44 protein-coding genes and 1 pseudogene (1 of these 45 cut by a window edge) are annotated in these 48,636 nt (G+C 61.8%); 42 read left to right on the top strand and 3 right to left on the bottom strand.

Translation table 11 applies throughout. The features are described from left to right. The 4 genes and pseudogenes from sdhB to DWV00_RS34925 all read left to right on the top strand — a co-directional run. Nucleotides 1-103, top strand: a pseudogene (sdhB, locus tag DWV00_RS30645) (succinate dehydrogenase iron-sulfur subunit); the annotation flags it as partial. Nucleotides 104-139: 36 nt separating this feature from the next. After that, entirely contained in the window at nucleotides 140-460 is a 321-nt protein-coding gene (locus DWV00_RS30640) for an FAD assembly factor SdhE (RefSeq protein ID WP_115537377.1), read from the top strand. Nucleotides 461-528: 68 nt separating this feature from the next. After that, on the top strand, nucleotides 529-1,833 hold the full coding sequence (gene gltA / locus DWV00_RS30635) for a citrate synthase (protein ID WP_115537365.1): 1,305 nt from the start codon (nucleotides 529-531) through the stop codon (nucleotides 1,831-1,833). Nucleotides 1,834-1,943: 110 nt separating this feature from the next. Further along, the gene (locus DWV00_RS34925) at nucleotides 1,944-2,078 is read left to right on the top strand and encodes a hypothetical protein (protein WP_281272687.1); all 135 of its coding nucleotides are present in this window, start codon (nucleotides 1,944-1,946) and stop codon (nucleotides 2,076-2,078) included. 35 nt (nucleotides 2,079-2,113) lie between these two features. On the opposite strand, the gene DWV00_RS30630 is transcribed toward DWV00_RS34925, so the two are convergent. Continuing rightward, entirely contained in the window at nucleotides 2,114-2,599 is a 486-nt protein-coding gene (locus DWV00_RS30630) for a GNAT family N-acetyltransferase (protein ID WP_115537364.1), read from the bottom strand. 257 nt (nucleotides 2,600-2,856) lie between these two features. Between DWV00_RS30630 and DWV00_RS30625 the strand changes: the two genes are divergently transcribed. The 5 genes from DWV00_RS30625 to DWV00_RS30605 all read left to right on the top strand — a co-directional run bounded on the left by DWV00_RS30625 (nucleotide 2,857) and on the right by DWV00_RS30605 (nucleotide 9,549). After that, nucleotides 2,857-3,528, top strand: coding sequence for a GntR family transcriptional regulator (locus DWV00_RS30625; RefSeq protein WP_115537363.1), 672 nt, complete (start codon nucleotides 2,857-2,859; stop codon nucleotides 3,526-3,528). Further along, complete coding sequence (locus DWV00_RS30620) at nucleotides 3,506-4,756, top strand: dicarboxylate/amino acid:cation symporter (protein WP_245965101.1); 1,251 nt, start codon at nucleotides 3,506-3,508, stop codon at nucleotides 4,754-4,756. Before DWV00_RS30625 ends, DWV00_RS30620 begins: the two co-directional genes overlap by 23 nt. Nucleotides 4,757-5,075: 319 nt before the next feature. Continuing rightward, nucleotides 5,076-7,127: a carboxypeptidase-like regulatory domain-containing protein gene (locus tag DWV00_RS30615; RefSeq protein ID WP_245965100.1), complete on the top strand. Its 2,052-nt coding sequence runs from the start codon at nucleotides 5,076-5,078 to the stop codon at nucleotides 7,125-7,127. A 315-nt stretch (nucleotides 7,128-7,442) separates the two neighbouring features. Further along, nucleotides 7,443-8,678 (top strand): hypothetical protein, encoded by a 1,236-nt coding sequence (locus DWV00_RS30610; protein WP_115537360.1) that lies wholly within the window; start codon nucleotides 7,443-7,445, stop codon nucleotides 8,676-8,678. A gap of 214 nt (nucleotides 8,679-8,892) precedes the next feature. After that, nucleotides 8,893-9,549 carry a pyridoxamine 5'-phosphate oxidase family protein gene (locus DWV00_RS30605; RefSeq protein WP_115537359.1) on the top strand — a complete coding sequence of 219 codons (657 nt, stop codon included), beginning with the start codon at nucleotides 8,893-8,895 and terminating at the stop codon, nucleotides 9,547-9,549. A gap of 36 nt (nucleotides 9,550-9,585) precedes the next feature. Here the strand turns inward: DWV00_RS30605 and DWV00_RS30600 are convergent, their stop codons facing one another. Continuing rightward, a complete protein-coding gene (locus tag DWV00_RS30600) occupies nucleotides 9,586-10,464 on the bottom strand; it encodes a LysR family transcriptional regulator (RefSeq protein ID WP_181885646.1) in 879 nt (292 codons plus the stop codon). A gap of 114 nt (nucleotides 10,465-10,578) precedes the next feature. Here DWV00_RS30600 and DWV00_RS30595 point away from each other — a divergent pair, with 114 nt between their 5' ends. After that, nucleotides 10,579-11,652: an alkene reductase gene (locus tag DWV00_RS30595; RefSeq protein ID WP_115537358.1), complete on the top strand. Its 1,074-nt coding sequence runs from the start codon at nucleotides 10,579-10,581 to the stop codon at nucleotides 11,650-11,652. A gap of 160 nt (nucleotides 11,653-11,812) precedes the next feature. Beyond that, nucleotides 11,813-12,289: a DUF4198 domain-containing protein gene (locus tag DWV00_RS30590; RefSeq protein ID WP_245965099.1), complete on the top strand. Its 477-nt coding sequence runs from the start codon at nucleotides 11,813-11,815 to the stop codon at nucleotides 12,287-12,289. 50 nt (nucleotides 12,290-12,339) lie between these two features. On the opposite strand, the gene DWV00_RS30585 is transcribed toward DWV00_RS30590, so the two are convergent. Further along, nucleotides 12,340-13,536, bottom strand: a complete 1,197-nt coding sequence (locus DWV00_RS30585) for a cytochrome P450 (protein ID WP_115537356.1) — start codon at nucleotides 13,534-13,536, stop codon at nucleotides 12,340-12,342. Between the two features lie 443 nt (nucleotides 13,537-13,979). Here DWV00_RS30585 and DWV00_RS33820 point away from each other — a divergent pair, with 443 nt between their 5' ends. From DWV00_RS33820 to folC, 31 genes are all read left to right on the top strand, one after another. Beyond that, nucleotides 13,980-14,414, top strand: coding sequence for a hypothetical protein (locus DWV00_RS33820; RefSeq protein ID WP_147298013.1), 435 nt, complete (start codon nucleotides 13,980-13,982; stop codon nucleotides 14,412-14,414). A 547-nt stretch (nucleotides 14,415-14,961) separates the two neighbouring features. After that, nucleotides 14,962-15,513: a sigma-70 family RNA polymerase sigma factor gene (locus DWV00_RS30575; protein ID WP_115537354.1), complete on the top strand. Its 552-nt coding sequence runs from the start codon at nucleotides 14,962-14,964 to the stop codon at nucleotides 15,511-15,513. A gap of 5 nt (nucleotides 15,514-15,518) precedes the next feature. Next, entirely contained in the window at nucleotides 15,519-16,469 is a 951-nt protein-coding gene (locus DWV00_RS30570; protein ID WP_115537353.1) for a DUF4880 domain-containing protein, read from the top strand. A gap of 137 nt (nucleotides 16,470-16,606) precedes the next feature. After that, nucleotides 16,607-17,071 (top strand): Lrp/AsnC family transcriptional regulator, encoded by a 465-nt coding sequence (locus tag DWV00_RS30565; RefSeq protein ID WP_115537352.1) that lies wholly within the window; start codon nucleotides 16,607-16,609, stop codon nucleotides 17,069-17,071. A 349-nt stretch (nucleotides 17,072-17,420) separates the two neighbouring features. After that, a complete protein-coding gene (locus DWV00_RS30560) occupies nucleotides 17,421-19,838 on the top strand; it encodes a TonB-dependent siderophore receptor (RefSeq protein ID WP_115537351.1) in 2,418 nt (805 codons plus the stop codon). Between the two features lie 31 nt (nucleotides 19,839-19,869). After that, nucleotides 19,870-20,634, top strand: coding sequence for an energy transducer TonB (locus DWV00_RS30555; protein ID WP_245965098.1), 765 nt, complete (start codon nucleotides 19,870-19,872; stop codon nucleotides 20,632-20,634). A 23-nt stretch (nucleotides 20,635-20,657) separates the two neighbouring features. Then, nucleotides 20,658-21,398, top strand: coding sequence for a MotA/TolQ/ExbB proton channel family protein (locus DWV00_RS30550; protein WP_115537349.1), 741 nt, complete (start codon nucleotides 20,658-20,660; stop codon nucleotides 21,396-21,398). A gap of 13 nt (nucleotides 21,399-21,411) precedes the next feature. Then, nucleotides 21,412-21,834: an ExbD/TolR family protein gene (locus DWV00_RS30545; RefSeq protein ID WP_115537348.1), complete on the top strand. Its 423-nt coding sequence runs from the start codon at nucleotides 21,412-21,414 to the stop codon at nucleotides 21,832-21,834. Beyond that, nucleotides 21,831-23,603 (top strand): ABC transporter ATP-binding protein/permease, encoded by a 1,773-nt coding sequence (locus tag DWV00_RS30540; protein WP_115537347.1) that lies wholly within the window; start codon nucleotides 21,831-21,833, stop codon nucleotides 23,601-23,603. The genes DWV00_RS30545 and DWV00_RS30540 overlap by 4 nt, the downstream gene beginning before the upstream one ends. Before the next feature lie 46 nt (nucleotides 23,604-23,649). After that, the gene (trxA, locus tag DWV00_RS30535; protein WP_115537346.1) at nucleotides 23,650-24,873 is read left to right on the top strand and encodes a thioredoxin; all 1,224 of its coding nucleotides are present in this window, start codon (nucleotides 23,650-23,652) and stop codon (nucleotides 24,871-24,873) included. 83 nt (nucleotides 24,874-24,956) lie between these two features. Continuing rightward, a complete protein-coding gene (locus tag DWV00_RS30530) occupies nucleotides 24,957-26,300 on the top strand; it encodes a TldD/PmbA family protein (RefSeq protein WP_245965097.1) in 1,344 nt (447 codons plus the stop codon). 3 nt (nucleotides 26,301-26,303) lie between these two features. Beyond that, the gene (gene tldD / locus DWV00_RS30525; RefSeq protein WP_115537344.1) at nucleotides 26,304-27,794 is read left to right on the top strand and encodes a metalloprotease TldD; all 1,491 of its coding nucleotides are present in this window, start codon (nucleotides 26,304-26,306) and stop codon (nucleotides 27,792-27,794) included. Between the two features lie 110 nt (nucleotides 27,795-27,904). Further along, nucleotides 27,905-28,261: a Fis family transcriptional regulator gene (locus tag DWV00_RS30520; RefSeq protein WP_245965096.1), complete on the top strand. Its 357-nt coding sequence runs from the start codon at nucleotides 27,905-27,907 to the stop codon at nucleotides 28,259-28,261. A gap of 124 nt (nucleotides 28,262-28,385) precedes the next feature. Next, entirely contained in the window at nucleotides 28,386-28,823 is a 438-nt protein-coding gene (locus tag DWV00_RS30515) for a cysteine dioxygenase family protein (protein WP_181885645.1), read from the top strand. A gap of 263 nt (nucleotides 28,824-29,086) precedes the next feature. Further along, nucleotides 29,087-31,765, top strand: coding sequence for an aminopeptidase N (pepN, locus tag DWV00_RS30510; RefSeq protein WP_115537341.1), 2,679 nt, complete (start codon nucleotides 29,087-29,089; stop codon nucleotides 31,763-31,765). Between the two features lie 36 nt (nucleotides 31,766-31,801). Then, nucleotides 31,802-33,253, top strand: coding sequence for a M81 family metallopeptidase (locus tag DWV00_RS30505; RefSeq protein ID WP_220274750.1), 1,452 nt, complete (start codon nucleotides 31,802-31,804; stop codon nucleotides 33,251-33,253). Between the two features lie 51 nt (nucleotides 33,254-33,304). Next, nucleotides 33,305-34,276 carry an ROK family protein gene (locus DWV00_RS30500; RefSeq protein ID WP_115537340.1) on the top strand — a complete coding sequence of 324 codons (972 nt, stop codon included), beginning with the start codon at nucleotides 33,305-33,307 and terminating at the stop codon, nucleotides 34,274-34,276. After that, entirely contained in the window at nucleotides 34,273-35,007 is a 735-nt protein-coding gene (locus DWV00_RS30495; protein ID WP_115537339.1) for a copper homeostasis protein CutC, read from the top strand. Before DWV00_RS30500 ends, DWV00_RS30495 begins: the two co-directional genes overlap by 4 nt. 145 nt (nucleotides 35,008-35,152) lie before the next feature. Then, nucleotides 35,153-36,562, top strand: coding sequence for a 3-isopropylmalate dehydratase large subunit (leuC, locus tag DWV00_RS30490; protein WP_115537338.1), 1,410 nt, complete (start codon nucleotides 35,153-35,155; stop codon nucleotides 36,560-36,562). Between the two features lie 12 nt (nucleotides 36,563-36,574). Continuing rightward, entirely contained in the window at nucleotides 36,575-37,225 is a 651-nt protein-coding gene (gene leuD / locus DWV00_RS30485) for a 3-isopropylmalate dehydratase small subunit (protein ID WP_115537337.1), read from the top strand. Between the two features lie 30 nt (nucleotides 37,226-37,255). Beyond that, nucleotides 37,256-38,323: a 3-isopropylmalate dehydrogenase gene (gene leuB / locus DWV00_RS30480; RefSeq protein WP_115537336.1), complete on the top strand. Its 1,068-nt coding sequence runs from the start codon at nucleotides 37,256-37,258 to the stop codon at nucleotides 38,321-38,323. Nucleotides 38,324-38,504: 181 nt separating this feature from the next. Next, the gene (locus tag DWV00_RS34245) at nucleotides 38,505-38,651 is read left to right on the top strand and encodes a hypothetical protein (protein ID WP_181885644.1); all 147 of its coding nucleotides are present in this window, start codon (nucleotides 38,505-38,507) and stop codon (nucleotides 38,649-38,651) included. Between the two features lie 81 nt (nucleotides 38,652-38,732). Continuing rightward, entirely contained in the window at nucleotides 38,733-39,854 is a 1,122-nt protein-coding gene (asd, locus tag DWV00_RS30475) for an aspartate-semialdehyde dehydrogenase (RefSeq protein ID WP_115537335.1), read from the top strand. Nucleotides 39,855-40,081: 227 nt separating this feature from the next. Beyond that, nucleotides 40,082-42,517, top strand: a complete 2,436-nt coding sequence (locus DWV00_RS30465) for a FimV/HubP family polar landmark protein (protein WP_147298012.1) — start codon at nucleotides 40,082-40,084, stop codon at nucleotides 42,515-42,517. A gap of 11 nt (nucleotides 42,518-42,528) precedes the next feature. Then, nucleotides 42,529-43,326, top strand: coding sequence for a tRNA pseudouridine(38-40) synthase TruA (truA, locus tag DWV00_RS30460; RefSeq protein WP_115537332.1), 798 nt, complete (start codon nucleotides 42,529-42,531; stop codon nucleotides 43,324-43,326). Nucleotides 43,327-43,330: 4 nt separating this feature from the next. Next, the gene (locus tag DWV00_RS30455; protein WP_115537331.1) at nucleotides 43,331-44,050 is read left to right on the top strand and encodes a phosphoribosylanthranilate isomerase; all 720 of its coding nucleotides are present in this window, start codon (nucleotides 43,331-43,333) and stop codon (nucleotides 44,048-44,050) included. Between the two features lie 61 nt (nucleotides 44,051-44,111). Beyond that, the gene (gene trpB, locus DWV00_RS30450; protein WP_115537330.1) at nucleotides 44,112-45,305 is read left to right on the top strand and encodes a tryptophan synthase subunit beta; all 1,194 of its coding nucleotides are present in this window, start codon (nucleotides 44,112-44,114) and stop codon (nucleotides 45,303-45,305) included. Nucleotides 45,306-45,325: 20 nt separating this feature from the next. Next, complete coding sequence (locus tag DWV00_RS30445; protein WP_115537329.1) at nucleotides 45,326-46,201, top strand: DNA-methyltransferase; 876 nt, start codon at nucleotides 45,326-45,328, stop codon at nucleotides 46,199-46,201. 44 nt (nucleotides 46,202-46,245) lie between these two features. Beyond that, nucleotides 46,246-47,046: a tryptophan synthase subunit alpha gene (gene trpA / locus DWV00_RS30440; protein WP_115537328.1), complete on the top strand. Its 801-nt coding sequence runs from the start codon at nucleotides 46,246-46,248 to the stop codon at nucleotides 47,044-47,046. 145 nt (nucleotides 47,047-47,191) lie between these two features. Then, nucleotides 47,192-48,064 (top strand): acetyl-CoA carboxylase, carboxyltransferase subunit beta, encoded by an 873-nt coding sequence (gene accD, locus DWV00_RS30435; protein WP_115537327.1) that lies wholly within the window; start codon nucleotides 47,192-47,194, stop codon nucleotides 48,062-48,064. A gap of 45 nt (nucleotides 48,065-48,109) precedes the next feature. Beyond that, nucleotides 48,110-48,636 carry the 5' end (the start) of a bifunctional tetrahydrofolate synthase/dihydrofolate synthase gene (folC, locus tag DWV00_RS30430; RefSeq protein ID WP_115537326.1) on the top strand. It continues 784 nt past the right edge of the window, so only the first 527 of its 1,311 coding nucleotides appear in the window; the start codon lies at nucleotides 48,110-48,112; the stop codon falls past the right edge of the window.

Here is a 48,636-nt window from a genome sequence, read left to right as displayed (position 1 = left end):
TTGCCATACGATCATGAACTGCGTCGACGTGTGCCCGAAGGGGCTCAACCCGACGAAGGCGATCGGCAAGATCAAGGAACTGATGGTGCGCCGCGCGGTTTAAGACATGAGACTAGTTTTTCCGTGCTCGCTTCATGCGTTGCCCCCCGACGAATCCTTCGGGACATCCGGGGGCGGTACGGCGCATACTGATGCTGCTTCGCATCAGGCAGACCCGCTGCGCCGCGCGCGTCTTCGCTGGCGCGCTCGCCGCGGTTTGCTGGAAAACGATTTGATCTTCGAACGTTTCTTCAGCCGTTATGAGGAGAGCCTCAGCGACGCTGACGTGGGAGCACTCACACGTCTTTTCGAGCTGAGCGACAACGACCTGATGGACTTGCTTCTCGCTCGCAAGGAACCGGAAGGCGAACTTTCCGACCCGGACATCGTCCGGGTGCTGGGCCTGTTGCGCGCTGTTTGAGCGTCGCAATGCTGGACGCGCCGCGCGCGCATGATCGGAAACCCGTTTCCACTTCGATTGAGGATGCTATGACTCCGTCAGATGTTAAAGCCACGCTCTCGTTCAGCGATAATTCGCCGAGCGTCGAACTGCCGATCTACAAGGGCACGATGGGCCCGGACGTGATCGACATCCGTAAGCTGTATGGCCAAACCGGCAAATTCACGTATGACCCGGGCTTCATGTCGACGGCATCGTGCAACTCCGCGATCACGTATATCGACGGAGACAAGGGCGAGCTGCTGTACCGCGGCATCCCGATCGAGGATATCGCGCAAAACGCGGACTTCCTCGAGACCTGCTACCTGCTGCTCAAGGGCGAGCTGCCCAATGCGAAGGAAAAGGAAGAGTTCGTCGCTACGGTTACGCGCCACACGATGGTGCACGAGCAGATGCAATTCTTCTTCCGCGGTTTCCGTCGCGATTCGCACCCGATGGCGATTCTCGTCGCATCGGTCGGCGCGCTGTCCGCGTTCTATCACGATTCGCTGAACATCAACGACCCGCATCACCGTGACGTTTCGGCGATCCGCATGATCGCGAAGCTGCCGACGCTCGTGGCAATGGCGTACAAGTACAGCATCGGCCAGCCGTTCGTCTATCCGAAGAACGACCTGTCGTATAGCGCGAACTTCATGCGCATGATGTTCTCGAACCCGTGCGAAGAGTACAAGATCAACGACGTGCTCGTGCGCGCGCTCGACCGCATCTTGATTCTGCACGCCGATCACGAGCAGAACGCGTCGACGTCGACGGTGCGTCTGGCCGGCTCGTCGGGCGCGAATCCGTTCGCGTGTATCGCTGCCGGTATCGCCTGCCTCTGGGGCCCGGCGCACGGCGGCGCGAACGAAGCGGCGCTGAACATGCTCGAGCAGATCGGCTCGCCGGACAACATCCCCGAGTTCATCAAGCAAGTGAAGGACAAGAACTCGGGCGTGAAGCTGATGGGCTTCGGCCACCGCGTGTACAAGAACTACGATCCGCGTGCGAAGCTCATGCGCGAAACGTGTCACGAAGTGCTCGAGGAACTCGGCCTGCACGACGATCCGCTGTTCAAGCTTGCCATGCAGCTCGAAAAGATCGCGCTGGAAGACGAATACTTCGTGTCGCGCAAGCTCTACCCGAACGTCGATTTCTACTCGGGTATCGTTCAACGCGCGCTCGGCATCCCGACGTCGATGTTCACCTGCATTTTCGCGATGGCGCGTACGGTGGGCTGGATCGCTCAATGGAACGAGATGATCTCGGAAGCCGAGCAGAAGATCGGCCGTCCGCGTCAGCTGTTCATCGGCGAAACGCCGCGCGGCGCGAAGCCGATCAGCCAGCGCGGCTAATCCCGCACCTCCCGGCGCCGGCTCTTGCGAGCCGGTCCCGGCGAAGTCTCCCAAACCCCGACGAGTCATGCCGTCGGGGTTTTTTCTTGGCGGATGTGCTCGCTTGGCTCATGAGTCGGGGCGCCTATACGATCAGTACCAACCTCCTCGACATCGCGAAATCGGCCAAGCAAGTGAATCTGGCGAAAGAGGCGCGCGAAATCGAGCCTCGATTCAATCGGCAACTGGCACCGCTTCTGGCGTGATTCAACCGAGGGCCAGCCTAGCCGGCCGCGCTGGCTTATTCGACGTCCGAAATAGGCCCGCCGGGCAATACGTAGTGCATTTCATAGAAAAGAAGATCGCCTCTTGAAGGCAATTTGAACGGCGGCGACGAAGAGGCGAAACCGAGCGCTTCATAAAAGCCGCGCGCCGTTTCACGGGCTGTGCACCAGGCCAGCCGGCCGCCGTGCCGCCGAGCGTGATCGAAACAGGCCTTCATCAGCGTGCGGCCGAAACCGTAGCCGCGCGCATGCTCCTCCACCGCCACGCCTCGCAGGCGCCAGGCCGTATCGTCCTGCGATCCAGGCAATGCCTCGCGGCAGACGGTTGCCACGGCGATGATGCGCTCGCTTCGATAGATGGCGACATGCAGTGTCGTAGGCTCATCATCGCCGCGAAAGCGGGACGAATCGGTCTGATTGTCCAATAGGATCGTGCGGCGCAGCGGTCGAACGTATTCGGCCGAGACAGCATGGACGGAGAACAGCGCGGTGCTATCAAGCATAGGACGGTCTAATAGATGGATGTGATCTGAATGATTGATGCGCGCTGAAATTTCTTATATCTCGAGACAGTAAAGACGGGTTCGTCTATCTTTCATTCCAAAGAATTGCAAAGCGTCCGATGATGATGTCGTCAGTCTTACCTCAATTGTCAAAACGGTTATACTCCGAAAAATATCAGGTCCTATTTGTTGCGCATTAGGGTAGCCTTACGCGGGCCGAAAAGTTTTTCGGGATAACGAACCAACTGAGATCTCAGATGGCGGAAGACCGTCAATCCGATACCCAAACAGCCTATACGCAGATCCGTTCCCGCATTCTTGACGGGCGGCTCTCCCCTGGAAATCCGGTTTCTCCGCGCAATATGGCCGATGAACTGATGCTCGGTCATATGCCGGTGCGATCCGCGATCCAGCGTCTTGTCGTGGAAGGCCTGGTCGAGGTCATTCCGCGCAAAGGCACTTACGTGACGGCGCCGACGAAGATCGATCTGCGCGAGATTTTCGAGGTCCGGCTTGCGCTGGAGAGCACGGCCGCCTATTTGGCGGCGGTGAACGGCGCTAGCGACGGATTGGCGTCCGCGGCGGATCAATTGCGCCGCGTCGCCGACGACGAAGCGACGGATCTGATGACGGAGCAGCGAATCGGTTGGGTGTTTCATCAGGAAATGTTCGAAGCGGCGAAAAACGATCGGCTTTATACGTCCTACCGGATGTTGCGCGCCCAAAGCGGGCTCGCGCTGAACGAATTGCATCGGGACGATGCGGCGACGGTGCGGCGTGGCACGTTGGAGCACCTGAGCATTTACGCATCGATTCAGTCGAAAGAGCCCGAAGCGGCACGTCAGCACATGTGGAATCACATTCTGGATGGGACCGACGCAAGAATCAAACTGATCCGAGGCCAACATGACAACCCGGCGCAAAGCTAAAGGGATCCCCGTCCCGTTGCAAATGATCGCCGCTCTGGTGCTCGGCGCGCTGTTCGGTGTCTTTGTGCCGTCGGTCGGCGCCAAGCTGTCGTTCTTGTCCACGATTTTCGCGCACGCGATCAAGATGGTCGTCATGCCGTTGATCCTGCTGTCCGTTACGGTCGGAACGTACCGTGCGGGCATGCAGCGCGGCAGCCTCGGCAAAACGGCCTTGCTCAGCATCGCGTTTTTTATCGTGGCCACCGTGGTGGCGGCCGCGCTCGGCCTCGGCCTCAATTTCTTGTTTCATCCGGGCGTCGGTGCCAGCATGACCGAGACGGCCGCCATGCCGAAGAACTTGGCCGGCAGCGTCGACTGGATTCAGTTTCTCGTCGATCTCGTGCCGGCCAATATCGTCTCGGCTTTGGCGTCGGGTAATTCGGTGCCCGTGCTCGTATTCGGCGTGCTGCTCGGTTCGGCGTTGGCCGCGGTGCATGACAAGGCGGGCCCGTTCGTCGCCGTGCTCGACTCGGCGCTGGCGGCGCTGTTCAAGATGACGGAATGGGTCGTCGCGTTCTCTCCCGTCGCGATCTTCGCGGCGCTGGCGGGGCTGCTCGCATCGAAGGGCGTGTCGGCGCTGATGCCGCTGCTGAAGCTGCTCGGCGTGGCCTATCTCGGCATGGCGATTCTCGCGATCTTGCTCACGTTGATCGTCAAATCGACGGGGCTTTCGGCGCGTGCCGTCATCAAGCACGTGAGCGAGCCGCTGATTCTCGCGTTCACCACCCGCTCATCCGAAATTACGTATCCGCTGCATCTGAAGAAGCTGACTGAAATGGGCGTGCCGTCGACGGTCGCATCGACCATTTTGCCGCTCTCGTATATTTTCAACCGCGACGGCGCGGTGCTGTATACGGCGCTTGCGGTCGGCTATCTCGCCGACGTCTATCACCTCACGTGGAGTTGGCCGCTCGTCGTCACGATCATCGTGATGACTACGATCATGATCGACGGTGCGGCTAACGTTCCGTCGGGCGCGGTGGTTGCGATTACCGTTATTTTGGCGGCAATTGGCCTGCCCGCCGAAGCAGTTTTACTGATTCTCGGCATCGACGCATTCTTCGACATGGGACGCACCGCGCTGAACGTTTATGCGAGCACCGTTGCGACGGCGGTTGCTCTGCGCGTCTCCGGCGAACCGCTTCAACCCGCTGTCGAACAAGATCGATCTCTCATGGCGCGCGCCTAGGCGCCGCGCCCCGCCTGCGCATTCTCGGCCTCTTAATGCAGGTGGATTCGCGACCGGCTCGCCCGCCGGTCGCTTTTCTTTTTTTATCGCTTCTTTCTTGAAGTCGATCTCAAGTGCGGTAATCGCACGGTAATTGACGGTCTTCACGTCGGCGAAGACATGCTTCATTCGGTCGCCTCTCTAAATCTTTTAGAAAATCTGCCGTTCTCCATTGTGGGATCTTGGCGTGATGTCCGGGGCCGGTTCAATCCGTGTGTGGCGCCAAGGCCTAAATAAATTACGAAAAACTATCGTTGAAATCATCTTTAACGAGGAAAAAGTGAATAAGAAGCAAAACTCGGGAATCTTGAAATTCGCTCTTTGTGCATCGGTGGCCGCCGTTCTGTCCGCCTGCGGCGGCGGTGGATCGGGCTCGCCTAGCGCAAGCGGTTCGACGCCTTCCAGCACAGGCACGGCGTCTACCGGATCGACGGGGTCGACGGTCGCGAATGCCAGCACGATGTCGGGAACGGTCGCGATCGGCAACGCGCTCACGGGTGCCACGGTGACGGTCATCGATGCCAACGGCAAGACCGCCACGGCAACGTCGGGAGCGGGTGGGGCCTACAGTGTCTCGCTCTCGGGACTCACCGCTCCGTTCGTCATCACGGCGTCCGCGCCGTCGGGCGTATCGACCACGCTTTATTCGGTCGTGGCAAGCTCCGCCACCAGCAATGGTGCTCCGCTGACCGTCAACGTCACGCCGCTGACGACGGCCGTGGCCGCGCTGCTGGCCGGGGACGGCAATCCTGTGTCGCTGACGCAATCGGGCGGCGTATCGTCTACCGTTACGCCTTCGGCCGTCACCGCGGCCGTTGCCAAGCTCGATGCGGCCCTCTCCACGATTCTCACCGCCAACGGCTTGTCGTCGTCCTCGTTCGATCCGATCGGCGGCACGTTCACGCCGAATCAGTCGGGTGCGGATGCCGTGATCGATTCGGTTTCGGTCACGCCTTCGGTGAGCGGTACCGGCTTGCAGCTCACGAGCCTTGCCGATCCGAATACGCCCATTGCGTTGAACCAGAACACGGCGGTCTCGACCCCGCTCACTACGCCGACGCAGACCGCCAACTATCTTTCCGCGCTCGTGGCTTCGCTAGGACAGTGCATGTCCGACGTGCAAGGCGGCTCGACGGCCAGCGCGAGCACCGCGTGCGCCAGCGCGCTCGATGCGAACTACCTGAACAACGGCTTTACGAACATCGGTCAGCGCCATACGTTGTTCGTCAATGGGACGACGCTGCAAGGCGTGAAGACCGTCGCATTCCTGCCGGCGGGCACGTTGCCGGCGATCGCCAATCCCGCTGCACTCGTGTACTTCCTGATTACGCAACCGAATGGAACGCAGAACTTCGCGAGCGACATCGTGCAGAAACTGCCTAACGGGAACTGGGACATCATCGGGAATCAGGCGCAGTTCGCGGCATATGTCGCGTCCTACGTCGGCCGCGTGCAGTACGTCGACAGCGCGGATGCGAACAAAGGCCGCTACGAATCGGGGCTGACGATTCAAATCCCGACGTTCGTGACGCTCAACAACGCCGGATACAGCGTTGGATCGGCGCTCGTTCAGGGCCCCGGGTTGCCGGCAAGCGGCGTCTACATGACGGGCGCCGCCTCGGGCTTCGGGCCTTATCTGACTTTCCCGCAGAGTTCGCTTTCCGCGCCGCCCGTTCTGCAGCAGACGTCCCCGTCATGGGTGAACGTCGGCATGAGCGATCAGTACAAGTGGTCTTGGCAAGCGTTGTCCGGCGGCGGGTCTGTCTCCGTGCCGAGCACCCCGGACTATGCTTCGGCGCCTGCCAACGTATCCGCCATTCAGCAGTTCGGCGTCTACACCGTTACGTTCTACAACTACTCGGGTGCGCAGATCGGTACGCCGCAAAAGGTGCTCAACATCGCGCCGAATACGACCGCGGCCACCGGCACGACGGTGCCTTGGCCGACGCTCGGCACCGACGTTGTCGCCAGCCTGTTGACGCCGGGTGGTTCGGGCGCCTCGACCGCGACTGCGACGGCGGCAAGCTTCGCCAACATCGATTGGTCGGTTCCGTCGACGAGTTTGTCGTATCCGAACACGTGGGTGCAGATCAACTCGCAAGGTGCCGGTGTGTTCACGAACGGTGTTCAGACGTTCCAGTCGCAGCCTTACGACATAATGAACGGGAACGCGCCGAAGATCAGCGGCACGACGTACTCGTCGACTGTAGCTAACTACGTCGACCAACTGACGTCCGCGACCAACGCCCTTGCTGAAACCTCGGCCCAGGTGCAAATCGGCTGGCAGGCCGACGGCGAGTACTACACGAGTACCTGGCAGTACAACAACTAACCTGATCGACTGAGCTGCGGATCTTGGCTACGCCGAGAGCGCAGCTCAGCGCGTCGGTTTGCCTAGGAAGTGGCTTCGGATCCGTAGCCCCGCGGAGTATCGGAGCGCGGCTTTAAAGCCTCAACGCCTCATGCAGCAATGCATTGCAACGACGTTTGCAAGCTGTATCTCCGCCTTCTCTATGGCTAAACGTTTGCGCGCAATAAAAACGTTTATGCCCCTTTAGCTTTTCCATTACGCGCCGATAACTAAAGGCTGTTTCAGGAACGTTTCTGAAGCAGATACAGTGACCAACAAGAGCGGAGCGTAAGCAGTATGAAATATGTGAAAAGCGGGCTGGTATTCGGGGGCGCGTTGATGATGTGCGCGGCGGCTCACGCAAGTGATCCGTTCAGCATGAGTGCATCGATCACCAACGGCAACAGCACGCAGACGGTGACGGAGTCCTTCAAGACCGTGGAATCGGTCGTCGACACCTTCCAAAACAATCAGCTGTCCAGTATCGCGAACACGTACACACAGAACTCGGGCGTGAATGCCCAGGTCAGCTACATGGGCGTACCGGTCAATTTGGCGTATGCGCAGAACAGCACGACGCTTACCTTTTCGGTACCCGGGCTCGGCCTCACCGAAACCTTCACGGGTACGACGCGTGACGACTCGGCGAAGCAATTCCTTTCTTTCTTGAAAGGGCAGGGAATGTCCGTCGTCAACGAGTTCCAGCGGTACCTCGTCGCTAATTCGACGATCTCGCCGATCGCAGGGAACCCCGGCAGCTTGCAAAGTTCGATGGTCAACACGAGCTTTGCGACCGGCGCATTCAATACTGCGGGCAATGTTTCCGAGGGTGGTGCCTCCGGTGGACGCTTTGGGATCGGTGTGTCGGGCGGCGAGTTTTCGGTCAACGGCTATTCGGGCACGCAGGCAACGTTGCCGATCTCTTACGCCTACCGCTTTTCCAATCCGGGCTGGCAATTGCAGTTCAACATGCCGCTCAGCTTCCAGCAGGTCGGCGGTGCGCAAAGCTATGCGGCCCAGCTCGGCGTAGGTCTGCAAATCCCGATCCTCCCGGGCGTGGACTGGTACCTGATTCCGACTATCTCCGGCGGTGTCACGGGCTCAGCGGATCTCGGTGCGGCGGGCTTGCTGTATTCGTACGCGCTCAATAGCCGCTATACGTATCATGTGAATTCGGATTTTGCCGTGACGTTGGGCAACATGATCGGCCGCGTCAACAGTGCGAACGTCAAAGTCTCCGGCTATTCGATCGATCCGGGCGTGAACAACACCGTGGTCAAGAACGGTGTCGAAGCCGAATACAAGACGAAGTGGAACTGGTGGGGCGGCCCGCTGTCTGTGCGCGGCGGCGTCGCTTACACGCAGGCCTATGGTTCGCAGCTCGCCATTCCGCACTACACGGAAGTGTTTTTCGATTTTGGCACGGTCACGTCATCGAATGCGGCGTTCTACAAGCGTCTGCGTATCGGGGCAACGTATACGACGGGCTGCAACTATCACGCCGGCAGCCTGAACCTCGGCTATACGTTCTAACCCAACGGCTGTGTGTAGCGAGGGTTTGGCTGGGCCGGCGATCGTCCTAGCGCGGCCAAACCTTCGCGGCCGGGTGCAGCCGTCAGTTTTTCATGATGATCGTTCCTGTTCGATCAACCGCGGAATGCGAATTTGCCTATAATCGCGAATTCACTTCATCAACCGTGTAAACCGGATACCCTAAATCAAATAAGAGCGAATACGATAATAAAACATGGATGAACACGCCACGGCATCGCCGTCCGCCCGCACCACCATTCGCCGCTTGCCCGAGAAGGCCAACCATGATCGCGCGATGCTCCACGGCATTGTGGACGAAGCCTACGTTTGCCACGTTGCGTTCTCTGCCGATGGCTCCACGCATTGCATCCCGACCGCTCACTGGAGAAAGGGCAATTACCTTTATATCCATGGATCCAATGGCAGCCGCATGCTCAAGGCGTTGACGGCGGACACACAGGCATCGGTCGCCATTACGCTGGTGGACGGCCTCGTTCTTGCCAAGTCCGCCTTCAACCATACGATGAACTATCGTTCCGTGGTCGTCTATGGGCAGTTTGAAATCGTGGAAAACAGCGAGGAAAAGCTGGCGGCCCTGAACGCGTTCATGGATAAGATCGCCGAAGGCCGCAGGCATGAAGCGCGGCCCGGCAATTCGAAGGAAGTCAACGCCACTAGCGTATTGCGAATTTCTCTCGCGGAAGCCGCGGTGAAGGTCAGTGCGTCTCTTCCATCCGACAAGGAAGAGGACCTCGAGCTCGAGGTCTGGACGGGCGTCTTGCCGTTGAAGACGACTCGTGGAACGCCGATTCATGCCCAACGTGACGAGCGCATCGCGGTGCCGCGCTACGTCGAGAACTGGGCCGATTGATCGGACCGATCCGATCGATCCGCGCGGTTTTGCCGCTCACGGTTCCAAACGTTCCCGCAGGAATTCGATGAATCGCTGCGTCTTCGCCGGCAACAGGCGGGTTTCCGTGATGGCATAGACAGGCATCGGTACGCCGTGCCATGCCGGCATGACGCGGCGCAGTTGGCCGCCGGCGAGATCGTCGGCGACGACTTCCGCGGGCACCAGAACGATGCCCATGTCGAGCGTCGCGAGCCGGCGCATGAGGCCCACGCTGTTGATCGTGAATCGTCCGCCGACCGATATCTTGGCGGTGTGCTTGCCGTCGCGCAGCGTCCAGAAACCCGCGCCCGCTTTCGATATCGAGAAGCACTCGTGTTTTTCCAGATCGCTGGGCTTGTGCGGTTCGCCCGCTCGCTCGAGATAGCCGGGCGACGCATAAAGGTGCGACTCGAGCGAAGCCAATTGGCGTGCAATCAGTTGCGAATCCTCGGGCTGTCCCATGCGAATCGCCACGTCGAAAGGTTCGCCCACTAAATCGACGCGCCGCGGCGTCAGATCCAGATCGAAGGTGATGCCTGGGTAGAGGCCTGCAAACTCGGCGATCAAGGGTGCCAGATAGGTCACGGCGAAGTCCACCGGCAACGAAACCCGAAGGACGCCGCTCGGCTGCGCGAGCATTTCACCGAGCTGCTCGTGCGCAAGCCTGGCTTCCTCGACGATGCGCTTGCAGCGCTCGAAATAGATCTTGCCGGCTTCGGTCAGCTCGATCTTGCGCGTCGTGCGATGGAGCAGGCGCAGCCCGATCGCTTTTTCGAGCCCGCTGATACGCCGCGACAAAGTGGAGTTCGGGATGCCGATGGCCTCGGCCGCGCCGCGGAAGCCCTTCGCTTTGACGACCTCGACGAACAAGCCCATGTCGTTCAGATATTCCACTTCAATTGCTCCAAATTTGAAGCAATGATATCCAATCTGGGGGATTTATTCCATCGAGGATGCAGGCGATGATGCTCGCACATCCTCTACTTCGCGCCCTGCGCCCAATACATCATGACTCGACTCTTCACGCCTGTTCACGTCGGCCGCTATACCCTTTCCAACCGCTTGGCCATGGCGCCGATGACCCGCTCGCGTGCCCAATTCGACGGTACGCCCGGCGCATTGGCGGCCGAATACTATGCGCAACGCGCCAGCATGGGCCTGATCGTCACGGAGGGCACACAGCCTTCGGACGATGGCCAAGGCTATCTGACCACGCCGGGCATTTACACCGACGCGCACGTCGCCGGCTGGCGCGCGACCACCGACGCGGTCCATGCGAAGGGTGGCCATGTGTTCATTCAGTTGATGCATGCCGGCCGCATGTCCCATCCCGCCAACACGCCGCATCATCGGCAAGGCGTCGCGCCTTCGGCCGTCGCCCCCGGCACGCAGATGTTCACGCCGACGGGCCTGCAGGACATTCCCGCGCCGCGCGCGTTGACCACGGAGGAGGTGCGTCGGACGGTGCTCGATTTTCGTCATGCGGCGCGCCGGGCGATTGAAGCCGGCGCCGACGGCGTCGAAATCCACGGCGCGAACGCCTATTTGGTCCAGCAATTCCTGGCGCCCAGCGCGAATACGCGTACGGATGAATACGGCGGATCGATCGAGAATCGCGCGCGCTTCGCGATCGAAGTGGCTGCTGCCATTGCCGAGGAGATCGGAGCGGATCGCACGGCGATTCGCTTATCGCCCGGCACGACGATGTGGGGCATCGACGAAGGCGGCGAAGGGCCTGCGCTCTATCGCTACTTGGTGGCCGAACTCGACAAGTTGAAGCTGGCCTATCTGCATGTCGCGCATCAGGGCAACGAGCTGCTGCTGGCTGACATTCGCAAGTTGTGGAAGGGCACGCTGATTCTCAATCGTCCGGGGCGTGCGCGTGGCGAGATCGGGGCCGATGTGGCCGCGGGTTTGGCCGACCTCGAATCCTACGGCCAGATGGTGCTTGCGAATCCCGATTTCGTGACTCGATTGAAGACCAATGCCCCGATGAACGAAGCGAATCGCACCGCCTTCTTCGGCGGGAACGAGCGGGGCTACACGGATTACCCGGCCTTGAGCGAAGCACAAGAGGCTTGAAGTCCAGCGTCTTCCCTTGCGATCCCGTGACTGCATCGGCCCGTTTAATATTTGTTTGCTAATCACCCGTCTATTGTCCGTCCGCATGGTGCATAGTGCGATACGTTGGCCATAAAGCGTATGGCTTGCGGGGGGCGCGGTGGGTGTGCGGCGGGATGCCATGATTGTCGTGGCAGCGGGCCTGCTTATATCCGCGGTGTTCGTATCGGGTTTGCGGAAGGGATGGGCTATGGGAGCGTTCGATCGTCTCGTTCTTTTTTCCGAAGTTCGCGGCACCGTGCTTAAGCATGGCGCGCCGGTGGCCGGTGCCGAACTGATCCAGAAGGTGGTGTGGTCGGATAACGAAAACGAAATTGCTCCGCAACGGGCCGTGACCGACGAAAAGGGAGCGTTCCGGTTTCAGCCGATCACGCGTGCGGCATGGTTTCTGCGGTTGATTCCCGCGCAGCCGATCATGCTTCAGAAAATCGTGATTCGCTACGAAGGCGTTGAGTACACTGCTTGGCGTCATAGTAAGAACAGCTATGACGCGGATACCGAGCTTGACGGCCGGCCAATTCGGCTAGTCTGCGAGCTGACTAGCCAGCCGGATTACGACGGGAAGCATTACGGAATCTGCAGGGCTGAGGTCGATTGAGGCACCACGCCGGATGCCTCGTGCACGCAGCAACCTAGGCGCTTTTGCCCTTACCAAGCCGCCGTCAATGCAGTGACGCCCCGCAGGTTGCCTCGCTTGTTCCAGTCCAGGCGATCGAGGTGAGTGAGCCGAAGATGGGGCAGGCGTTCGAGCAGTACGCCGATCGCGGCTTCCATCTCCAGCAGCGCCAGCCGATTGCCGAGGCAATGGTGGATGCCTGCGCCGAACGTTTGCGGGCGCCCTTGCTTCCGCTCGATATCTAGCCGATCCGGTTCCGCGAACTGATCCGGATCGCGGTTGGCCGCGCCGAGCATCAGGAACACCATCGTTCCGCGCGGCACTACCTCGCCGTCCACTTCGATGTCCTCTATCGCCGTGCGCATCGTCATTTGCACCGAGCCGTCGTAGCGCAGGCATTCGAGTACGGCATTGGGTATTAGGCGAGAATCGCGCTTGAGCAGATCGAGCTGCTCCGGGTTGCGATGCAGCGCGACCAGCGCATTGCCGATCATGTTCGATGTCGTTTCGTGGCCGGCGATGAAGAGCAAGATCACGTTGGAGACGATTTCGTCGTCCGTCAGTGTCTCGCCGTCTTCTTCGACTCGGAGCAGTACCGAAATCAAATCGCTTCCGGGGCTTGCGCGGCGAGTCTCGATGACCTTGGTGAAATACCCGACGAGGTCGTCATGGGCCGCGCTCGTTTCCGCCAGCGCTTCGGCGTTCATCGGCGCCGGATCGAACACTTTTCCTAGCTTACCCACGGCCGCCCCGAGCGTTCTTGCTTCGTCGATGGGGAGATCCAGTATGCGGCAGATGATCAGCAAGGGGAGCGGAAAGGCGAATTCCGCGACGAGATCGGCCTCCTTGCGCGGTGCGAATCCGTCGATCAGTTCGTGAGCGGTGGTGGTGGCGAGTTCGCGCATCGTTTCGATCTGCCGCGCGTTGAACGCTTTCATCATTAGGCCGCGCAAGCGCGTGTGCATCGGCGGGTTGAGCATGAGGAACATCCTGCTGACGCCCTGGAACAGCGGCATGTTCGGCGCTTCCTCGCCGTACCGGACACGGACGCTGTCCATGTAGGTCTTGCCCATCTGCCGGCTTTGCAGCAATGCGTCGACGACGCTGTAGCGCCCGGTCATCAGCGCCGTTGGTGCGACGCGTACGAACGGGCCTTGGGCGCGGAGCGTTTCGTAGAGCGGGTAGGGATTTTCCAGGAAGGCGGGAGTGGAGAGGTCGGTGAGTTTCATTGAAGTGGGAGCGGTTCGAAATGGAAATGCGACGCGAGCACACGCCGATGCGGTGCCGATTATTCGCTCGCATTCTAATGCGGTTTCAACGGTGTTTTGGATTCCGGCCGGCTATCTCAATTTTCTCGGGGGTTGTTTGCGCCGAATAGACCGTCTAGGTTCCTTTGTGGTGGTGCGTTTCGCGTTCGCTTTTTGGGATCGTTCATACCTAACGGGGTATGCAGTACACTGCCGCGCTCTATTGAGTACATGGCTTCTGACATCCGAACCTAATGCTCCTGCGCGCAAACATATGCAACGGTCGTCCGCTACCTCAATACTGTGTGAAGAGGGCGATGACCAAGTGGAAGCGACACCGGACGACGACTGGGAAGCGAGGAAGAATTTTCCAAGACCGGGAAGCATTCCGGTATCTGCGAAAACATATGGCGAAGGGGGCTTGCATGGCAGCGGATACGATTTTCCTGATGCCTCATCCTTGCGCCTCAACGCTATACGAAGAGTTGTTGCACGCGAGCCAGCTTCGCCACGGGATGTACAACGCGTTTGCCGAAGAGATGGGTAACGCCCCCGCGCTGGAAGTCATGGAAATGCTCGCGGCGCTGGTGCTCGTTGAAAATGGAGCGCGATGGCGGCTTCCGGAAATGGAGGTGGCTGAAAACCGTCGACGCTTTCGAGAATTCTCTAGTAAAATCAAAAGGAAAGGGGGTATCCCATGCCGTTTACGTTCAAGATTACCGAAGTGGAGACGCTTACTCGCGCTGGACTTGGAGTCTTGGACGGCGTTGTCGTCTCGGGGACCGTCAAGACCGGTGCGCAAGCTGAACTCGTCCATGGGGGCCGCCATTTCCCTGTCGAAATCAAAGGTGTTGTGCTGAACCGAGAGATGTCTGGGAGGAAGGATGACGAGCATCTATCGTTGTCCCTAGATCTCAAGGTGCCTGGCGTGCGGCAGGCAAGGGCCGGGGATCTGCTCGTCTCGGCCTGAAGGCGCGCGTGCTACACGTTTGGGATAAGCTTTATTCGCTGAAGGGCTCTTTGCGGAGGGCCCTAAGTTTTTTTGCGTCTGTATCGGGCGTGCGCTGACGGGCGCAAAGTCTTAGCCATCTGAAAGCAGTGAACGAGCCCCTGCATGACAGACGTGATGCCGGGTTTCGTTTTTGATTGCCAGTATGCCTTGGCAAGCGCATTCAAACGGCTCGCTGCATCAGGATCGGTTGCCGCGCGAACTTCTTCGTTCTCCTAAACTGCACGCCGCGTGTATCAGCTCGCTCCTCTGTTGGATTCAAACCTCGTCGCCACCACCCGATTCTGAAATGGCATACTAGGGCGTCGTCGCTTCGTAGGTGCGACATTGCGTTTGGACGCTAGTGGGCCGGAGCCGGCATGGCCTGCCCATCACGTCAAAGCTTTAGAAATCGTCTGATGAGTAATGGTCCGACAATACAGCCGGCAGCGAAGCTAGATATGGGGGAAGATCCTACCCATTCACGCGCGACGTGGCTTGCCAACGAGTTTCGGTCCAGCTACGGCTGGCTGAAATCGAAGCTGCAAAGGCGCGTCGGGTCGCCTGCCGACGCCGAAGATCTTGCGTCGTCCTCGTTTGTCGAGCTCGCCGGCGTTCAGGATCTCCATACGGTGCGCGAGCCGCGGGCGTTTCTAACCGTCATCGCCCAACGTCTCACGTTCGAGATGTGGCGCCGCAGGGATCTGGAGCGCGCGTATCTGGACGCGCTCCTTGCCGTGAACGAAGCACCGGTTGCCCCTTCCGCGGAATCGGTCGTCGAAATCTCGCAGGCGCTGCTGCTCGCCGATCAAGCGCTCAATGGGTTGCCGCCCAAGGCCAAAGCCGCGTTCATCTACAGTCAGATCGATGGGCTGACTTACGCTGAAATCGCCGCGCTGCTCGGTGTATCGGTTAGCATGGTCCGCAAATATATTGCCCAAGCGCTCACCCAGTGCTATCTGATAGGTTAACCGCCATGAACGGTGTTGCCGCGATTCACCCCGCCGTACAGGAAGCAATCGAATGGGAAGTTCGATTGCGCGGGGGGGACGTGTCGCAACCGGAGCGCGATCAGTTCGATGCCTGGCGTCGTGCCGATCCTGCTCACGAGGACGCATGGGCCCGTCTGCAGGAGCGGCTTGCCCGATTGCAGGCATTGCAGCGGGCGCCTTCCGTGGCGGTTCGACGCGCGCTGAACGAGCCATCCCATGCACGACGCCGCGTGTTGAAAGCGGGGGCGGGGTTTGCAACCCTCGTCATGGCCGGGATCGGAACGCGAGAGCTAGTGAGGGTTTACTCGCTGGATGCCGATTATCACAACGGCAATACCGCACCGGAAAAAATCGCCCTGAGCGACGGCAGACCGATGACGCTCGGTGCATCGGCGCGCGTCTATGCAGCAGAAGACAACTCGCAAGGGCACATCTATCTTGCCGCCGGCCAAATCGCGACGGGCGGCACGAGAGCCGACAGCCAGGCCTTAGTCGTCAAGACCCGCGACGGCATCGTGCGGACCGATTCGGCACGGCTGAGCGTCGATGCTTTGCGGCTCCATACTGTCGTTGCGGTGCAGGGCGGGGACGCGACGCTCTTGTCGCATGCGGGGGAGCCGGTGCACGCGTCCGACGGTTCGGTCTGGTCGCTCTCGCCGCGACGTATCGCGCGCATGCCCGAGACGTCGAGCGATATCTTCGCGTGGACACACGGGACGCTCGTCGTCCTCGATCGAGCCGTGCCCGACGTCGTCGAAACGCTTGGGCGCTACTACAACGGCTATATCCGCTTTCCCCAAGCAGCCCTCTCGCGCAGGGTGAGCGGTGTCTTTCCGCTTGACGACCCGACGGCCGCACTGCGCCAGCTCGCCGAAGGATTAGGGCTTTCCCTGAAGCTCTACGGAAACGTCCTCGCCGTCGCGTCGAAAGTCTAACCCTCCCGTCGGTGCCATTCCGGCACCGCGAAAATTTTTTGCTTTTCGCGGTATCACTTTTCTCCGCTCGTTGCACAAGGTAGATGCGAGGCGTCTGAACACCCTCGGTATTTCGCGTGCACACGAACGGAGGAAGTGTGATCGACCACATCGATAAGGCCATCCTGTCGGTCCTGCAGCAAGACAGCACGCTCTCGGTCGCGGAGATCGCCGACCGCGTGCACTTGTCGACGACCCCTTGCTGGCGGCGCATACAAAAGCTCGAGCAGGACGGCGTCATCTCGCGCCGCGTCGTTCTTTTGGACGCGCAAAAGCTCAACGTCGGCGTGACCGTGCTCGTGGAAATCAAGACGGCTCAGCACACGGCGACGTGGCTCAAGCGTTTCTGCGAAGTCGTTGCCACGATTCCCGAGGTCGTCGAAGTGCACCGGATGAGCGGCAACATCGACTACATGCTCAAGGTTGTCGTTCCGCACATCGCGGCCTACGACGGCGTCTACAAACGCTTGATCAGCGAAGTGGACATCTTCGACGTCAGCTCCAGCTTCTCGATGGAGACCATCAAGCACACGACGATTTTGCCGCTCGACTACGTGTCCTGAGGGCTTCGGCTGCACGGACGCCTTGCGGCGGACGAAATTTTCAAGGAAGGGGAGCTTGATGGAAACGAAATTTCAGAATTCGAGCGAAAGCCGAATTGTTTCAAAAAAGCATTCCAGCACCGATCGATAGACTTTCTGTGTGGGTGACGAGAGCGAAAGCGCGGGTATGTGCCCACGACGGCAGCGATCCAAACGAGCAATCGGCAAGATAAGACAGGCGGCCAATATGGACGGAGACAGCAGGTGGTATATGGCGGGACTGCGCGACAAGCACGTGACCGGACCCTCACCCGAAAGCACGCTTAAGTGAAGTGACTAGGTGTTTCACCACAATACATTCGACATGGGGATGGGTTTGAACGTGAAGATCAAGATCGGCACCAGGGGTATCGTCAGCAACGTAACGGGGATCGCTATCGCGGTAGCCGTGTCCCAGGTTTTCATGAGTGCGTCGGCTTGCGCGCAGCAAGCGGCCGAGCATACGTATCACATCGTCGGCGGGCCGTTGGACCGCACACTGGTTGAGATCGCGCAGACCGCGCATGTTCGTTTGAGCTACGACGCGTCGCTCGTGCAGGCGTTGAAGTCGTCACCGGTGGATGGAACTTACTCCGCCGAAGACGCGATTCGCAAAGCCCTGACGGGTACGGGCCTAGAGTTGGTTCCGACTGCGAACGGCGGATATACGCTGGCTCGTACGAAGGAAGAAGCGCATGGCGGGCCGTCGGCTGCCGCTGGCGCGTCGGGCGCGGCAGCGACCTCCAACGGTACGCAAGTCGACACCACGCTGCCGCTCATCAGCGTTGCGGCAAGCAAGGATTCCGGCGGTACCGGCTTCGTTGCGGAATCGTCTTCCAGCTATACGCGCTCCGATGTGCCGCTCAGCGAGACACCCAAGTCGGTGAGCGTGATCAACGCGGCCGTGATTCAGAGCCAGGGCGATCAATCGCTTTCCGACGTCCTTCGTAACGCATCGGGTGTCGTGACGCGGCCTGGGCCGCTCGGCGTGCCGCAATATGAAATCCGAGGCTTCACGGCGGAAAACGTCACGGCGAATGGGTTGGCGACGGTGGGGCCGGCACCGAACGTGACGCCGACGATTGCGATTGCAAGCGTGGAGGTGATCAAGGGGCCATCGGCCATTTTCAACGGCGAGAGTCCTCCCGGAGGCGTGATCAATCTGGTCAAGAAAGCGCCGCAAGCCGACCCTTTTCATGAAATCCAGCTCGGGTATGGCACGTTTGGCGATGAACAGATCGCATTGGATAGTACGGGTGCGATTACACCGGATAAGAAGCTGCGGTATCGCTTTATCGTCTCTGGCGAAAGAGCTGGCCAGAATGCGATGGGCTACGACGGCAAGCGGAATTTCTATTTCGCGCCGACTCTGGAATGGAAGGACGCCAGCACCGATTTTACGGTGGGGTACGAGCACACGGTTGACCGCGAGCCGATTCCGCAATTTACGCTCGGCTATCTTGCGGGCGGTATCTACCGAAACTATATCGGCAACCCGCTTGGACAACCTTCCGATCACTTCAGCGGACAGACTGATAATGTCTTCTTCAGCCTTGAACGGAAGCTTGGAAGTTCGCTGACGTTTGTGAGCAAGGGGGCATACACGCGGTCGCAAGTCGTGCAGATGGCCTGGACGCCCGTTATGCCTCTGGATCAGAACAACAGCACGTCGTTCTTCAATTTCGATTCACTCTCGAACTTCTACAGCTGGAGCCTGCAGAACTATCTGCGCGCAAAGTTCAACATCGGCAAAGCGAAGAACACGGCGATCGCCGGTTGGGATTTCCTGCGCTACAACCAGTACCAGAGTGATACCCAAACCCCGGGGTTCATCACTGATCCGAATATCTTCGGGCCATTCACGTTTCCGTCGGCTAACACCGGAAACTTGGCCCAGACGTTTGCGAGTTCATACACGCAGGCCGGTGTTTATCTGCAGGACCAGTTTTCATATAAGAACTTTCACGCCCTGGCGTCTATCCGGCGAGACAACTATCTGACTTCAACGGATGTTCCCAGCGCCACGCATCCTGCTCCTGGAACGCACCAAAATGCCGTCAGCCCCAGCATTGGCCTGCTCTATGAGCTGACTTCGGACATCGCCGCATACGCGAGCTACAACAGAGGGTTCCAGCCGGGTACGGCGCCGATATTCGGTGGCGGCCTTCTTCCGCCGCAGACCAGCCAGCAAGTGGAAGTCGGCATGAAGTTCAACCTCCTGGACGACAAGCTGGCCATCACGACGGCGGCCTACCGGACGTCGTTTAGCAATTACAACGTCGCCGATCCGGTGCATCAGGGTTTCTACATCCCCACGGGCGGCGCCGTGAGCCGAGGATTCGAAACGGAAATCACCGGCCAGCCTCTGCCGGGTGTCAATGTTGTTGGAAGCTATACGTACAACGACTTCGTACAGCCGGGTGGCGCGCATGTTCCGGTCAATCTGCCGAAAAACAGCGCGAGCTTGTGGGCAACCTACAACTTCCAAACGCAGAGGCTTCATGGGTTCGGTGTGGGTGCCGGGCTGTTTTTCGCGAGCGGCCAGTACGTCGACTCAGGTTCCGCCTATCGCATCCCGAGCCAGATCGAAACGGATCTCGGTGTTTTTTATCGGAGGAAGGGCTACGGCCTGAATCTTTCGGTGAAGAACGTCTTCAACCGGAAGCTCTACTACAGCAGCACGTCGGCCGCGCTGATTCCGATGGGACCGGAGCGGACCGTCATGCTGACCGGCACCTATGATTTCTGATTCTCTCAACATGCAGTCGTGGAGCGGTCGCATGCCGGATCGGGGCCTTCCACCGCCTGTCTGGCGTTCACGTATCCGCGGCGGTGCAATTGCCGCTGCGGTGGTGCTCGCGCACGGGCTCGGCTTGTATCTCGCGATCCACCACAGTTCGGTCGCACTGAAGTTGGAAGCCGGCCGGCCGGCAGGCGGTTCGGTGCAAGTGCGGCTCATCGCCGCGCCTGCGCCGAAGCCCGCCGTGCAGCCGGTCGTCAAACCCGAGCCGAAGCCTGAACCCAAACCCAAGGTCGTCGAAAAGCCCGCCGTCAAGCCGGTGATCCAGAAGAAGGCCCCCGTGCTTTCCTCGGAGGCGCCCAGCGCGCGCACGGTTCAGGCGTCGCAGCCCGAGCCGGCCAAACCGGTCGAGCAGACGCCGCCGCCCACGCCGGTCGCGACCGCGGCACCCACGCCTGCACCGACGCCTGCGCCGACGCAGGCGGCACCCGGGCCCAATCTGCTCGATACGCCGAAGCAGATCAGTGCTGGGGAACTGAAGCAGTTGGGTTGTCAGATACCCCGGCCGGAGTATCCCGCGAAAGCCAAGCGCCTCGAACAAGAGGGCACGGTAGTCGTGAAGCTGACCATCGGTACCGATGGCGCGGTCAAGGCAGCGCATGTCGCCCAAAGCAGCGGCTATCCGTTGCTCGACGATGCCGCGCTCGTCTCGATCAGAGCCGGCCGCTGTCAGCCCTATACGGCCGCGGGGGTACCACGCGTCGTGGAAGCCACGCAGCCCATCGCATTCAACTTGAACGATTGAACTTGCATTAACCGGAGCAAAAGATGGAACAGTACGGCATCGCCAATGTTTGGCAACAGGGTGATTTCATTACCCGATTCATTTTTGTTTTCCTGTTCGGCATGTCGATCGTGTCGTGGTTCGTCATCCTGACCAAGGGCTTTGCGAATCGGCGCCTCGAAATCATGGGCAAGCGCGCGCAGACGCGATTCTGGTCGACGCAATCGCTCAATGACGGTATCGAAGCCTTGGGTAACGGCGGCGATAACCCCTATCGCGCAATCGCGCTCGCCGGTCGCGAGGCGAACGAGCAGCAAGTGAGCAGCGAGCCTTCGTTGCAAGGGAGCCTGAGCGCGAACGAATGGGTGGCTCGGGGCCTGCGCAATGCGTTCGACGAAGAAGTCGCCCGCTTGCAAAATGGATTGGCCGTTCTCGGCTCGATCGGCAGCACGGCACCATTCGTCGGCTTGTTCGGGACCGTCTGGGGGATTTATCACGCGCTCATGGCGATCGGCGCGTCCGGCCAGGCAAGCCTCGATCACGTTGCCGGACCGGTTGGCGAATCGCTGATCATGACGGCGATCGGCCTGTTCGTCGCGATTCCGGCAGTCCTCGGATTCAACTACGTCAATCGCGGCAACAAGCGCGTGAGCCACCGCCTGAATCGGTTCGCGCACGAACTGCATGTCTATTTCGTCACCGGCGCCAAAGCGCGCGGCGATGCGCGGCAGGCGCCCGCAGAGCCGGTCGTGAACAAGCGTTCGACCGTGAACGTCGCAGCTTGATCGGGAGCAGGCCATGTCGATTCTCATGGATGGCAACAACGACGAAGGCGTGATGAACGACATCAACATGACGCCGCTGATCGACGTCATGCTGGTGCTGCTGATCATCTTCATCGTGACCTTGCCGGTCATCAACAAGGCGGTGAAGGTCGACCTTCCGCAAGCGGCGGCAAAACCGGCCGAGTCGAAAACTCAGGACATCGATTTGTCGATTACGGCCGACAAAACCGTGTTGTGGAACAAGGAGACCGTGGACGAGGCCACGCTCAAACAGCATGTGGCGGACGCGGCAAAGCAGAGCGATCCGCCGGCCGTCAACATCGACGCCGACCAGCACGTCGAATACGGCAAGGTCGCAACGATTCTGGCCGATCTTCAGGGCGGCGGGTTGAACAAGATCAATTTCGTCATGCAACCGCCTAAGGGGCAGCAATGAGCGTGAACCACGCGTTCCCGATGGATCGCGCTGAAGATCAGGACGCGAGACGTAGGTTCCCGTCTGTCTGGAAGTTGATCCTTCCCTACTGGAAAACGAAGGAGGGGTTGCTGTCGCTATTGATGCTCGCTTACGTGCTCGGTGCCAGCTGGGGCCATACCTATGTCGCGGTTTGGCTCAACCGGTGGACTGGGACGTTCTACGATGCAATCGGCAGCGGGAAGTTTCAGCTGCTTCCTCACCTGTTGTTCGTGTTTCTGATGGTCGCGATGGCTGCGGCGGCTTTTACGATGTCGACGGTCATCTTGCAGTCGATCGTCGAGATTCGTTGGCGGCGTTGGCTGACCACGTGGCTGGTTGAGCAATGGTTGGCGCATAACACCTATTACCGCATCGAGAGAGACCGGTCGCTCGAGAACGTCGACCAGCGTATTGCCGAGGACGCGAGGCAGTTCGTCAAGGATACGTTGCTGCTCGGCATGGGTGTGCTTCAGGTTCCCGTGAGCATCGTGAGCTTCAGCGTGATTCTATGGACTATCGGCGGCGCGCTGAAGCTCAGCTTGGGCGGGGCAGTCTATAGTGTTCGAGGCTATTTGGTTGCAGCGGCGTTTCTGTATCAGGGCGTGATTTTTTTAGCGACCCATTACCTGGGACGACGCCTGATCACGCTCAACGCAAAGCAGAACCGGGTGGAGGGCGATTTCCGAGTGTTGATGGTCCGCGTTCGAGAATTCGCGGAACAGATCGCCTTCTTCAAGGGACGATCGGCCGAAAGCAACCGGTTGGACGGGGCCTTTCGTCATGTCGTCTCGAATCTCTATGCGCTGCTTTGGGTCAACACGCGTGTCGCGCTGTTCACCAATATCGTGGGCCAGGTCAGTTCAGTCGTCCCTACGCTTCTCGTTTTGCCGCAATTGATGTCGGGAGGATTATCGCTAGGCGGATTGATGCGTTCGAACGCGGCATTCGGATCCGTGACCAGCTCGCTTGCGTTTTTCCCTCAAGCCTATCTTGGGTTTACCAACTGGCGCGCCGAGGCGAATCGTCTTCGCGAGTTCCTCTATGTCAACGACATCGAGCCGAAGCCAGGCATCGTCTCGACCGTCGGGGCGAAGGGATCGGTTGCCTCGAGCGACCTGATTCTCCGCGATGCGGCTTCGACTGCAATTGCCTTTGTACCGGATTTCAAGCTTGCACCCGGTGCGCGATGCCTCGTACGGGGAAGGTCCGGAAGCGGGAAGAGCACGTTGCTCAGGGCGCTGGCAGGACTATGGCCGTATGGGCAAGGGACGATCACGCGCAGCGCCGATGGTACGGTGTTCGTTCCGCAGCGCAGCTACATCCCGCCCGGCACATTGAAGGCCGCGATTACTTATCCGCGAGAAGAATCCGCCTACGCCGACGGTCAATGTGCGGAGGTCTTGCGCGCCTGTGGGCTCGGTGCCTACGTTGCATCGATGCACGAAGCCGATCGCTGGAGCGGCCGGCTTTCCGGCGGCGAGCAGCAGCGGGTGGCATTTGCTCGCGTGTTGCTTGCGAACCCGTCGACGATATTCCTCGACGAATGCACATCGGCGCTCGATACGGAAAGCGAGCGGGAACTCTATCAATTGCTGATCGACCGATTGCCGCACGCGACGGTCGTTAGCGTGGCACATCGAAAGGAATTGTCGGCGTTCCATCAAACGACGCTCGATTTTCCGCCCAGAGAAACGTCCGATGCCGAGGATCGCACGGTGCGCCCGTTACATCGAGCTTTCCCCGCATAAAGCGCGTTATCAAACAAACCCAAGATTCAGCCTGAAAGGACAATTCATGAGCAATTTGAGGAGCGTGACCGAAGCGAGCTTCGACGCGGACGTGATCGCGAACAGCCGCCCCGTGCTGGTCGATTTCTGGGCCGAATGGTGCGGGCCTTGCAAGGCGCTCGGCCCGACGCTCGAGAAGGTGAGCGAGAACTTCAAAGGACAGGTCGATTTCGTCAAGGTCAACGTCGACGAGCACGCGTCCGTGCGGAACCGATTCAGCGTCAAAGGTATTCCGACCTTGATTCTCCTGAAAGGGGGCGAGGAGATCGGGCGAGTAGTCGGCAATCGCTCGGCGGTTCAGCTTGCGAGCTTTCTCGACGCGCATCTGGGCACCTCCACCGAATTGGTGCGCGTCGCGATTACGCTGCGCGCATTCGGCGGCGACCCGCAAGTGAAAGCCGCTCAAACCGCTCGCCTGCAAGCGCACCTGACGCGAAAGCAAGCGACACCGGACGAGAGCATGTGGGAGGGGCAAATCAGCAGTGCATTGCGCTTCGTCGCCAATACGGCGGACCCCGACGACTGCGCTCGAGTGCTGGGTATCCCGACCGATGTCGTATCGATAGTCGAGACGCTGTCGACCTATCGCGGGACGCATCTCAAAGCCGCGCTCTATGTCGCCCGATGGCTGGAGAGCGTGCCCGTGGGCGCGAATCTGTCCAAGCTTCCCGATCAGCTTCTCGTCCATCTTCTCAAGAACCAGATGGTCACCGATCTGCTGGATGGCGATGCGTCGCTGCTCGGCGTTCGTGATGAGCTGGTCTCGCTGCATAGCGCCGTGGCTAGCGGTGCGGCGCCGGAAGATGAGAGCTGGGCGAAGGTGAAGAAGGCGTGCGCGGAGATTGCGTCGAACCTCGACGATAAGCACCGCTCAAGGCTAGCAACGATGTTGCAGAGCGCGTCGATGCCGTTGTCCAAGGATCCGGACGTGTTGAGCGGCGTCGTTTTTGCAGTGGGCTTGTCCGTTTGGAAGCAACTCCAGGATGCATGCAACTGGGTACGGGAGGATGACGCACGGGTCGCGCAACTGGCCGAGGAAATCGGAAAGCGGGCGGAGGAACAGGGCACGGAGCCGCCGCGCGGCGACGCAATGATGGAGAAGATCGGAGAGATCGATCCCGATCTGGCGAGCCGTTTCCGGTCGCACTATCACGAAGGGACTCGCGCCTTGGGCGAGCGGGGACGAGCGATCGGAGACATGCTGGTCGATCTGACCGCGCACGTCGTGTGAGATCTATCGGAACTCGGTCGGTCGGGCGTGTTTGCCGGCCGCGCGATCTTAAATAGTGGAGCGGATGTATGCAGGCTGGTGGTATGCAATTGCGCACCGTCGTGTCGGAGTTGGGGGACACCGCGGCGCTCGCGCTCGAACTCGCGCGAGCCGCGGGCGCGGAAGGTGCGCGCGTCGAGGTCGCACATTCCGAATCGCGCACGGCGATGGTCAGAAATCGGGTGCCGTCGGAAAGGAGTTTTCGTCTTGCCTCCGAGATTTCGATCACCGTCTATCGGGACGGCAAGCGGGCTTCGACGAGTTCATCGGATCTATCTAGGGAAGGGCTCGAAAACGCGGTCCGCGCGGCGCTCGATATCACGAACGTGACAGCCGCGGATTCCGCCGCTGGGCTCGCGGATCCGCTGCAGTTGGCGAACGTCTTCCCCGATCTCGACCTGTATCACCCGTTCGAGGCGACGCTCGACGACATGATGTCCTACGCGCAGCGCACGGAAGCTGCTGCATTCGAGCATGATTCGTCCATTCGAACCTCGAACGGCGCGAGCGTCCAAACGGTGTCGGGCGTATCGCTGCTGGCGACGTCGGTCGGATTCTCAGCAAGCGCGCCGTGGTCGGTGCATTCCCTCTCATGCGCGCCGGTGGCTGCGGGCGCCAATGAAAAACAGATTGGATTTTGGAGCCACTCGGCCCGCGCATTCGACGATCTCGCCAAAGCGGAAGAGGTGGGCGGGGTCGCGGCCAAGCGAGCGATGGACGCGCTGGACGCACGGCAGATTCCGACGCAGCAATGCGCCGTGCTATTCGAGCCGACGGCTGCGCTGGGATTGCTCGGCGAACTGGTGTCGGCGGCTTCCGGCGATGCGCTTTATCGAACGGGCTCGTTCTTAAAGGATCGCCTTGGCGCGAGCTTGTTTCCCGAACACATCCACGTGAGCGAAGACCCATTTCTGAAGCGCGGGATGGGGAGCCGCTGTTTCGACAGCGACGGCATTCCCGGATCTCGGCGAATGCTGGTGCAAGACGGCCGTCTGCAAGGGTACTTCCTGGGTCTTTATGCCGCGCGCCGATTGGGTTTGCAACCGACCGGAAACGGCTACGGGCCTCATAACCTCGAGGTGCGCAGCACACGAACGTCGGATGAAGACGACTTCGGCCGCATGCTCGGAAAGCTGAACCGTGGGCTCGTCGTGACGGAGATGGTGGGAGGCGGGGTGAATCGATTGACCGGCGATTTCTCGCGCGCGGCGAAGGGATTCTGGGTGGAAAACGGAGCCATCCAGTTTCCGGTCACCGGTGTGACGCTCGCGTCGAACCTGATGGAGATGTTTGGCGGGTTGCAGGCCATCGGCAGCGATGCGATCACCCGGGGGGCATCGACGTCCGGATCCTGGTTGATTGAAGCAATGAAGGTTGGGGGAGCCTAAAAAATGAGTGATGTTTTGGACCTAAGTACGTTACCGCCCGCTACGGGAGGGGTTCGCTCGTTGGCTCGTGTCGGGCTGCTGGAGAAACATGGGATCGACGAAGCGCACCTCGCCTCGGCATTGACGCTTTCGCTGGGTACGGGCGGGAATTTCGCCGACATTTTTCTGAAGGAAACGATCGCCGAGTCATGGTCGCTGGAGGGCGGATCCGTTCGTGCGGGCTCGTACCGCTGCGACTCCGGCTTCGGTCTTCGTGTCCTAAAGGGCGAAGAAGCAACGTTTGCAAGCTCGCAGCGAATCGATGCCGACTCGCTTCGACGTGTTGCCTTGCAGGTCCGCGGCTCGGAAGCAGCGGTGCCGGTGGCGTCGCATGAGACCGCAGTTGATCAAGCCGCGCAATCCCCGTTCGCGCATTCGTTTTACGAGGCCCGCCATCCGCTAGGAGCGATCGAGGCCGCCGATAAGATCGCGCTCCTGAAAAAGGTCGACCAACTAGCGCGTTCCCGCGACTCGCGGGTGGTCGAAGTGAACGCGATGCTGAGCGCCATCTACGAAACGATCTGGGTTGCGCGCGGCGATGGGCTCAGTTCCGGCGACGTGCGCCCGCTTCTGGTTCTCTCGATCAGCGTTCGAGTCAAATTGGGCGCTCGGCTTGAAAGCGCGAGTGGCGGGATCGGTGGGCGATACGGCGTGCAAACGTGGACGGACGAGGAACTGCGCTCGTTCATCGATGGCCGAGTGGATGCCGCGCTCGTGAAACTCGAGGCGAGGCCGGCTCCCGCGGGCAAGATGACTGTCGTTGTCGGCCCTGGCTGGAATGGCGTGTTGCTGCACGAGGCAGTGGGCCACGGACTGGAGGCGGATGGCATTCGTCGCGGCACGTCGGCGTTCGCCGGACGCCTCGGCGAAAAGGTCGCATCCGAAAACGTCACCATCGTCGACGATGGAACACTGCATGGCAAGCGCGGTTCGTTGAATATCGACGATGAAGGGTGCCCGACGCAGCGCACCGTGTTGATCGAGAACGGCGTGTTGCGCGGCTATATGCAAGATTCGCTGAGCGCGCGGCTGATGGGGATGAAGCCGACCGGCAACGGCCGCCGAGAGGGGTATGCCGTGCTGCCGATGCCGCGAATGACGAATACGTTCATGTTGAACGGCGATCGGGAGCCGGCGGAAATCATCGAATCGGTGAAGAGCGGGATCTACGTCGCCGGTCTCGAGGGCGGGCAAGTCGACATCACGAGTGGCCAGTTCGTCTTTGAAGCCTCGGAAGCCTACCTGATCGAAAACGGAAAGATCACCGCTCCGGTCAAAGGCGCGACGATTACAGGCAATGGACCGGAAACGATCCGGAACATTAGCCTCGTCGGAAACGATCTCGAACTCGACACCGGAAGAGCGACTTGCGGGAAGGCAGGGCAATCGGTCCCCGTGGGCGTGGGTCAACCGACCGTGCGTGTCGACGAGATGACGGTTGGCGGGACGGCGTAGCCGCCGTCGTCGAATCCGCGATGCACCGGTAGGGGAACATGAAACATTGGGCTCATCGTCTCACTCAATCCAGCCGCCGGCAACGCGCAGTCAAAACGGAGTTGCTGCCCTTGCCAAAGCCGATTCGGGACGTGTTGTCGTTGGAGTATCACCTGCAACTGGAAGCGTTGCGGGCCGGCGTCGGATCCTTGATGGCGCTTCAGAGCGTGATGAGGGTGGCGATCGCCGCGGGGATGTTGAGTGAACTCGGCTACGGGAAGCCGAGCACCGGTTCCCTCGGCCACTATGAAGACGCTGCGAACAGCGCGTTTTCATCGGGGCGAGAAGGGCGGTTTAGATTCGACGACGAAGCGTTCCGACTGTTCGCGGGATTGCTGACGAATCATGATGCTCAATTGGAAGCGGCACCCGTGAAGGTGATCGACGGCATAGCAAAACGTTTGGAACGGCATTGCAGGGCGGCCTGACACAGGCTTAAAGACAAGCGCAGGTCGAAATCAGCGTATGACAATCATTGAAACCTTTCCGACTCAGTGTTCCGATTTCGCGGGCAAGATTCGATCGCTCGTAGGTCTGCCGACGGACAGACTTTTGAGCGGTCTTTCCGCGGCACTAGGCAGCGTTCGCGATAAATATCCCCTCATGGACGACGATCTGCCTGATGGCGCCGCAGGCGGATATAGCCGGCATCTCCTGCATTCCGATGACGACGGGTTGTTCTCGGTCATGCTGCTGGTCTGGAGGCCGGGCGGATTCAGTCCCGTTCATTCGCACTGGACGTGGTGCGGTTACGTCGTGCTCGATGGAACACTGCATGAGGATCGCTTGCATTGGGACGTCGCGAGCAAGCAGGCCGTGGTTCGGGATCGCATCGACCGAATGCCGGGCGACGTCGTCGTGTCGAGTCCGGGCCTCCACGACATTCATCGATTAGGCAACGCCCGTCAGGATATTGCCGTCTCGCTCCACGTCTATGGCGTGAGTCGGGATGCCACGATGACGCATGTGAATCGCGTTCTGCCAAGCTAGTACCTGCTGGCCGGCGGGGCGCCGCTGTATGTCAGCGAGCGCCGATGCGCAATTAGCCGGTATCCGCTACGCGAGGCTGGCTAATCAGTTCGTGCTGTACGTGGCGCTCGGCGGATAGACTCCGGGGGCGACGGAAGGTTATTGCACGAACCGCTACACACGAGGAAATCCCTTCCCATTTCCCGCCTAAGCCCGTTTTATTTTGGAAACACTTTTTAGGGAGGCGCGCGTACGATCGCCTCTCTTCCTTGCTCGATATCTCTATGCCCACGACGATTCTGCGCGCCGACTACGCGGCGCCCGCCTTCCTGATCGACACAGTCGCCCTCGAATTCGACCTCGTGCCGGAGCGCACCGTGGTCCGCAACACGATGCGAGTACGGCGCAATCCGGCTGCCGGCCGCGCGTCGAACCTTGAACTCGTGGGGGAGCAGCTCGAATTCATCAGTGCGGCGATCGATGGCCATCCGAGCGCCGCCATCCGTGCGCACGAGGGCGGACTGACCGTGAACGATGCACCGGACGCGTTCGAACTCACGATCACGGGCGCGTGCAGCCCGGCTGCCAACACAACGCTGATGGGGCTGTACGTGTCGGGCGGAAACTTCTGCACGCAGTGCGAAGCGCAGGGCTTTCGGCGCATCACGTGGTTCCTCGATCGCCCCGATGTGATGGCCACCTTCACCGTCACGCTGCGTGCCGACAAGGACGCTTGTCCGGTCCTGCTCTCGAACGGCAACCTGATCGAGCAGGGCGATCTGCCCGACGGCCGGCACTACGCGAAATGGGAGGATCCGTTCAAGAAGCCGAGTTACCTGTTCGCACTCGTCGCCGGCAAGCTCGTCGCACTCGAGGAGCGTATCAGGACGGGCTCCGGTAAGGAAAAGCTGCTGCAAGTGTGGGTGAAACCGCAGGACCTGGACAAAACAGGCCACGCGATGGATTCCCTGGTTCGCTCGATCCACTGGGACGAAGAGCGTTTCGGCCTCGAACTCGATCTCGACCGATTCATGATCGTCGCCGTGAGCGATTTCAACATGGGGGCGATGGAGAACAAAGGGCTGAACATCTTCAATACGAAGTGCATCCTGGCGAATCCCGAAACCGCGACCGATACCGACTTCGCCAACATCGAATCCATCGTCGGCCACGAGTATTTCCACAACTGGACCGGCAACCGAGTGACCTGCCGCGACTGGTTCCAATTGAGCCTCAAGGAAGGCCTGACCGTGTTCCGCGATCAGGAGTTTTCCGCGGCGATGTCGGGCGGGAATGAGAACGAGGCAGCGCGCGCGACGAAGCGCATCGAAGACGTGTGCGTCCTGCGTCAAATGCAGTTCGGCGAGGACGCGGGGCCGATGGCGCATCCAGTGCGTCCTGAAAGCTACGTCGAGATCAACAATTTTTATACGGCGACCGTGTATCGAAAGGGCGCGGAAGTCGTTCGGATGTATCAGACGCTGTTCGGCCGGGAAGGCTTTCGCAAGGGCATGGACCTTTACTTCCAACGGCATGACGGCCAGGCCGTGACTTGCGACGACTTTCGCCAGGCGATGGCCGATGCGAACGGACGCGATCTTTCGCAGTTCGAGCGCTGGTACAGTCAGGCAGGCACGCCGCGCGTGCGCGTGACGACGCAATACGACGAGGCCGGCCGGCGCTACCGCGTCACGCTCGCTCAAGACTACGGCGATGCGTCGCCCGCCGCGCGTGCAACGCAAAGCGGGCCGCTTTTGATTCCATTTTCAATTGGTCTTGTCGGGCAAGACGGTGCGGATATGCCGCTTCGCCTCGAGGGCGAACGCGAAGCGGGCGGGACGACGCGCGTGCTGGAGTTGACCGAGGCGCAGCAGTGCTTCACGTTCATCGACGTACCCGAGAAGCCGCTGCCGTCTCTACTGCGCGACTTCTCGGCACCGGCGATCGTCGAGTATGACTACGGCAACGACGAGCTTGCGTTCCTGCTTGCCCACGATAGCGATCCGTTCAACCGGTGGGAAGCGGGGCAGCGTCTTGCGACGCGCGAACTGTTAACGCTGGCCGAGCAAGCCGCCGATGGGCGTTCGTTCGATATGAGCGACGCGCTGGTCGAAGCATTCCGGAGCGTGCTGACCGACGAATCGCTTTCGCCGTCGTTCCGCGCGTTGGCATTGATGTTGCCGACGGAGACCTACCTCGCCGAGCGGATGGCCGTATCCGATCCGGCCGCTGCGCACGCGGCGCGCCGGTTCGCGCGCCGGCGCTTGAGCGAGGCGCTCAGGCAAGAGTGGCTCGCAGCCTACGAGCGGCACCTGACGCCGGGCGCTTACGAGGCGACGCCCGAAGCCGCTGGGCATCGTGGGCTGAAGGGTTCCGCGCTCATGTACCTTTCGGAACTTGACGATCCCGCGGATGCTGTGCGCCTTGCAACGAGGCAATACGACATCGCGAACAACGTGACGGATCGGATGGGCGCGCTTTCCGCCTTGATGAATGCCGCCGCGGGGAAGGGCGGCGACTTCGCGAAACGGCCGCTCGACGATTTCTACGCGCGCTTCGAGCACGATCCGCTCGTCATCGACAAATGGTTTGCGCTTCAGGCCACCCAGCGCGGCCGCGCCGAGCGTCCGGTCATCGACGTCGTGCGTGGGCTGATGCAGCACCCGGCGTTCAATCTAAAGAATCCCAATCGTGCTCGCGCATTGATCTTCAGTTTCTGCGGGGCGAACCCCGCGCAATTCCATGCGGCGAACGGCTCCGGCTACGCATTCTGGGCCGAGCAGGTGCTGGCGCTCGACGCGATCAACCCGCAGGTGGCGGCGCGGCTCGCCAGGACGCTCGAGCTATGGCGCCGCTTCACGCCGGCGTTGAGCGCGCAAATGCGCGCGGCGCTGGAGCAAGTGAATGCCGATGCGAAATCCCGCGACGTTTGCGAGATCGTGCAAAAGGCGCTGGCGTCGTGAGTTTGTCATTGAGCGCCAACCCTTGAGCGCTAACTTATGAAGCATTCCGCAATGCGTATCGCCGTCGGTGGGATTCATATCGAATGCAGTACCTACAACCCGGTTTTGACGGAAGAGCGTGATTTCCGCGTCCTGCGCGGAGACGATCTGCTCGAGTCGCCCTACTTTTCTTTCCTCGCGGACTACGACGCAACCTTCCTCCCGACCGTGCACGCACGAGCCATTCCTGGCGGGCCGGTTGCGCGCGAAACCTACGAGCGCATCAAGTCGGATTTTCTCGCCGAGCTGCGGGCATGCTCGCAGCTCGACGGCCTGTACCTGGCGATGCACGGCGCGATGTACGTGGAAGGGATGGAAGACGCAGAGGGCGATTGGATTGCCGCTGCGCGCGAACTCGTTGGGGATGAATGTTTGGTTTCCGCGAGCTATGACCTCCACGGCAACGTAACGCAGCGCATCGTCGATGCGCTCGATATGTTCTCCACCTATCGCACCGCACCGCATATCGACGTCGAGCAAACCATGCGTCGCTCGGTCTCGATGCTGGTTCGCGGTTTGAAGGAAGGCGTCAAGCCCACTCTATTGTGGGTGCCGATCCCCGTGGTGCTGCCGGGCGAATGCACGTCTACCGAGGATGAGCCCGCGAAGGGACTCTACTCGCGACTTCCGCTAATCAACGACGATCCGGTCGTTTGGGACGCCTCTTTGTTGGTGGGCTACGTTTGGGCCGACGAGCCGAGAGCGACGGCCGCGGCAATCTTCACCGGTACGGATCGCAACGTTCTCGCGCGCGAGGCCAAGGCCGTCGCGACAGCCTATTGGGACGCGCGCCATGATTTTCGTTTCGGCTGCGAGACGGGTTCTGTCGAAGCATGCGTCAAGCGCGCGATCGCAAGCCGCACTGCCCCCGTCGTGCTCGCCGATTCCGGCGACAATCCGACTGCGGGAGGCGTCGGAGATCGGGTCGACGTACTGGCCGAATTGATCCGGCAGCATGCGACGGGTGTCGTCGTGGCCGGTATTGCCGATCGGATTGCGGTGGAACGGTGCTTTGAAGCGGGAGAAGGTTCAGAAGTGGAGATCTCGATAGGTGGAACGATCGACAAGAGGGACACTCTGCCAGTCACGACACGCTGTATCGTCCGCAATCTATGCGATTCGGAGATCGACGCTGAGCGGGAAGCCGTGGTCACCATCGACGGCATTCAGGTCGTGCTCAGTGCAAAGCGCCGCCCCTATCACTATCTCGACGATTTTGCGCGTCTGCGCCTCGATCCTCGCAACGCCAAAATCGTCGTAGTCAAATCGGGCTACCTGTCGCCGGAATTGGCGTCGATCGCCAATCCGAATCTCATGGCGCTCTCGCCTGGCGTCGTGGATCAATTCGTCGAGCGCCTGCCTCGTTTGCGAAAGCGCTCCCCCACGTTTCCTTTCGACCGAGACTTCGAATTCGTTCCCGAAGCGGTCGTTTCCGCTCGATCGCAATGACGATCGATTGGTTCGGTATGACGCCGTCACGATCAGCGGGACAGATAGAAGATGAACGGAACAACAGGCTTTGAGCAGAGGAGGAGCGGCCGCGTGGTCGTCGCGGATATTGGCGGCTCGTTCATTAGATTCGGCGTGTCGGACGCTCCGGGCAGCGTGCGCCAGGTGGACAGCGTGCCGACGCCTATAGGAAGCTGGGAAGAATTCGTAGAGGCTTTGAAGTTGCTCGCCGGGCGTCACGCGCGGGAGAGCGACTGGCCGATGGTTATTTCCATGGCTGGGGCGATCGAACCTGTCGACGGTGTGATCTGTTCTTCCAATATCCCGTCCGTCACTGGGCGGCGACTCGGTCCTGAATTGACGTCACACCTTGGCCGCGAGGTACGGATCGCTAACGACGCGGCCTGCGTCGCGTTGGCGGAGGCAGTCGAGGGTGCCGGTGTCGGCCACGATGTCGTCTTTTGCGCGGTGCTGGGGAGCGGCGTCGGCGGTGGGCTGGTGATGGATGGGCGCTTGGCCGGCGGCCCGAGCGGCATCTCGGGCGAGTGGGGGCATGGAATGCCGGTGAGTGCGTATGTGGATGTCGACGGAGACGGAAGCGCTCAACCGATCGCGCCGTTGCGCTGCGGCTGCGGCCGTATGGGCTGTGTCGACACGATAGGCGGCGCGCGTGGAATCGAACGGCTCAACGATCTCCTACATGGCGAGCAGAAAGACAGTCGCGTCATCATCGACGAGTGGCAGAACGGTAGTCGGCCTGCGCGGCGGACAGTCACCGCCTATATTGCGCTCGTATCCGAACCGCTCGCGGCTGTCGTCAATATAACGGGTGCTTCCGTCGTCCCGATTTGCGGCGGTCTTTCGAATGCCGCGCCGTTGATCGATGCCCTGGATTCGGCCGTGCGCAAGCGTACGCTGTGGAAAGTGCGCGAGCGGTTGGTGGTTCCTGGCATGCTTCGGCGTGACGGCGGCCTCATTGGGGCCGCTATCATTGCAAGGCATCCACAGCGGACCAAGATATGAGCGTATTGCTAGAGGTTTGTGTCGATAGCCCAGCCGGCCTCGAGGCCGCTGTTGCCGGCGGCGCCGGCAGAATCGAACTGTGTTCGGCCCTTGATTTGGGAGGGTTGACGCCCTCCCGAGGCATGATCGAGCTTGCTGCTCAACAAGCCGTTCCGGTCCACGCGCTCATTCGGCCTCGTTCAGGCGGCTTCGTTTATTCGCGATCCGAAGTTGACGTCATGTTGACGGATATCGAAGTCGCGCGTGCCTCGGGCTTGGCGGGAGTGGTCGTTGGCGCGGCCCGGTCTGACGGCGGGTTGGATCTGCAGGTGCTTCGCCGCCTATGCGAATACGCCGATGGACTGTCGGTTACGCTGCACCGGGTATTCGATCTCGTGCCCGATCCCGGCCAAGCCTTGGAAGATGCGATCGATCTGGGCATCGACCGTATTTTGACGTCCGGCGGGGGCGTTACCGTATTGGGCGGATTGCACGTCATAAGCTCGCTTTGCCGCCAGGCAGCGGGACGAATTTCGATTTTGCCCGGTGCAGGCGTGACCGCAGACAATGTCGCCGAACTCATCGAGACGACAGGTGTTTCGGAAGTCCACGCTTCTTGCCGAACCCACGCGGGCAAAAACGACGAGCGGCTCGTTGCGCTGGGATTCGCGACGGATATGAGTCGAAACACCTCCGAAGAGCAAGTGCGGGCGCTGAAACAGGCAATGGATGGCGTGAGAGTGCACCCCTAGCAACCCCGAACCTAGTACTGGAACTACCACCCAACCCACTGTTTTTTATCGCTTTTTTATAATCCGACGGTGCCGCGGCGGCGATGTGCGTGGCATAATCGACCGCACTGGGACTCCCCCCGTTGCCACGATTACCGCGCATATCATGTCAAAGACTCTCTACGACAAGCTGTGGGACTCGCACGTCGTCCACACCGAAGACGACGGTACGACGCTGCTCTACATCGACCGTCAATTGCTGCACGAAGTCACGAGCCCGCAGGCCTTCGAAGGGCTCAAGATGCACGAGCGCCCGCTGTGGCGCGTCAGCGCCAATCTGGCCGTGTCGGACCATAACGTGCCGACGACGGACCGCAGCCACGGCATCGCCGATCCCGTATCGAAGCTTCAAGTCGATACGCTCGACGCGAACTGCGACGCCTACGGCATCACGCAGTTCAAAATGAACGACATGCGCCAAGGCATCGTTCATATCATTGGGCCGGAGCAAGGCGCGACGCTGCCCGGCATGACGATCGTCTGCGGCGATTCGCACACGTCGACGCACGGCGCGTTCGGCGCGCTCGCCCACGGCATCGGCACGTCGGAAGTCGAGCACGTGCTGGCCACGCAAACGCTGCTGCAAAAGAAGAGCAAGAACATGCTCGTGAAGGTCGACGGCCAACTGCCGCGCGGCTGCACGGCCAAGGACATCGTGCTCGCCATCATCGGCAAGATCGGCACCGCCGGCGGCACCGGCTATGCGATCGAGTTCGGCGGCTCGACCATTCGCGCGCTGTCGATGGAAGGCCGCATGACCGTCTGCAACATGGCCATCGAAGCCGGCGCGCGCGCGGGCATGGTGGCCGTCGACGATACGACGGTCGAATACTTGAAGGGTCGCCCCTATTCGCCGCAAGGCGTCGAATGGGATCACGCCGTCGAATACTGGCGCACGTTCACGTCGGATGCCGGTGCGCATTTCGATCGCGTCGTCGAACTCGATGCCGCGCAGATCGTCCCGCAAGTCACCTGGGGCACGTCCCCTGAAATGGTGACGGCGGTCGACGGCCGCGTGCCCGATCCCGAGCGCGAGAAGGATCCCGTCAAGCGCAACGCGATGGAGCGCGCGCTGCAATACATGGCGCTCGAACCGAATCTGCCGATCGAATCGATCAAGATCGACAAGGTGTTCATCGGCTCGTGCACGAATGCGCGCATCGAAGACATCCGCGCGGCGGCCTATGTCGTCAAGAAGCTCGGGCGGCGTGTGGCCTCGAACATCCGGCTGGCGATGGTGGTGCCCGGCTCGGGTCTCGTGAAGGCGCAAGCCGAGCGCGAAGGGCTCGACAAGGTATTCGTCGATGCCGGCTTCGAATGGCGCGAGCCCGGCTGCTCGATGTGCCTCGCGATGAACGCCGACCGGCTCGATCCGGGCGAGCGCTGCGCGTCCACGTCGAACCGCAACTTCGAAGGCCGTCAGGGCGCGGGCGGACGCACGCACCTCGTGAGCCCGGCCATGGCCGCGGCTGCCGCGATCGAAGGCCATTTCGTCGATATCCGCCGTTTGGGATGAGGTAGAGAGAACATGGACAAATTCACCGTACATACGGGACTCGTTGCCCCCCTCGACCGTGAAAACGTCGATACCGATGCAATCATCCCGAAGCAATTCCTGAAGTCGATCAAGCGCACCGGGTTCGGTCCGAACCTGTTCGACGAGTGGCGCTATCTCGATCACGGCGAGCCGGGGCAGGACAATTCGCGTCGTCCGCTGAACCCCGACTTCGTGCTCAATCAGCCGCGCTATCAAGGTGCGTCGGTGCTGGTCGCACGCAAGAACTTCGGTTGCGGCAGCTCGCGCGAGCACGCACCGTGGGCCTTGCAGCAATACGGCTTCCGCGCGCTGATCGCGCCGAGCTTCGCCGATATTTTCTTCAACAACTGCTTCAAGAACGGCGTGCTGCCGATCGTGTTGTCGGAGCAGCAAGTCGATCATCTGTTCAACGAGACTTACGCGTTCAACGGCTACCAGCTGACGATCGATCTCGAGGCGCAAGTCGTTCGCACGCCGGACGGCCGCGACTACAAGTTCGAAGTCGACGGTTTCCGCAAGTACTGTCTTCTGAACGGTTTCGACGACATCGGCCTCACGCTGCGCCACGCCGACAAGATCCGCGCGTTCGAAGCGGAACGGATCGCGAAGCAGCCGTGGCTCGGTCACCGCATCGTCGGATAAGACTCACAACTCGACTCGATAGGACTCCGAATGAAAATCGCAGTGCTCCCCGGTGACGGCATCGGCAAGGAAATCGTCAAGGAAGCGATCAAGGTATTGAACGCGCTCGACGAGAAGTTCGAGATGGAAGAGGCGCCTGTCGGCGGCGCCGGCTACGAAGCGAAGGGCCACCCGCTGCCCGATTCGACGCTCGCCCTCGCCAAAGAGGCCGACGCGATCCTGTTCGGCGCCGTGGGCGACTGGAAGTACGACTCGCTCGAGCGCGCGCTGCGCCCCGAGCAGGCCATCCTCGGTCTGCGCAAGCATCTGCAGTTGTTCGCGAACTTCCGTCCGGCGATTTGCTATCCGCAATTGACGGGCGCTTCGTCGCTGAAGCCGGAAATCGTCTCGGGCCTCGACATCCTGATCGTGCGCGAATTGAACGGCGACGTGTATTTCGGCACGCCGCGCGGCAACCGCAAAGCGCCGGACGGCCCGTTCGAGGGCGCGCGTGAAGGCTTCGACACGATGCGTTACTCGGAGCCCGAAGTGCAGCGGATCGCGCACGTCGCGTTCCAAGCCGCGCAAAAGCGCGGCAAGCGTCTGACGTCGGTGGACAAGGCGAACGTGCTGGAAACGTCGCAGCTGTGGAAGGACGTCATGATCGACGTCGCGAAGCAGTACCCGGACGTCGAACTCTCGCACATGTACGTCGACAACGCGGCGATGCAGCTCGTGAAGGCCCCGAAATCGTTCGACGTCATCGTGACGGGCAATCTGTTCGGCGACATTTTGTCGGACCAGGCCGCGATGCTCACGGGCTCGATCGGCATGCTGCCGTCGGCTTCGCTCGACAAGAACAACAAGGGGCTCTACGAGCCGTCGCACGGATCGGCGCCGGACATCGCGGGCAAGGGCATCGCGAATCCGCTCGCGACGATCCTGTCGGCTGCGATGATGCTGCGCTACTCGCTGAACAAGGCCGAGCAGGCCGAGCGCATCGAGAAGGCCGTGCAGAAGGTGCTCGAAGCGGGCTACCGCACGGGCGACATCGCCACGCCGGGCTGCCGCCAAGTTGGCACGGCCGAAATGGGCGACGCGGTGCTCGCGGCGCTTTAAGCGTACGCGCATCGTACGAGCCGTCTGAGTGCGCCGATCGATCGGGCACTCATTCGAGCGAACGGTTTTTGGGGGCATTTTCCCCCCGTTCGCTCGAAAACGGCACCATGTGGTGCGTTTTTTGCAGAATCGGCGTGATCTACGGGCACGCCGGCGCGGAATTTTCGTGTAGACTGTGCCGATGGCGCAACTGTCCCAAATCTCCTCGATTGACAACCTGCACGGCGATACGGCCCGTGTGGGCGGGTTCGCCATGGCAGGCGTCGTCGGCATTGCCGGCGCCATCGCCATTATTACGATTACCCCCAAAACGATCACGAAAAGCTGATCGTCCGTCGTGCCCGCTCGTCTTCCCCGCGCGGTCACGCCGGGCAAAGTTGCGGGGAAGCGTCCACTCCAAGGGTTAGTCATGAACGTAGGTCTCGTAGGTTGGCGCGGCATGGTCGGCAGCGTCTTGATGCAGCGGATGCAGCAAGAGCGCGATTTCGATTTGATCGAGCCGGTGTTTTTCACCACCAGCAACGTGGGTGGCAACGCGCCGTCGTTTGCCAAGAACGAGACGAAGCTCAAAGACGCCAAGAGCATCGACGATCTGAAGAAGTGCGACGTCGTGATCACCTGCCAAGGCGGCGATTACACCAACGAGGTGTTCCCGAAGCTGCGCGCCGCGGGCTGGAACGGCTACTGGATCGATGCCGCTTCGTCGCTGCGGATGACCGACGACGCCGTCATCATTCTCGATCCGGTCAATCTCGGCGTGATCAAGGATGCCCTCGTCAAGGGCACGAAGAACTTCATCGGCGGCAACTGCACGGTCAGCCTGATGCTGATGGCGCTCGGCGGTTTGTTCCGCGATAACCTCATCGACTGGATGACGGCCATGACCTATCAGGCCGCATCGGGCGCGGGCGCGCAGAACATGCGCGAGCTGCTGTCGCAGATGGGCACGCTGCATGGTGCCGTGACGGAGCAACTGGCCGATCCGGCCTCGGCCATTCTCGACATCGACCGCCGCGTGCTCGAGACGATGAACTCGGACGCGATGCCCACGCAGAACTTCGGTGTGCCGCTCGCCGGCTCGCTGATTCCCTGGATCGACAAGGATCTCGGCAACGGCATGTCGAAGGAAGAGTGGAAGGGCGGCGCCGAAACGAACAAGATTCTCGGCAAGCCGGCCATGGGCCAGCCCGGTTCGATCCCTGTCGATGGCCTTTGCGTGCGGATCGGCGCGATGCGCTGCCACTCGCAGGCATTGACGATCAAATTGAAGAAGGATGTGCCGCTCGACGAAATCAACGGCATCCTTGCGTCGGCCAACGATTGGGTCAAGGTCGTGCCGAACGAGCGCGAAGCGTCGATGCGCGATTTGTCGCCGGCCGTCGTGACCGGCACGCTGTCGGTGCCGGTCGGCCGTCTGCGCAAGCTGGCGATGGGCGGCGAGTATCTGTCGGCGTTCACGGTCGGCGATCAGCTCCTGTGGGGCGCCGCCGAGCCGCTGCGCCGCATGCTGCGCATCTTGTTGGAGCGCTAAACCGCCGTGCGCGCGGCGTGGCTGTCCCGGTGTTCGAACCGGTCCGGCACGCCGCACAGTGGTTTTGCCCGGGTTCCTCACGTAAACTATGCGGTTACGACGCATAGGAACCCCGAAAGGCGTCGCCTTGCCGCGACGCCTTTTTCTTTTGCCGCTTTTTGCCGCAGCGAACCTTGGTCACTCCCAAACGCCATATCGAGGCGCGCTTGAACGCGCGTGACACCTCCATGACAAAACGTTCGACGCGACGCGCCGTCCCGCTTGCGATCGCCTGCGCTTGGCTCGTTTGTTCGTCGCCCGCCTGGGCCGCGCCGGCCTCCGCGGCAGCCACGCCGGCCTCGGCGCCCGCCGAGCAGAGCGGCGCGGCGGCTTCGGCCGCGACGCAGTACACGGTGAAGCCCGGGCAGTCGCTCGCGGATGTCGCGGCGGCGGCCACCGGCTCGCACGACAAGACCGTGCTGGCCCGCGCCGCGAGAGCAATCTTCGACGCCAATCCGTCGGCGTTCATGCGCAACGATCCGAGTCTTTTGAAGCTCGGCGCGGTATTGAACGTCCCCGCCCTCGATGCAACGGGCGCGGTTGCCAAGGCTGAAGCCGCGCCTGCCTCCGCCTCGGCAAGCGCATCGAATCCGGCGCCGTCCGGTGCGGCCGCCTCGCAAGCCGCCGGAGCGAATGCGAGCGCCGCGCCGGCGACGAAGCCGGCGTCGGCACCCGCGGGCGCTGTTTCGTCGGCGCCGGCCAGTGCGGCGACCGGGACAGGGGCGTCGGCCGCCGCGAAGGCCACGGCGCCCGCTGTCGGCGCCGCTTCGAAAGCCGCTCCCGCTTCCGCGCCCGCCGGCGCGCAGCATTCACAGCCTAACGGCGCGGCCGGCGAGCATGCTTGGTCAGGCGCCATTCAGCCGGCGGCACCGGCCGCGCCCGCAAGCGCCCCCGCGGCATCGGGTGCCGCCGAAGCTTCCGCGCCTGCCGCGGGAGCCAGCGAGGCCCCGGCAGCGTCCGCCCCCGCCGGCACGAGTGCGCCGAAGCCCGTGGTGGCCACGTCTGCTGCCGTACCGGTCATCGGCGCATCGAATCCGAAGGTGTCGAGTCTCCAGCAACTGTTGACGCTCAAAAATCGGGTTCTGATGGAGTTGCAGCGGCATGGGGTCGGTGCGCCACAGGCGGCGCATCCCGGCGCAGCCGGTAGTGCACCCGCAGGCGCTTCCGCTTCCGGTTTCGCGGCGGCGCCGGCCTCGGGCCCCGCCGCCGTGCCCGCGCCCGGGAAATCGCGCGCCGCGGCCGCCGCCAATCAACGCTTCGTCGGGGCCAGCGGCTCCGGCTTCGATTTGTCGCGCAACGTCTTTCCGATTGTCGGTGCCGTCGTTGCGGCCATCGTGGCGGCGCTGCTCGTGGTGCTCGTCGCGCTCGGCGTGAGCCGTCGCCGGCAGGCTGCGCCGGCTGCCGGCGCGACCGGAGCCGCTGGTGGCTCGGCGGCCGGTGTCGCTTCGTCGGCGCGAAGCGACGAGCCGGCTCAGCCGGCGGCGGCGCCCGCCCAGACGGCGGACGATCCGATCGCGGCGGAGTTCTTGGCGGTCCTCGCACGCAACCCGACGAGCAAGCGCGCGCTGATGGGGCTGGCCGCGCACTACGCCGAACGCAAGAACGTGCAAGGGTTCGACGAGATCGCCCAGCGCATTTATCGCCTCACGGGCGGTCGCGGGCCGAATTGGACGCACGTCGCGTCGATCGGGCGTCAGCTCGATCCGCACAATTCGCTGTACGCGCTCGAAGCCGGCGAAGCGGACGAGCTCGTTTTGTCGCCGGGCGAAGACGCGGGCGCGTCCGCTGTGCCGCCATCGGAAACGAGTCATCCTGAGCCGCAGGCCGAAGCCGCCGCCCCGCGTGCGGCCGAGGTTCCTCCGGACGTGCCGCCCGTTCCGCAGCCGGCGCCGTTGCATGAAACACCCCCTGCGGCAGATGCTTCGCATGTCGCGCACCGTTCGGCGGCCGAAGAGGCGCCGGGCGAAGAAGTCCCGCCGGACCATCCTGGGTCGCACGAGCCCGCGGCACTGTCCGAACAGGGCGATGGGACGCTGCCGCCGGAGGCGATCGCGGCGTTGGACGGGCTCGACATCGGCCTGCCGCCGCGCGTTGGACCGGCGGGGGAAAGCCCGGCGTATCCGCCGGAAGCCGAATTGGGCGAGCCCGAGCCGGCCTGGGAGGAGGGGCCGGCCGCGGAATCGGCGGCGGGCACCGAGAAGTCAGCGCACGACGTGCCTTCGCCTGGAGCGTCGACCGAGCACGCCGAAGAAAGCGAGAAGGGCGTGCGTGAAGCCCATGACGCTCATGAAGCGAACGCGGCTCCTGCCGCTCCCGCGGTATCGGGCTTGGGCGCCGCGCCGGTCGGCCGTCTCAACCTGTCGTTCGATCTCGACCTGCCGGGTGCGCACGCGCGCGAGGGTAAGGATGGGGGCGAGCAGAGCGACATCGCGCCGGTGCCGCAATTCACGCCCGAGCAGCTCGCGAGGATCGCGCGCAACAAGCTCGAACTGGCGGCCGAGTACATCGCGCTGGGCGATCTCGGCGGCGCCCGCACGCTGATTCACGAGGTGATCGAGTCGAACGACACGGCCACGCACGATGAAGCGCATGCGATGCTGGCGACGCTCGCGCCGCTTTCCTGACGCGACCGGCCATGCGCATCGCTCTCGGGATTCAGTACGACGGCACGGCGTTTTGCGGCTGGCAGTCGCAGCCGCACGGCAAGACTGTGCAGGACGCGCTCGAGCGGGCGCTGGCCGACTTCGCCTGCAAGCCGCTGCACACGATCGTCGCGGGCCGCACCGATACGGGCGTGCACGGCCTCGGGCAGGTCGCGCACTTCGACACGGACCTCGACCGCGAGGATTTCTCGTGGGTGCGCGGCACGAACGCCTTTTTGCCGTCCACGGTGGCCGTGCTTTGGGCCAAACGGATGCCGGACGATTTTCACGCCCGGTTTTCCGCGTTCGAACGCACTTACTACTACGTGCTGTACGTCAATCCGGTGCGTTCGCCGATGCTGACGGGCCGCGCCGGCTGGATTCATACGCCGCTCGATGTCGACGCGATGCGTGCGGCGGCGCAGTGTCTGATCGGCGAGCACGACTTTTCGGCGTTTCGCTCGTCCGAGTGCCAGGCGAAGACGCCGGTCAAGCATCTTTATCAAATCGACATCCGGCAGGCCGGCGATATGATCCATTTTCGCTTTCGGGCGAACGCGTTCCTGCATCATATGGTTCGCAACCTGATGGGCTCGCTCGTGGCCGTCGGCCGGGGCCGCCATCCCGTGTCGTGGCTGGCGGACGTGCTGGCGAGCCGCAATCGCGATCGCGCCGCGCCGACCTTCATGCCCGAGGGTCTTTATCTGGCCCACGTGGCCTACCCCGAGGCCTTTGCGGTGCCGCCCGCGCCCCTCGGCAGCGTGCCTTGGAGCGGTATTTGGAGCGAGTGAGCTTATGACGAGCGTTGTCCCCGATTCTCAATCCGATTCTCAATCCGTTCCGCAAGCTGCCGGCCCGAACCCCGGGCGCACGCGCGTCAAGTTGTGCGGCTTGTCGCGCCGGGCGGACGTCGAGCTGGCCGTCGAGCTCGGCGCCGATGCGATCGGCTTCGTCTTTTATCCGCCGAGCCCGCGCTCGGTCGGCGTGGCCGAGGCCATCGATCTCGCGTCCGGGCTGCCGCCGTTCGTTTCCGTCGTCGGCTTGTTCGTGAATCCGACGCCGGACTGGATCGGGGAAGTCACGAGCAACGTGCCGCTGACCATGCTTCAGTTCCACGGCGACGAGACGCCGGCGCAGTGCGAACAGCTTGCGAGCGTGGCAGGGCTGCCGTGGTTGCGCGCGCTGCGCATCGGGGCGAATACGCGGCCTTCCGATTTGGTAGAATTGGCGCTCAACTATTCGACAGCCGGCGGCTTGCTCCTCGACACCCTTGTCGAAGGCTATGGCGGCGGCGGGAAGACATTCGATTGGTCACTTATTCCAGCAGAGCTCGCGCGTCGGGCCGTTTTGAGTGGTGGGTTGAACGCGCAAAACGTCGGTGATGCCATTCGGCGCGTGCGCCCGTACGCGGTCGATGTCTCCAGCGGCATCGAGGTACCGGGCGCCAGGGGCGTGAAGGATCACGCCCGAATGGCGGCGTTCGTGCGCGCGGTGCGCGAGGCGGACGCCGGGTGACAGGCAAGGCGGCGCGGCCACACGAACACGCGCCACGCCGCCGCTGCGAAGAGTGACGACCATGTATAACCTTCCTGATCAACGAGGCCACTTCGGCCCCTACGGCGGCACGTTCGTCGCCGAAACGCTCGTCCATGCTTTGGACGAACTGCGCATCTCCTACGAAAAGTACAGTAAAGACCCCGAGTTCATCGCCGAGTACGAGCGCGAGCTCAAGTACTTCGTCGGCCGTCCGTCGCCGGTTTATCACGCCAAGCGCTGGAGCGAGCTGCTCGGCGGCGCGCAAGTCTTCCTCAAGCGGGAAGACCTCAACCACACGGGCGCGCACAAGGTCAACAACGTGATCGGCCAGGCCCTGCTCGCCAAGCGCATGGGCAAGCCGCGCGTGATCGCCGAAACCGGCGCGGGCCAGCACGGCGTGGCCACCGCCACGATCGCGGCGCGCTTCGGCATGGAGTGCGTCGTCTACATGGGCTCCGAGGACGTGCGCCGGCAAGCGGCCAACGTCTACCGGATGAAGCTGCTCGGCGCGACGGTCGTTCCCGTCGAATCGGGTTCGCGCACGCTCAAGGATGCCTTGAACGAGGCGATGCGCGACTGGGTGACGAACGTCGAAAGCACGTTCTACATCATCGGCACCGTTGCCGGCCCGCACCCGTACCCGATGATGGTGCGCGATTTCCAGCGCGTGATCGGCGACGAATGCCGCGTGCAGATGCCCGAGCTCATCGGGCGTCAGCCGGACATGGTGATCGCCTGCATCGGCGGCGGCTCCAATGCCATGGGCATCTTCTATCCGTACATCGAAGATACGGCCGTCAAGCTTGTCGGTGTCGAGGCTGCTGGCGACGGGATCGAGACGGGGCGCCACGCGGCGTCGCTGACGGGCGGCACCCCCGGCGTGCTGCACGGCAATCGCACCTACCTGCTGCAGGACGAGAACGGTCAGATCATCGAGACGCATTCGATTTCGGCGGGTTTGGACTACCCCGGTGTCGGCCCCGAACACGCTTGGCTGAAGGACAGCGGCCGAGCGCAGTACGTCGCCATCACCGACGAAGAAGCGCTCAAGGCGTTCCACGATTGCTGCCGGATCGAGGGCATCATCCCCGCGCTCGAGTCGAGCCATGCGCTGGCTTATGCCGCGAAGATCGCGCCCACGCTGTCGCGCGACACGCACTTGCTCGTGAATTTGTCGGGCCGCGGCGATAAGGATATGCACACGGTCGCCGAACGTTCGGGCCTCGTGCTCTGAGCTCCGAGCGTTAATCGGCAATGCGCGATCTCATCGACGAATTCGACGCGCCGCAGCCGGCGGCAGCGGGCGGTGCGCTCGGCGGCACGACGAATGTGCCGCCGAGCGCACCGCGGCTGCCGATCGACTTGCACAACCGCGATTTTCTGGCGGATGCGCAAGCGCTGCCCGACGGCTCGATCGACCTGATCGTCTCCGATCCGCCGTATGGGCTCGGCAAGGATTACGGCAACGATTCCGACATGCTTTCGGGCGAGGACTTTCTCGCCTGGACGCGTCGCTGGCTCGAGTTGGCCGTCCCGAAGCTGAAGGCGAGCGGTTCGCTTTACGTCTTCTGCACCTGGCAGTACGCGCCGGAAATCTTCTCGTTCTTGAAGACGAAGCTCACGATGGTCAACGAGATCATCTGGGACCGGCGTGTGCCCAGCATGGGCGGCACGACGCGCCGTTTTACCTCCGTGCACGACAACATCGGGTTTTTCGCGGTATCGAAGGACTATTACTTCGATCTCGATCCGGTGCGGATTCCGTACGACGCGGCGACGAAGAAGGCGCGTTCGCGCAAGCTCTTCGAAGGCAGCAAGTGGCTCGAAGTCGGCTACAACCCGAAGGACGTCTGGTCGGTTTCGCGGCTGCATCGCCAGCACGCCGAGCGTGTCGATCATCCGACGCAAAAGCCGTTGGAGATCGTCGAGCGGATGGTGCTGTCGAGCTGCCCGCCCGGCGGCCGCGTTCTCGATCCATTCATGGGAAGCGGTACGACGGCGGTCGCTTGCGCACGGCATGGGCGCGCATTCGTCGGCTATGAGATCAATGAAAATTACTGCGCGATCGCGCGCGAACGCGTGGCCGCTTTGAGCGGCGCACCGTCCGACGCGCCCGCCGTCGCCTCCTGAACGAAACGGCGCGGCAAATCGCACTTATCGGTAGAGAAGACATCATGTCCCGTATCGAACAGAAGTTCGCGGCACTGACCGCACAAAACAAGAAAGGCTTGATCCCGTTCATCACGGCCGGCTATCCCGACCCGGCGCGCACCGTGGAGTTCATGCACGCGCTCGTGGCCGGCGGCGCCGACGTCATCGAGCTCGGCGTACCGTTCTCGGATCCGATGGCCGACGGCCCCGTCATCCAGCGATCGTCCGAGCGCGCGCTTGAAAAGGGCGTGACGCTGAAGCAGGTGCTCGCCGACGTGAAGCGGTTTCGCGAGCAAGATGCCAAGACGCCGGTCGTCCTGATGGGCTATGCCAATCCGATCGAACGGATGGGCGTCGACGCATTCGCGGCGGCGGCAGCCGAAGCGGGCGTAGACGGCGTGCTGACCGTCGACTATCCGCCCGAGGAATCGGCCGAGTTTGCCGAGCGCATGCGCGCGGCGAACATCGATCCGATCTTCTTGCTCGCACCTACATCCACCGACGAACGGATCGCGGCCGTCGGCAAAGTGGCGAGCGGCTACGTCTACTATGTGTCGCTCAAAGGGGTGACCGGTGCGGCAAATCTGGACGTTTCCAGCATCGCGAGTAAAATCCCGGCCATCAAGTCGCAGGTGCGGTTGCCTGTTGGGGTCGGATTCGGTATTCGGGACGCCTCGACGGCACGTGCGGTGGCGGACGTCGCCGATGCCGTCGTGATCGGTAGCCGCCTGGTTCAGTTGCTCGAAGAAGTGCCGTCGCAGACTGCCGCCGCGGCGCTGACGAGCTTCGTCGCCGAGATTCGCCAGGCGCTCGACGCCGCCTGACGCGGGGGCGCACCCGTACGCATCGGCTCCGGCCGGATGCGCCGAGTGCGCGGCTCTCTCGCCGGCGGGCGGCTTGTATCGGTGCCGGACGGCGAGAGGCCTAAGCGCCACAAGCGCAAGAAACAACACATTTGAAGGAAAAACGATGAGCTGGCTCGACAAACTGCTGCCGCCTAAGATCAAACAGACCGATCCGAAGAGCCGCAAGGGCATCCCCGAGGGGCTTTGGGTCAAGTGTCCGGCTTGCGAGGCGGTGCTGTACCGCAACGACGTCGAGGCGAATCTGCACGTTTGTCCGAAATGCAGCCATCACATGCGCATCGGCGCCCGCGCCCGTCTGGACGCGCTGCTCGATGCCGAAGGCCGCTACGAGATCGGCCAGGAAATCGTTCCGGTCGACGCCCTGAAGTTCAAGGACAGCCGCAAGTACCCCGATCGCATCAAGGATGCGATGGACGATACGGGCGAAACCGACGCGATGGTCGTGATGGGCGGCGCGATTCACACGCTGCCCGTCGTCGTCTCCTGCTTCGAATTCGCCTTCATGGGCGGCTCGATGGGGTCGGTCGTCGGCGAGCGCTTCGCGCGCGGCGCGCAAAATGCGCTCGAGCAGCAGGTGCCTTTCATTTGCTTCACGTCATCGGGCGGCGCGCGGATGCAGGAGAGCTTGCTCTCGCTGATGCAAATGGCAAAGACGACGGCGATGCTGACCAAGCTGGCCGACGCCAAGCTGCCGTTCATCTCCGTGCTGACCGACCCGACGATGGGCGGCGTATCGGCAAGCTTCGCGTTCCTCGGCGATGTGGTCATTGCCGAGCCGAAGGCGCTGATCGGCTTCGCCGGCCCGCGCGTGATCGAGCAGACCGTGCGCGAGAAGCTGCCGGAAGGCTTCCAGCGCGCCGAGTTCCTGATGCAAAAGGGCGCGATCGACATGATCGTCGATCGCCGTAAGCTGCGCGAGGAATTGGCGCGGCTCATCGCGTTGCTCTCGCGCCAGCCCGCGGACGCCGTCGCCTAACTGATAAACGCTGCAGCACCAAAGCGGGACGGCCCGCGGCTTCGGATGACTACTTTTTCCTCTCTCGCCGCCTGGCTCGAGCATCTCGAGTCGGCGCATCCGGTCGGCATCGACATGGGCCTCACGCGCATCGGCAAGGTGAAGGATGCGCTCGGGCTGAAGCTCGACTGCCCCGTCATCACCGTGGGCGGCACGAACGGCAAGGGCTCGACCTGCGCGATGCTCGAGGCGATCCTGCGTGCCGGCGGCTATCGCGTCGGCTGCCATACGTCGCCGCATTTGCTCGAATTCAACGAGCGCGCACGCATCGACGGCCGTAATGCAACCGACGAAGAACTACTGCCGCATTTCGAGGCGGTCGAGGCGGCGCGCACGCGCTTTGCCGAGCCCGTCTCGCTCACGTACTTCGAATTCACGACGCTGGCGATTCTTCACCTGTACGCCTCGCTCCCGCTCGATGCGGTGATCCTCGAAGTCGGACTCGGCGGGCGGCTCGATGCCGTCAACATCATCGACGCCGACTGCGCGATCGTGACGAGCATCGACATCGATCACACCGAATATCTGGGTGA

The sequence above is a fragment of the Trinickia dinghuensis genome, from assembly GCF_003367175.1.
Classification (GTDB): domain Bacteria; phylum Pseudomonadota; class Gammaproteobacteria; order Burkholderiales; family Burkholderiaceae; genus Trinickia; species Trinickia dinghuensis.
The sequence above is the reverse complement of the archived record's forward strand: the minus strand, read 5'-3'. Positions and strand labels throughout refer to the sequence as shown.

Excerpts from the sequence above, each read along its gene's own strand:
- trpA (WP_115537328.1), top strand. The coding sequence starts at position 46,246 with ATGTCCCGTATCGAACAGAAGTTCGCGGCACTGACCGCACAAAACAAG.
- DWV00_RS30550 (WP_115537349.1), top strand. The coding sequence starts at position 20,658 with ATGGAACAGTACGGCATCGCCAATGTTTGGCAACAGGGTGATTTCATT.
- DWV00_RS30595 (WP_115537358.1), top strand. The coding sequence starts at position 10,579 with ATGACTCGACTCTTCACGCCTGTTCACGTCGGCCGCTATACCCTTTCC.
- DWV00_RS30555 (WP_245965098.1), top strand. The coding sequence starts at position 19,870 with ATGCCGGATCGGGGCCTTCCACCGCCTGTCTGGCGTTCACGTATCCGC.
- DWV00_RS30540 (WP_115537347.1), top strand. The coding sequence starts at position 21,831 with ATGAGCGTGAACCACGCGTTCCCGATGGATCGCGCTGAAGATCAGGAC.
- DWV00_RS30445 (WP_115537329.1), top strand. The coding sequence starts at position 45,326 with ATGCGCGATCTCATCGACGAATTCGACGCGCCGCAGCCGGCGGCAGCG.
- DWV00_RS33820 (WP_147298013.1), top strand. The coding sequence starts at position 13,980 with ATGGCAGCGGATACGATTTTCCTGATGCCTCATCCTTGCGCCTCAACG.
- leuB (WP_115537336.1), top strand. The coding sequence starts at position 37,256 with ATGAAAATCGCAGTGCTCCCCGGTGACGGCATCGGCAAGGAAATCGTC.
- DWV00_RS30605 (WP_115537359.1), top strand. The coding sequence starts at position 8,893 with ATGGATGAACACGCCACGGCATCGCCGTCCGCCCGCACCACCATTCGC.
- trxA (WP_115537346.1), top strand. The coding sequence starts at position 23,650 with ATGAGCAATTTGAGGAGCGTGACCGAAGCGAGCTTCGACGCGGACGTG.
- DWV00_RS30495 (WP_115537339.1), top strand. The coding sequence starts at position 34,273 with ATGAGCGTATTGCTAGAGGTTTGTGTCGATAGCCCAGCCGGCCTCGAG.
- tldD (WP_115537344.1), top strand. The coding sequence starts at position 26,304 with ATGAGTGATGTTTTGGACCTAAGTACGTTACCGCCCGCTACGGGAGGG.
- DWV00_RS30545 (WP_115537348.1), top strand. The coding sequence starts at position 21,412 with ATGTCGATTCTCATGGATGGCAACAACGACGAAGGCGTGATGAACGAC.
- DWV00_RS30570 (WP_115537353.1), top strand. The coding sequence starts at position 15,519 with ATGAACGGTGTTGCCGCGATTCACCCCGCCGTACAGGAAGCAATCGAA.
- pepN (WP_115537341.1), top strand. The coding sequence starts at position 29,087 with ATGCCCACGACGATTCTGCGCGCCGACTACGCGGCGCCCGCCTTCCTG.
- DWV00_RS30625 (WP_115537363.1), top strand. The coding sequence starts at position 2,857 with ATGGCGGAAGACCGTCAATCCGATACCCAAACAGCCTATACGCAGATC.
- DWV00_RS34925 (WP_281272687.1), top strand. The coding sequence starts at position 1,944 with ATGAGTCGGGGCGCCTATACGATCAGTACCAACCTCCTCGACATCGCG.
- asd (WP_115537335.1), top strand. The coding sequence starts at position 38,733 with ATGAACGTAGGTCTCGTAGGTTGGCGCGGCATGGTCGGCAGCGTCTTG.
- DWV00_RS30455 (WP_115537331.1), top strand. The coding sequence starts at position 43,331 with ATGACGAGCGTTGTCCCCGATTCTCAATCCGATTCTCAATCCGTTCCG.
- DWV00_RS30500 (WP_115537340.1), top strand. The coding sequence starts at position 33,305 with ATGAACGGAACAACAGGCTTTGAGCAGAGGAGGAGCGGCCGCGTGGTC.
- trpB (WP_115537330.1), top strand. The coding sequence starts at position 44,112 with ATGTATAACCTTCCTGATCAACGAGGCCACTTCGGCCCCTACGGCGGC.
- DWV00_RS30530 (WP_245965097.1), top strand. The coding sequence starts at position 24,957 with ATGCAATTGCGCACCGTCGTGTCGGAGTTGGGGGACACCGCGGCGCTC.
- DWV00_RS30610 (WP_115537360.1), top strand. The coding sequence starts at position 7,443 with ATGAAATATGTGAAAAGCGGGCTGGTATTCGGGGGCGCGTTGATGATG.
- gltA (WP_115537365.1), top strand. The coding sequence starts at position 529 with ATGACTCCGTCAGATGTTAAAGCCACGCTCTCGTTCAGCGATAATTCG.
- DWV00_RS30585 (WP_115537356.1), bottom strand. The coding sequence starts at position 13,536 with ATGAAACTCACCGACCTCTCCACTCCCGCCTTCCTGGAAAATCCCTAC.
- DWV00_RS30560 (WP_115537351.1), top strand. The coding sequence starts at position 17,421 with ATGGGTTTGAACGTGAAGATCAAGATCGGCACCAGGGGTATCGTCAGC.
- DWV00_RS30575 (WP_115537354.1), top strand. The coding sequence starts at position 14,962 with ATGAGTAATGGTCCGACAATACAGCCGGCAGCGAAGCTAGATATGGGG.
- leuC (WP_115537338.1), top strand. The coding sequence starts at position 35,153 with ATGTCAAAGACTCTCTACGACAAGCTGTGGGACTCGCACGTCGTCCAC.
- accD (WP_115537327.1), top strand. The coding sequence starts at position 47,192 with ATGAGCTGGCTCGACAAACTGCTGCCGCCTAAGATCAAACAGACCGAT.
- DWV00_RS34245 (WP_181885644.1), top strand. The coding sequence starts at position 38,505 with ATGGCGCAACTGTCCCAAATCTCCTCGATTGACAACCTGCACGGCGAT.
- DWV00_RS30620 (WP_245965101.1), top strand. The coding sequence starts at position 3,506 with ATGACAACCCGGCGCAAAGCTAAAGGGATCCCCGTCCCGTTGCAAATG.
- DWV00_RS30505 (WP_220274750.1), top strand. The coding sequence starts at position 31,802 with ATGAAGCATTCCGCAATGCGTATCGCCGTCGGTGGGATTCATATCGAA.
- DWV00_RS30465 (WP_147298012.1), top strand. The coding sequence starts at position 40,082 with ATGACAAAACGTTCGACGCGACGCGCCGTCCCGCTTGCGATCGCCTGC.
- leuD (WP_115537337.1), top strand. The coding sequence starts at position 36,575 with ATGGACAAATTCACCGTACATACGGGACTCGTTGCCCCCCTCGACCGT.
- truA (WP_115537332.1), top strand. The coding sequence starts at position 42,529 with ATGCGCATCGCTCTCGGGATTCAGTACGACGGCACGGCGTTTTGCGGC.
- DWV00_RS30630 (WP_115537364.1), bottom strand. The coding sequence starts at position 2,599 with ATGCTTGATAGCACCGCGCTGTTCTCCGTCCATGCTGTCTCGGCCGAA.
- DWV00_RS30590 (WP_245965099.1), top strand. The coding sequence starts at position 11,813 with ATGATTGTCGTGGCAGCGGGCCTGCTTATATCCGCGGTGTTCGTATCG.